Source organism: Phytopseudomonas daroniae, from assembly GCF_004327285.1.
Lineage (GTDB): Bacteria > Pseudomonadota > Gammaproteobacteria > Pseudomonadales > Pseudomonadaceae > Aquipseudomonas > Aquipseudomonas daroniae.
Map to the genome: position 1 here is coordinate 1 of NZ_QJUI01000027.1, position 44,494 is coordinate 44,494.

General features: G+C 62.4%; 33 protein-coding genes. 8 read left to right on the forward strand and 25 right to left on the reverse strand.

Annotated elements, in window-relative coordinates:
- Positions 1 to 154: 154 nt before the first annotated feature.
- From sucD to sdhC, 9 genes are all read right to left on the reverse strand, one after another.
- Positions 155 to 1,042, reverse strand: a complete 888-nt coding sequence (sucD, locus tag DNK06_RS22355) for a succinate--CoA ligase subunit alpha (protein ID WP_131182197.1) — start codon at positions 1,040 to 1,042, stop codon at positions 155 to 157.
- A complete protein-coding gene (gene sucC, locus DNK06_RS22360) occupies positions 1,042 to 2,208 on the reverse strand; it encodes an ADP-forming succinate--CoA ligase subunit beta (RefSeq protein WP_131182198.1) in 1,167 nt (388 codons plus the stop codon). Before sucC ends, sucD begins: the two co-directional genes overlap by 1 nt.
- A gap of 190 nt (positions 2,209 to 2,398) precedes the next feature.
- Positions 2,399 to 3,835, reverse strand: coding sequence for a dihydrolipoyl dehydrogenase (gene lpdA / locus DNK06_RS22370; RefSeq protein WP_131182199.1), 1,437 nt, complete (start codon positions 3,833 to 3,835; stop codon positions 2,399 to 2,401).
- Between the two features lie 96 nt (positions 3,836 to 3,931).
- Entirely contained in the window at positions 3,932 to 5,149 is a 1,218-nt protein-coding gene (odhB, locus tag DNK06_RS22375) for a 2-oxoglutarate dehydrogenase complex dihydrolipoyllysine-residue succinyltransferase (protein ID WP_131182200.1), read from the reverse strand.
- Between the two features lie 71 nt (positions 5,150 to 5,220).
- A complete protein-coding gene (locus DNK06_RS22380; RefSeq protein WP_131182201.1) occupies positions 5,221 to 8,052 on the reverse strand; it encodes a 2-oxoglutarate dehydrogenase E1 component in 2,832 nt (943 codons plus the stop codon).
- A 249-nt stretch (positions 8,053 to 8,301) separates the two neighbouring features.
- A complete protein-coding gene (locus DNK06_RS22385; RefSeq protein WP_131182202.1) occupies positions 8,302 to 9,021 on the reverse strand; it encodes a succinate dehydrogenase iron-sulfur subunit in 720 nt (239 codons plus the stop codon).
- A gap of 11 nt (positions 9,022 to 9,032) precedes the next feature.
- Positions 9,033 to 10,805, reverse strand: coding sequence for a succinate dehydrogenase flavoprotein subunit (sdhA, locus tag DNK06_RS22390; RefSeq protein WP_131182203.1), 1,773 nt, complete (start codon positions 10,803 to 10,805; stop codon positions 9,033 to 9,035).
- 3 nt (positions 10,806 to 10,808) lie between these two features.
- A complete protein-coding gene (gene sdhD, locus DNK06_RS22395) occupies positions 10,809 to 11,177 on the reverse strand; it encodes a succinate dehydrogenase, hydrophobic membrane anchor protein (protein WP_131182204.1) in 369 nt (122 codons plus the stop codon).
- On the reverse strand, positions 11,171 to 11,545 hold the full coding sequence (gene sdhC, locus DNK06_RS22400; RefSeq protein ID WP_070883123.1) for a succinate dehydrogenase, cytochrome b556 subunit: 375 nt from the start codon (positions 11,543 to 11,545) through the stop codon (positions 11,171 to 11,173). Before sdhC ends, sdhD begins: the two co-directional genes overlap by 7 nt.
- 364 nt (positions 11,546 to 11,909) lie before the next feature.
- Between sdhC and gltA the strand changes: the two genes are divergently transcribed.
- The 7 genes from gltA (at position 11,910) to DNK06_RS22435 (ending at position 16,840) form a co-directional block, all read left to right on the forward strand.
- Complete coding sequence (gene gltA / locus DNK06_RS22405) at positions 11,910 to 13,178, forward strand: citrate synthase (protein WP_131182205.1); 1,269 nt, start codon at positions 11,910 to 11,912, stop codon at positions 13,176 to 13,178.
- Positions 13,179 to 13,299: 121 nt separating this feature from the next.
- Positions 13,300 to 13,692, forward strand: coding sequence for a sulfurtransferase complex subunit TusD (gene tusD, locus DNK06_RS22410; RefSeq protein ID WP_131182206.1), 393 nt, complete (start codon positions 13,300 to 13,302; stop codon positions 13,690 to 13,692).
- Position 13,693: 1 nt separating this feature from the next.
- Positions 13,694 to 14,053, forward strand: coding sequence for a sulfurtransferase complex subunit TusC (gene tusC / locus DNK06_RS22415; RefSeq protein ID WP_131182207.1), 360 nt, complete (start codon positions 13,694 to 13,696; stop codon positions 14,051 to 14,053).
- Entirely contained in the window at positions 14,053 to 14,352 is a 300-nt protein-coding gene (tusB, locus tag DNK06_RS22420) for a sulfurtransferase complex subunit TusB (RefSeq protein ID WP_131182208.1), read from the forward strand. Before tusC ends, tusB begins: the two co-directional genes overlap by 1 nt.
- Positions 14,349 to 14,684 carry a TusE/DsrC/DsvC family sulfur relay protein gene (locus tag DNK06_RS22425; protein ID WP_131182209.1) on the forward strand — a complete coding sequence of 112 codons (336 nt, stop codon included), beginning with the start codon at positions 14,349 to 14,351 and terminating at the stop codon, positions 14,682 to 14,684. The genes tusB and DNK06_RS22425 overlap by 4 nt, the downstream gene beginning before the upstream one ends.
- A complete protein-coding gene (locus DNK06_RS22430) occupies positions 14,681 to 15,664 on the forward strand; it encodes a glycosyl transferase family protein (RefSeq protein ID WP_131182210.1) in 984 nt (327 codons plus the stop codon). The genes DNK06_RS22425 and DNK06_RS22430 overlap by 4 nt, the downstream gene beginning before the upstream one ends.
- A gap of 174 nt (positions 15,665 to 15,838) precedes the next feature.
- On the forward strand, positions 15,839 to 16,840 hold the full coding sequence (locus DNK06_RS22435; protein WP_131182211.1) for a glutathione S-transferase family protein: 1,002 nt from the start codon (positions 15,839 to 15,841) through the stop codon (positions 16,838 to 16,840).
- A 14-nt stretch (positions 16,841 to 16,854) separates the two neighbouring features.
- On the opposite strand, the gene DNK06_RS22440 is transcribed toward DNK06_RS22435, so the two are convergent.
- The 12 genes from DNK06_RS22440 to chvE all read right to left on the reverse strand — a co-directional run bounded on the left by DNK06_RS22440 (position 16,855) and on the right by chvE (position 36,602).
- Complete coding sequence (locus DNK06_RS22440) at positions 16,855 to 18,948, reverse strand: putative bifunctional diguanylate cyclase/phosphodiesterase (RefSeq protein WP_131182212.1); 2,094 nt, start codon at positions 18,946 to 18,948, stop codon at positions 16,855 to 16,857.
- 216 nt (positions 18,949 to 19,164) lie between these two features.
- On the reverse strand, positions 19,165 to 20,628 hold the full coding sequence (locus DNK06_RS22445; protein ID WP_131182213.1) for an efflux transporter outer membrane subunit: 1,464 nt from the start codon (positions 20,626 to 20,628) through the stop codon (positions 19,165 to 19,167).
- Positions 20,625 to 23,726, reverse strand: coding sequence for an efflux RND transporter permease subunit (locus tag DNK06_RS22450; protein WP_131182214.1), 3,102 nt, complete (start codon positions 23,724 to 23,726; stop codon positions 20,625 to 20,627). Before DNK06_RS22450 ends, DNK06_RS22445 begins: the two co-directional genes overlap by 4 nt.
- Before the next feature lie 100 nt (positions 23,727 to 23,826).
- On the reverse strand, positions 23,827 to 26,919 hold the full coding sequence (locus tag DNK06_RS22455; protein WP_131182215.1) for an MdtB/MuxB family multidrug efflux RND transporter permease subunit: 3,093 nt from the start codon (positions 26,917 to 26,919) through the stop codon (positions 23,827 to 23,829).
- Positions 26,916 to 28,130 (reverse strand): MdtA/MuxA family multidrug efflux RND transporter periplasmic adaptor subunit, encoded by a 1,215-nt coding sequence (locus DNK06_RS22460; protein ID WP_131182216.1) that lies wholly within the window; start codon positions 28,128 to 28,130, stop codon positions 26,916 to 26,918. The genes DNK06_RS22455 and DNK06_RS22460 overlap by 4 nt, the downstream gene beginning before the upstream one ends.
- Positions 28,131 to 28,323: 193 nt before the next feature.
- On the reverse strand, positions 28,324 to 29,211 hold the full coding sequence (locus tag DNK06_RS22465) for an SMP-30/gluconolactonase/LRE family protein (RefSeq protein ID WP_131182217.1): 888 nt from the start codon (positions 29,209 to 29,211) through the stop codon (positions 28,324 to 28,326).
- A gap of 2 nt (positions 29,212 to 29,213) precedes the next feature.
- On the reverse strand, positions 29,214 to 30,143 hold the full coding sequence (locus DNK06_RS22470) for a 2-dehydro-3-deoxygalactonokinase (RefSeq protein ID WP_131182218.1): 930 nt from the start codon (positions 30,141 to 30,143) through the stop codon (positions 29,214 to 29,216).
- A gap of 22 nt (positions 30,144 to 30,165) precedes the next feature.
- A complete protein-coding gene (gene araD, locus DNK06_RS22475) occupies positions 30,166 to 31,911 on the reverse strand; it encodes an L-arabinonate dehydratase (protein ID WP_131182219.1) in 1,746 nt (581 codons plus the stop codon).
- A complete protein-coding gene (locus tag DNK06_RS22480; RefSeq protein WP_131182220.1) occupies positions 31,908 to 32,690 on the reverse strand; it encodes an SDR family NAD(P)-dependent oxidoreductase in 783 nt (260 codons plus the stop codon). The genes araD and DNK06_RS22480 overlap by 4 nt, the downstream gene beginning before the upstream one ends.
- Positions 32,691 to 32,701: 11 nt before the next feature.
- Positions 32,702 to 33,889, reverse strand: coding sequence for a multiple monosaccharide ABC transporter permease (gene mmsB / locus DNK06_RS22485; RefSeq protein ID WP_131182221.1), 1,188 nt, complete (start codon positions 33,887 to 33,889; stop codon positions 32,702 to 32,704).
- 14 nt (positions 33,890 to 33,903) lie between these two features.
- Positions 33,904 to 35,430, reverse strand: coding sequence for a multiple monosaccharide ABC transporter ATP-binding protein (gene mmsA, locus DNK06_RS22490; protein WP_131182222.1), 1,527 nt, complete (start codon positions 35,428 to 35,430; stop codon positions 33,904 to 33,906).
- A gap of 107 nt (positions 35,431 to 35,537) precedes the next feature.
- Positions 35,538 to 36,602, reverse strand: a complete 1,065-nt coding sequence (gene chvE, locus DNK06_RS22495) for a multiple monosaccharide ABC transporter substrate-binding protein (RefSeq protein ID WP_131182223.1) — start codon at positions 36,600 to 36,602, stop codon at positions 35,538 to 35,540.
- 242 nt (positions 36,603 to 36,844) lie between these two features.
- Between chvE and DNK06_RS22500 the strand changes: the two genes are divergently transcribed.
- Positions 36,845 to 37,777 (forward strand): LysR family transcriptional regulator, encoded by a 933-nt coding sequence (locus tag DNK06_RS22500; protein ID WP_131182224.1) that lies wholly within the window; start codon positions 36,845 to 36,847, stop codon positions 37,775 to 37,777.
- Positions 37,778 to 37,833: 56 nt separating this feature from the next.
- Here DNK06_RS22500 and tpx read toward each other — a convergent pair whose 3' ends face one another.
- The 4 genes from tpx to DNK06_RS22520 all read right to left on the reverse strand — a co-directional run bounded on the left by tpx (position 37,834) and on the right by DNK06_RS22520 (position 44,292).
- Positions 37,834 to 38,334 (reverse strand): thiol peroxidase, encoded by a 501-nt coding sequence (tpx, locus tag DNK06_RS22505; protein ID WP_131182225.1) that lies wholly within the window; start codon positions 38,332 to 38,334, stop codon positions 37,834 to 37,836.
- A gap of 191 nt (positions 38,335 to 38,525) precedes the next feature.
- Positions 38,526 to 38,759 (reverse strand): hypothetical protein, encoded by a 234-nt coding sequence (locus DNK06_RS22510; RefSeq protein WP_131182226.1) that lies wholly within the window; start codon positions 38,757 to 38,759, stop codon positions 38,526 to 38,528.
- Between the two features lie 131 nt (positions 38,760 to 38,890).
- The gene (locus DNK06_RS22515) at positions 38,891 to 42,562 is read right to left on the reverse strand and encodes a translocation/assembly module TamB domain-containing protein (RefSeq protein ID WP_131182227.1); all 3,672 of its coding nucleotides are present in this window, start codon (positions 42,560 to 42,562) and stop codon (positions 38,891 to 38,893) included.
- Complete coding sequence (locus tag DNK06_RS22520; protein ID WP_131182228.1) at positions 42,559 to 44,292, reverse strand: autotransporter assembly complex protein TamA; 1,734 nt, start codon at positions 44,290 to 44,292, stop codon at positions 42,559 to 42,561. Before DNK06_RS22520 ends, DNK06_RS22515 begins: the two co-directional genes overlap by 4 nt.
- Positions 44,293 to 44,494: the final 202 nt, after the last annotated feature.

A 44,494-nucleotide genomic window follows, 5' to 3' on the forward strand; every position in this document is an offset into this window, starting at 1 on the left:
AACAGGCTGCTTTGCTCGCGACCTTCGCCCTGGATATAGCCCATAAACGACAATGCCCCTATCAACCGATAGAGGCATTGTCTTCAACTCGCCTTCAGACTGCTAGGTTTTCACACAGTCTGCGAAGGTGGCCTTTTTTCACAGTCGTAACGGCTTAGCCGTTTTTGACTTCCCAACCGGTCAGCTCGGCCAGGGCCTTGCCGATATCAGCCAGGGAACGCACGGTTTTCACACCAGCGTCTTGCAGAGCAGCGAATTTCTCGTCTGCAGTGCCTTTGCCGCCGGAGATGATGGCGCCAGCATGGCCCATGCGCTTGCCGGGAGGAGCGGTCACACCAGCGATGTAGGAAACTACAGGCTTGGTGACATTGGCCTTGATGTAGGCAGCCGCTTCTTCTTCAGCCGAACCGCCGATCTCACCGATCATGACGATCGCTTCGGTCTTCGGATCTTCCTGGAACAGCTTCAGGATATCGATGAAGTTGGAGCCCGGGATCGGGTCACCACCGATGCCCACGCAGGTGGACTGGCCGAAACCGGCGTCGGTGGTCTGCTTGACGGCTTCATAGGTCAGGGTGCCGGAACGCGACACGATGCCTACTTTGCCTGGCAGGTGGATGTGACCCGGCATGATGCCGATCTTGCACTCGCCCGGAGTGATCACGCCTGGGCAGTTAGGGCCGATCAGGGTAACGCCCAGCTCGTCGCACTTGACCTTGGCATCCAGCATGTCCAGGGTAGGAATGCCTTCGGTGATGCACACGATCAGCTTGATGCCGCCGAAGGCAGCTTCCAGGATCGAGTCTTTGCAGAACGGAGCCGGAACGTAGATGACCGAAGCGTCAGCGCCGGTAGCTTCCACAGCTTCTTTCACAGTGTTGAACACTGGCAGGTTCAGGTGGGTAGTGCCGCCCTTACCTGGGGTCACGCCGCCAACCATCTTGGTGCCGTAGGCGATGGCTTGTTCGGAGTGGAAGGTACCTTGCGAACCAGTGAAACCCTGGCAGATAACCTTGGTGTCTTTATTGATCAGGACGCTCATTACTTGCCCTCCGCAGCTTTGACGACTTGCTGAGCAGCGTCGGTCAGGCTGGTTGCCGCGATGATGTTCAGGCCGCTTTCGGCCAGGACTTTGGCACCCAGTTCAGCGTTGTTGCCTTCCAGACGGACGACAACCGGAACCTTGACGCCGACTTCCTTCACTGCACCGATGATGCCTTCGGCAATCATGTCGCAACGAACGATACCGCCGAAGATGTTCACCAGAACGGCAGCGACGTTGCTGTCGGACAGGATGATCTTGAAGGCTTCGGTCACGCGCTCTTTGGTAGCGCCGCCGCCAACGTCCAGGAAGTTGGCTGGCTTGCCGCCGTGCAGGTTGACGATGTCCATGGTACCCATGGCCAGACCGGCACCGTTGACCATGCAGCCGATGTTGCCTTCGAGAGCAACGTAGTTCAGTTCGAACTTGGCAGCGTGGGCTTCACGGGCGTCGTCTTGCGACGGGTCGTGGAAGGTCTTCAGCTTCGGCTGACGGTACATGGCGTTAGCGTCGATGTTGATCTTCGCGTCCAGGCAGTGCAGATCGCCGTCGGCCTTGATGACCAGCGGGTTCACTTCCAGCAGAGCCAGGTCGTGATCCTTGAACAGCTTGGCCAGACCCACAAAGATCTTGGCGAACTGAGTGACTTGCTTGCCTTCCAGACCCAGCTGGAATGCCAGCTCGCGACCCTGGAACGGCTGTGCGCCGACCAGCGGATCGATAGTGGCCTTGAGGATCTTCTCAGGCGTTTCGTGAGCGATCTTCTCGATGTCCACGCCACCTTCGGTGGAAGCCATGAACACGATACGACGGCTGGAGCGATCGACTACAGCGCCCAGGTACAGTTCCTTGGCGATGTCGGTGCAGGACTCGACCAGGATCTTGGTGACAGGCTGACCATTGGCGTCAGTCTGATAAGTCACCAGACGCTTGCCCAGCCAGTTGGCAGCGAAAGCCTTGGCGTCTTCCTTGCTCTTGACCAGTTTCACACCACCCGCTTTACCGCGGCCACCGGCGTGTACCTGAGCCTTTACGACCCACTCGGTACCACCGATCTTTTCGCAGGCCGCTGCGGCCTCTTCCGGGGTGTCTACGGCGAAGCCCTTGGATACGGGCAGGCCGTACTCAGCGAACAGCTGCTTACCCTGATACTCGTGAAGATTCATGCTTGTCTACCGTCTTCGTTTAGGTATTGCGCATCGGTGCTGCACTGACGTGCCGCACCACCTGTGACCGCCTCTAGGCAGTCCGGCACACATTCCGCGCATGGGCCTGAGCCCTGCGCGGGCAATGCACCGTGGTTCTGAATCGTCTGAACGACACCGGCCCGCAGGCCGCTATCAGACGAACGACTTCTTAGCGTTTCTTGCGGTTGGCGACGTGAATCGCGCCACCGTTTACTGCGAGCGCTGCTTCGTGCAGGGCTTCGGACAGGGTCGGGTGCGAGAAGACCATCATGCCCAGGTCTTCAGCGCTGGTACCAAACTCCATACCGATGGCGCCTTGCTGCACCAGCTCTGCCGCGCTCGGGCCGATCACGTGTACACCCAGTACGCGGTCGGTATTGGCGTCGGCGATGACCTTGACGAAACCGCCGGTGTCGTTGGCAGCCATGGCGCGGCCGCTGGCTGCGAACGGGAAGGTACCGACGTTGACTGCAACGCCTTCACCCTTCAGTTGCTGCTCGGTCTTGCCGACCCACGCGATTTCCGGGTGGGTGTAGATGACCGAAGGAATCAGGTCATAGTTCATCTGTGCCTTGTGACCTTTGATCCGCTCGGCAACCATCACGCCCTCTTCCGAGGCCTTGTGAGCGAGCATCGCGCCGCGCACCACATCACCGATGGCATAGACGCCTGGAACGCTGGTGGCGCACTGGTCGTCGACGAAGATGTAGCCACGCTCGTCGAGATCAACACCGCTGTTCGAAGCCAGCAGTTCGGTGGTGACCGGACGACGGCCAACCGCAACGATCAGCTTGTCGAAGACGATTTTCTGTTCGCCTTCGGAATCGGTGTAGGTGACGGTAACCTGCTTCTTCTTCACTTCCGAACCGGTCACGCGAGCGCCCAGCTTGATCTTCAGGCCCTGTTTGGTCAGGGTCTTCAGCGCTTCCTTGGCAATCGCTTCGTCAGCGGCTGGCAGGAACTTGTCCAGCGCTTCCAGAACGGTCACTTCGGCACCCAGGCGAGCCCATACCGAACCCAGCTCCAGACCGATGACACCAGCGCCGATCACGCCCAGCTTCTTCGGTACGGTCTGGAAGTCCAGTGCACCGGTGGAGTCGACGATGACGTCCTGGTCGACCGGAGCCGGCGGGATGTCGATCGGACGCGAGCCGGAAGCCAGGATCACGTTTTCGGCTTCGACGATCGAAGTCTTGCCGTCTTTGTCGGTGACTTCGACCTGCTTGCCAGCCAGCAGCTTGCCGTGGCCTTCCAGCAGGGTCACGCCATTGGCCTTGAACAGGGTGGAAACACCGCCGGTCAGGTTCTTGACGATGGTGTTCTTGCGGCCAACCATGGCTGGCACGTCAATGGTCACGCTCTTGGCGGCAATACCGTGTACAGCGAAACCTTCATGGGCCTCGTGATATTTCCAGGAGCTGTCCAGCAGCGCCTTGGAAGGAATGCAGCCAACGTTCAGGCAGGTACCACCGAGGGCGATCTTGCCGTCCTTGTCCTGGTACTTTTCGATGCACGCGGTCTTCAGACCGAGCTGGGCAGCCTTGATGGCGGCTACGTAGCCGCCAGGGCCGGCACCAATGACTACCACGTCGAATTTCTGGCTCATAAAAAGATTCCTTTTCAGCTTCAAGCTTCGAGCTTCGAGCTGCAAGACGGAGCGCTTCTACTTGAAGCTTGGCGCTTGCAGCTTGAGGCTGGTGTATTAGATGTCCAGCAACAGACGAGCTGGGTCTTCCAGCAGGTTCTTGATGGTCACCAGGAAGGTCACGGCTTCTTTGCCGTCGATCAGACGGTGATCGTAGGACAGTGCCAGGTACATCATCGGGCGAATCACCACTTGACCGTTAACGGCCACCGGGCGCTGAATGATGTTGTGCATGCCCAGAATCGCAGCCTGCGGCGGGTTGACGATCGGCGTCGACATCATCGAACCGAAGGTGCCACCGTTGGTGATGGTGAAGGTGCCGCCAGTCATCTCTTCGATGGACAGCTTGCCATCACGGGCTTTCTTGCCGTAGGCGGCGATGCCGGCTTCGATATCGGCCAGGCCCATCGACTCGGCGTTACGCAGTACCGGCACGACCAGACCACGGTCGCTGGAAACGGCTACGCCGATATCCTGGTAGCCATGGTAAACGATGTCGTTGCCATCGATCGAGGCGTTGACAGCCGGCAAGCGCTTCAGCGCTTCGGTGGCAGCCTTGACGAAGAAGGACATGAAGCCCAGACGAGTGCCGTTGTGGGTTTTCTCGAACTGATCCTTGTACTTCGAACGCAGCGCCATGATCTCGGACATGTCGACTTCGTTGAAGGTGGTCAGCATGGCCATGTTCGACTGCGCTTCGACCAGACGGCGAGCGACGGTGGCACGTACGCGGGTCATCGGTACGCGCTTCTCGGTACGATCGCCAGCAGCAGCGACGACCGGAGCAGCGGCGGCAGCGGCAGCCGGCTTGGCAGCCGGAGCGTTCTTCTTCGCTTCGACAGCGGCGACCACGTCTTCCTTGGTCACACGACCACCTTTACCGGAACCGCTGATGCTGTTCGGGTCGATGCCGTTCTCTTCGGCCAGTTTGCGCGCGGCGGGCGACAGGATCTGGTCGTCGCCAGCAGCGGCAGGTGCAGCGGCCTGAGCCGGAGCGGCAGCAGCTTGCGCAGGAGCAGCGGCCGGAGCAGCAGCGCCGCCTTCGGTCAGTTTGCCCAGTACTTCGTTGCTCAGTACGGTGTCGCCTTCGTTCTTGACGATTTCAGCAATAACACCATCGGCCTCGGCCAGTACTTCGATCACGACCTTGTCGGTTTCGATGTCGACGATCAGCTCATCGCGCTTGACCGCGTCGCCCGGCTTCTTGTGCCAGGTAGCCACGGTGCCGTCGGCGACCGATTCGGGGAATGTAGGGGCTTTGATCTCGATAGCCATTGTGTTCTGTTCCTTAAATTCGGTTTGTTCGAGGAAACGGCCTCAGTCAGGCCGCTTCCCTCGCGATGGCGTTAAACGGTGAAAGCATCCTGCAGCAGTTTTTCCTGCTGCTCGGCGTGCAGAGAAGCGTAGCCACAAGCCGGAGCTGCCGAGGCATCACGCCCTGCATACTCGAGCACCAGGGATTTCTTGTGCGCAGTGGCGACACGACGCATATGGTGCTGGCTGCAATACCAGGCGCCCTGGTTCATCGGCTCTTCCTGGCACCAGACGACATGCTTGAGGTTCTTGTAGCCTGCGAACACCTCATTCATATCGTCTTCCGGGAACGGATACAGCTGCTCGATACGCACGATGGCGACATCTTCGCGGCCTTCGGCGCGGCGCTTCTCCAGCAGGTCGTAGTAAACCTTGCCGCTGCACAGAACCAGGCGCTCGACTTTCTTCGGGTCGATCGCATCGATTTCCGGGATGACGGTATGGAACGAGCCTTCGGCCAGATCTTCCAGAGTCGATACGGCCAGCTTGTGGCGCAGCAGCGACTTGGGCGTCAGCACCACCAGCGGCTTGCGCAGCGGACGGATGACCTGACGACGCAGCAGGTGATAGATCTGTGCCGGCGTGGTCGGTACCGCAACCTGGATGTTGTGCTCGGCGCACAGCTGCAGGTAACGCTCCAGACGTGCCGAGGAGTGCTCCGGGCCCTGCCCTTCATAACCGTGCGGCAGCAACATGGTCAGACCGCACAGACGACCCCACTTGGTCTCGCCACTGGAAATGAACTGATCGAACACCACCTGGGCACCGTTGGCGAAGTCGCCGAACTGAGCTTCCCAGATCACCAGCGCGTTCGGCGTGGTGGTGGCGTAACCGTATTCGAATGCCAGTACCGCTTCTTCCGACAGGAAGGAGTCGTACAGGTCGAAGCGCGGCTGACCCTCGTAGAGGTTCTGCAGCGGCAGATAGGTGCTGCCGTCCTTCTGGTTGTGCAGCGCCGCATGGCGGTGCGAGAAGGTACCGCGACCCACGTCCTGACCGGTGATACGGATCGGATGGCCTTCGACGAGCAGGGTCGCGTACGCCATGGTTTCGGCGTAGCCCCAGTTCAGCGGCAAGCCGCCTGCGCCCATTTTCTGGCGATCTTCGTAGATCTTGGTGACCTGGCGCTGAACGACGAAGCCATCCGGAGTTTCCAACAGCTTGTTGGACAGCTCCTGCAGGGTCTTCAGATCGAAACGGGTGTCGTGACGAGCAGTCCAGGCGTGCCCCAGGTAAGGGCGCCAATCGACGAACAGCTCCTTGTTCGGCTCCTTGACCAGGCTCTTGACCACGTGCTGACCGTTGTCCAGTGCAGTGCGGTACTCGTCGACAGGCGCCTGCACGGCTTCGGCCGACAGACGTCCGGCATTGGTCAGTGCTTCGGCATACAGCTCACGGGTGGTGCGCTGCTTGGCGATCTGCTGATACATCAGCGGCTGGGTACCACTCGGCTCGTCGGCCTCGTTGTGGCCACGGCGGCGGTAGCAGACCAGGTCGATGACCACGTCACGCTTGTACTGCATGCGGTAATCGACAGCCAGTTGGGTGACGAACAGCACGGCTTCCGGATCATCGCCATTCACATGGAAGATCGGCGCCTGGATCATCTTGGCGACGTCGGTGGCGTACTCGGTGGAGCGCGCATCGTCGGCACGGTTGGTGGTGAAACCAACCTGGTTGTTGATCACGATGTGGATGGTGCCGCCCGTCTTGTAAGCGCGGGTCTGCGACATCTGGAAGGTTTCCATGACCACGCCCTGACCGGCGAATGCCGCGTCACCGTGGAGGGAAATCGGCAGAACCTTGTCGCCCACTGCATCGCTGCGACGATCCTGGCGAGCACGTACGGAACCTTCGACCACCGGAGAAACGATTTCCAGGTGAGACGGGTTGAACGCCAGGGCCAGGTGCACTTCGCCACCCGGCGTCATCACGTTCGAGGAGAAACCCTGGTGATACTTCACGTCACCGGAGCTCAGGCCTTCGACCTTCTTGCCTTCGAACTCGTCGAACAGGTCGCGCGGGTTCTTGCCGAAGGTGTTGACCAGGACGTTCAGACGGCCACGGTGGGCCATGCCGATGACGATTTCCTTGGTGCCGTAGGAACCGCTGCGCTGGATGATCTCATCGAGCAGCGGGATCAGGCTCTCGCCACCTTCCAGACCGAAACGCTTGGTGCCCGGGTATTTGGTACCCAGGTATTTTTCCAGGCCTTCAGCGGCGGTCAGGCGCTCGAGCAGATGCCCCTGCACTTCGGCGGAAATCTGCGGACGACCGCGCACGCTTTCCAGGCGCTGCTGGAACCAGCTGCGCTGCTCGGAATCGACGATGTGGGTGAACTCGGAGCCGATGGTGCGACAATATGTCTGCTGCAAAGCATCGCGGATTTCCCGCAAAGTTGCTTCTTCTTTGCCGATTGCCAGACCACCTGTGCGGAAGGTGGTGTCCAGATCCGCGTCGGTAAGGCTGTAATGGCTGATCGACAGATCAGCAGGAACAGAACGCTGCCACAGCCCAAGCGGATCGAGCTGAGCCGCCTGGTGGCCACGCATGCGGAATGCCTGAATCAACCGCAACACTTCGACCTGCTTCTTTTCGTGTTCGCTGCTGACAGTACCGGCTGAAGCCGGTTGAGCACGGCGCTGGTTTTTGGCCAGCAACACGAAATGATCACGAATCGTCGAGTGCGATACGTCATTGGCGGTACTGCCTTCGGACGGCAACTTATCGAAATAAGTGCGCCATTCTTCCGGCACGGCGTTGGGATCGTGCAGGTAGAGCTCGTAGAGCTCTTCCACGTAGGCAGCGTTACCACCGGATAGGTGGGCACTGTCCCACATACGCTGCATCACGCTTTCTTGCATGCTTGGTCACCCTCGGTAAGGGGACACCACCGGCGAGGACACCGACTGGCTTTCGAAGTCATGTAACAGCGACTCGAAAAAGCCACCAATAATCCCGCAGATAGTCCGGGCACCAGCCCGAATGCCCCTGCTGGTCGTCATATATCTCATTGAAGAACGTCGGCGGCTAGACCGACGCCCTGGCTATACTGCAACACCGACATGAAGTCGGTGCTGCAGGCGTTGCGGGTCAAGCTAAAGAACAGTGAATCAGGTACCGCTCTGCAGCAACATGTTGCGAACGTGACCGATTGCCTTGGTCGGGTTCAGCCCTTTGGGACATACGTTCACGCAGTTCATGATGCCGCGGCAGCGGAACACACTGAATGGATCATCCAAAGAGGCCAATCGTTCCGCGGTCTTGGTATCACGGCTGTCGGCCAGGAAGCGATAGGCTTGCAGCAGCGCGGCCGGGCCCAGGAACTTGTCCGGGTTCCACCAGAACGACGGGCAGCTGGTCGAGCAGCAAGCGCACAGGATGCACTCGTACAGACCATCCAGCTTCTCGCGCTCGTCCGGCGACTGCAGGCGCTCGATAGCCGGCGCCGGCGTGTCGTTCTGCAGGAACGGCTGCACCTTCTCGTACTGCTTGTAGAAGATGCTCATATCGACGACCAAGTCACGAATGACCGGCAGCCCCGGCAGCGGACGGATCACCAGCTTGTTGCCCTTGACCACGGTGGAGATCGGCGTGATGCAGGCCAGGCCGTTCTTGCCACTGATGTTCATGCCGTCGGAACCGCAGACGCCTTCACGGCAGGAGCGACGGTAGGAGAAGCCTTCGTCCTGTTCCTTGATCAGGGCCAGCACGTCGAGCACCATCAGATCCTTGCCGTCGATCTCGACGTCGAAGTCCTGCATGAAGGGCGCTTTGTCCGTTTCCGGGTTGTAGCGATAAACGCTGACTTTCAAGCTTTTGCCAAGAGACATGGTAGCCACCCTCAATAAGTACGAACTTTGGGTTCAAACGCCGGAACCGTCTTCGGCGAGAAGTTGACGTCACGCTTGGTCACGCGTTTCTCACCCGGGAAGTACAGGCTGTGGCACAACCAGTTGGTGTCGTCACGATCCTCGTAGTCTTCACGGGCGTGGGCGCCGCGGGACTCGGTACGGGTATCGGCGGCGATGGCAGTGGCTTCGGCGACTTCCAGCAGGTTCTGCAACTCCAGCGCTTCGATACGCGCGGTGTTGAAGGCCTGGCTCTTGTCGGAGATCTTGACGTTGGCGATGCGCTCGCGCAGATCGGCCAACTGGGTGATGCCCTTCTTCATGTATTCGCCGGTACGGAATACGCCGAAGTAGTTCTGCATGCACTGTTGCAGTTCTTTGCGCAGCGGTGCGACTTCTTCGCCAGTGCTGCGCTCGTTGACGCCGGACAGACGCCCCAGCGACTGCTCGATATCGGTCTCGCTGGCACCGCGGACTTCCACGCCTTCTTTCAGCGCTTTCTCCAGGTGCAGGCCAGCGGCGCGGCCGAATACCACCAGGTCGAGCAGCGAGTTGCCGCCCAGACGGTTGGCGCCGTGTACCGATACGCAGGCTACTTCGCCCACGGCGAACAGGCCTTCGATGATGCGGTCGACGCCATTGGCATCCTGGGTGATGGCCTGTCCATGAATGTTGGTGGCAACGCCGCCCATCATGTAGTGGCAGGTCGGGATGACCGGAACAGGCGCGACAACCGGGTCAACGTGCGCGAAGGTCTTGGACAGTTCGCAGATGCCAGGCAGACGGCTGTGCAGCACTTCCTCACCGAGGTGATCGAGCTTCAGCAGCACGTGATCCTTGTCAGGGCCACAACCGTTACCGGCGATGACTTCCTTGACCATGGAACGGGCCACTACGTCACGACCTGCAAGGTCTTTGGCGTTGGGCGCATAACGCTCCATGAAACGCTCGCCGTGGGCGTTGATCAGGTAACCACCCTCACCACGGCAGCCTTCGGTGACCAGTACACCGGCGCCGGCGATACCGGTCGGGTGGAACTGCCACATTTCGATGTCCTGTACCGGCACGCCAGCACGCAGCGCCATGCCCACACCGTCACCGGTGTTGATCAGTGCGTTGGTGGTGGAAGCGTAGATACGGCCAGCACCGCCAGTGGCCAGAACCACGGCCTTGGAGCGGATGTAGACGGTTTCGCCGGTTTCGATGCAGATGGCGATGACGCCAACGATGGCACCGTCCTGGTTCTTGACCAGATCGACCGCGTACCACTCGTTGAGAAACGAGGTGCCAGCCTTCAGGTTGGCCTGGTACAGGGTGTGCAGCAGCGCGTGACCGGTACGGTCGGCAGCGGCGCAGGTACGAGCAGCCTGAGTCGGGTTGTCCGGGCCCTTGGACTGGCCACCGAACGGGCGCTGGTAGATGCGGCCCTGCTCGGTACGGGAGAACGGCAGCCCCATGTGCTCGAGCTCGAACACGGCCTCCGGACCGACGGAACACATGTATTCGATCGCGTCCTGGTCGCCGATGTAGTCGGAGCCCTTGACGGTGTCGTACATGTGCCAGCGCCAGTCGTCGTTCGGGTCGTTCGACGCGATGGCGCACGTGATGCCGCCCTGAGCGGAAACGGTATGCGAACGGGTCGGGAAGACCTTGGTTACCACTGCGGTCTTGTGGCCGCCCTGCGCCAGCTGCAGTGCAGCGCGCATGCCGGCACCGCCACCACCAACGATGATGGCGTCATAGGAAAGAGTACGAATGCTAGTCATGAATCAGAAACCCCAAAGAATCTGCACGCCCCAGACGAAGAACACGAACATGGCGATGCCACACGCGGCCTGGAACAGAAAACGCACAACGGTGGCCCACTTGCCCAGCGCGGTCGACGTCAGGTAGTCAGTGGAGATCGTCCACATGCCGACCCAGGCGTGAACGCCCAGCGCGACGAGGGTCAGCAAGCTGAAGATGCGCATTGCATTATTGGAGAACAGACCATGCCATTCGGCATAGCCCATGCCTGGATTCAGGAGGATGTAACCCAACAGAAACAGGACATAAGCCGCGAGAACGACCGCAGAAACACGCTGCGCCATCCAGTCATAGAGGCCCGAACGCGAGAAATTAGTGACATTAGTTACCATATCCACACCCCCAGCAGCACGATCACGATCGCCGATACGACGAGAACGATTTTGGAACCCAGCTTGCCGCCTTCCAGCGTCTCACCGACTCCAGCATCCATGATCAAGTGGCGCACACCGGCCACCAGGTGGTACAGCAGAGCGGACAGAAGTCCCCAGATCACGAACTTGGCCAGCGGGCTGGTCAAGCATTCTTTCACCTGAGCGAAGCCCTCTTCCGATGACAGCGATTTGTCGAGCCCGAACAGCAGCACGGCAATGCCGAGGAAAAGGATCACGCCGGATATACGGTGAAGAATGGACGTGTAAGCAGTGACTGGGAGTTTTATCGTCCGAAGGTCTAAGTTTACAGGTCGTTGGCTATTCACGGCTTTATTATCACACTGAGAGCCCCAGCTATCAGGGCTGAGTTGTCGGGAAGCGCACTGGTCAGGTACCCATCACCCAAGAAGTGACAACCACCAGAATCCGGGCTGTAAGGCCCTTGGCAGTCGGGCGCAGAGTATAGACAGTTAGGTCGCTAATGACAACGCGGACACCTCGACCTTCTACCGATTGCGCCAACCTTGAAAATGGCGTAAAAGGCCGCGCCTTTTTGTCGCAGGCAGCGCACTCAAACCCTTCTATTGCCTGGGTTTTCGCAAATTGACTTTCAGATTCATAACACTATAGTGATGCGGGCCCTGCGTGGGGGGCCGACTGATGATTCCAAGCATAACTAGGAGGCCAAACATGGCTGACAAAAAAGCGCAGTTGATCATCGAGGGCGCAGCCCCCGTCGAGCTGCCCGTTTTATCCGGCACCGTTGGCCCTGATGTGATCGACGTGCGGAGCCTGACTGCCACGGGCAACTTCACTTTCGACCCCGGCTTCATGTCGACCGCTTCGTGCGAATCGAAGATCACCTACATCGATGGTGACAAAGGCGTCCTGCTGCACCGCGGCTATCCGATCGAGCAGCTTGCCGAGAAAGCCGATTACCTGGATACCTGCTACCTGCTGCTCAATGGCGAGCTGCCTAATGAAGAGCAGAAAGCTGCTTTCGTCAGCACCATCAAGAACCACACCATGGTTCATGAACAGTTGAAGACCTTCTTCAACGGTTTCCGCCGTGACGCCCACCCGATGGCCGTCATGTGTGGCGTAGTTGGCGCCCTTTCCGCCTTCTACCACGACTCCCTGGACATCAAGAACCCGCAGCACCGCGACATTTCCGCGATGCGCCTGGTCGCCAAGATGCCGACCATCGCCGCCATGGTGTACAAGTACTCCAAAGGCGAGCCGATGATGTACCCGCGTAACGACCTGAGCTACGCGGAAAACTTCCTGCACATGATGTTCAACACGCCGTGCGAGACCAAGCCGATCAGCCCGGTGCTGGCCAAGGCGATGGATCGGATCTTCATTCTGCATGCCGATCACGAGCAGAACGCCTCCACCTCCACCGTACGTCTGGCGGGCTCCTCGGGTGCCAACCCGTTCGCCTGTATCGCTGCCGGTATCGCTGCGCTCTGGGGCCCGGCCCATGGCGGCGCCAACGAAGCCGTTCTGGCCATGCTGGACGAAATCGGTGACGTATCGAATATCGACAAGTTCATCGCCAAGGCCAAGGACAAGGACGATCCGTTCAAGCTCATGGGCTTCGGGCACCGCGTCTACAAGAACTTCGACCCACGCGCCCAGGTCATGAAACAGACCTGCGACGAAGTACTGGCCGAGCTGGGCATCAATGACCCGCAGCTGGAACTGGCGATGAAGCTCGACGAAATCGCGCGTAACGATCCTTACTTCAAGGAACGCAACCTGTACCCGAACGTCGACTTCTATTCGGGCATCATCCTCAAAGCGATCGGCATTCCGACCAGCATGTTCACCGTGATCTTCGCCCTGGCGCGTACCGTCGGCTGGATCTCGCACTGGAAAGAAATGCTCTCCAGCCCGTACAAGATTGGCCGTCCGCGCCAGCTGTATACCGGCCCGACCAAGCGCGACATCACGTAATCCGCTTGCGCTGAGTCGCCTGTGACCGAAAAGCCCATATCTGCGGATATGGGCTTTTTCATTTCTGTTCCCGGCCAATCAGGCCTTATCATGACGCCCTGTTTCCGCAACCGGGCCGCTCATGAAATTCGCCATTGCCCTGTTTTCCCCAGCCTCGGCCCCCTCCTCCCGCCGCGCCCTGCGTTTTGCCGAAGCGGCGCTGCACGGCGGCCACGAGATCGTGCGCCTGTTCTTCTACGCCGACGGCGTACATAGTGCCTCGGGCAACATCGTCAGCCCTCAGGATGAAACCGATGTGGCTCGCCAGTGGCGTGAGTTCATCACCACCCAGGAGCTCGACGGCGTGGTCTGTATCGCCGCGGCCCTGCGCCGTGGCGTGCTCGATGAGCAGGAGGCACTTCGCTATGAGCGACAAGCCGCCAACCTGCCGGCCCCGTGGGTGCTTTCTGGTCTGGGCCAATTACATGAGGCGGCGCAACTGGCCGACCGCCTGATCTGTTTCGGAGGCGATTGAGGTGAGCCATTCGCTGCTGATCATCAGCCGCCAAGCCCCCTGGAGCGGCCCCGGCGCTCGCGAAGCACTGGATATCGCCCTGGCTGGCGGCGCCTTCGATCTGCCCATCGGCCTGCTGTTTCTCGATGACGGCGTACTGCAACTGGCCGCCGACCAAAAGTCCCAGGCCGTGCAACAGAAAGACCTGACCGCCAACCTGCAGGCCTTGCCGCTGTTCGGCGTCGAATCGCTGTACGCCTGCAGCCACAGCCTGCAACAGCGTGGCCTCGGCGAAACTTCGCTGGCACTGGAGGTGCAGCGCCTGGACGACGCCGGGCTGCGCAATCTCATCGACCGTTACGACCAGGTGATCACCCTCTGATGACAACCCTGCACGTTGTATCCAGCTCCCCGTTCAGCGATGACCGCCTGAGCAGTTGTCTGCGCCTGCTGGGCAGCGGCGATGGCCTGCTGCTCTGCGGCGATGCTACCTACGCGATCCAGCCCGGCACGATATACGCCGATTCGCTGAGCGCCCTGGGCGACGGTATTGCCCTGTTCGCTCTGGATGAAGACATTCAGGCTCGTGGCCTGCAGCCTGCCGGCAAGCTGCAGCAGGTCGACTATCCAGGCTTCGTCGCCCTCGCCTGCCGCTTCAGCAAGGTCAATAGCTGGTCATGAGCCCCCTGATCGTCAACGACCGCGCCATCGAGCTGGATAAAGATGGCTATCTGCTCGATCTCCAGGATTGGTCCAGAGAGGTGGGCACAGCCCTGGCCGAGCGCGAAGACCTGCAGTTGAGCGATGAGCACTGGGAAATCCTCATGCTGCTGCGCGCCTTCCACGACGAATTCCAGTTGTCGCCGGCCAATCGCCCGCTGATCAAGTACGTCGCCCTCAAGCTGGGCCCGGACAAAGGCAACAGCCTGCACCTCAATCGCCTGTTCAATGGCACTCCTGCCAAACTCGCCGCCAAGCTGGCGGGCCTGCCCAAGCCCACGAATTGCCTATGAACCTGATCACCCCAGCCGAACACCCTTTCGCCTCCTTCGTGCGCATTCTCGGCAAAGGCAAGCGCGGCGCACGCAACCTGACCCGCGAGGAAGCCCGCGACGCCATGGGCATGACCCTCGATGACAAGGTCGAGGATACCCAGCTTGGCGCCTTTCTCATGCTCCTGCGGCACAAGGAAGAAAGCGCCGAGGAGATGGCTGGCTTCACCGAGGCGGTGCGTGCGCGCTTGCCTGCGCCAACCATCGCCGTCGACTTCGACTGGCCCACCTACGCCGGCAAGAAACGCCATTTGCCCTGGTTCCTGCTGGCTGCCAAGGCCCTGGCGAACAGCGGCCTGCGCATCTTCATGCATGGCGGCGGCGCACACACGGCCGGGCGCCTGTACAGCGAGCAGTTGCTCGGCGAACTGGCGATTCCTCTGTGCCGCAGTTGGGATGAGGTTGCGCGGAGCCTGGATGACCAGAACCTGGCCTTCATGCCCCTGGGCGACTGGATGCCGGCGCTGCAGCGCATGATCGACCTGCGCAACGTGCTCGGCCTGCGCTCGCCGATCCACTCACTGGCACGCATCCTCAACCCGCTGGCGGCGCGCTGCGGGCTGCAGAGCATCTTCCACCCCGGCTACCAGGCCGTGCACCGCGAGGCCAGTCAACTGCTGGGCGATCGCGCCATCGTGGTCAAGGGCGACGGCGGCGAAATCGAACTCAACCCGGACGCCGTCTGCCACCTGTATGGCACCGAGGGGGGCGAGAACTGGGACGAGGACTGGCCGATGCTGTCCGAGCGGCGCCATGTCAAACCGGAGCGCCTGGATCCAACCCACCTGCGCGCCGTCTGGCAGGGTGAAGCCGAAGATGCCTATGGCCAGTTGGCGATCATCGCCACCATGGCCCTGGCACTGCGCGGCCTGGGCATGCCGCGCGAAGCAGCATTCGATGACGCGCGAAAGCGCTGGCAGGCTCGTCAGCTATCGAGCTAGCCGATTCGTGACGCCCGGTTTTTGTGCCCTGCCATCCCTGGCGGGCACCCTGCGGGCCGTCGCCAGCGACGTCAAAAATCGCTCCCGACGATTTTTTGTATCCCGCGCTCACGACCGGCTGGCTAAACTCCAGTTTCCGGGGAATTTCCCTCGGCTGGCAACGGGAGTACGGACATGGGACTGCTGATCGAAGGCCAATGGCACGACCAATGGTATGACACCGGCGCCGGTGGCCGCTTCAAGCGGGAGAACGCCCAGCGGCGCAACTGGATCACCGCCGATGGATCGCCCGGCCCTACAGGCGAAGGCGGGTTCGCCGCCGAAGCCGACCGCTATCACCTGTACGTGTCTCTGGCCTGTCCGTGGGCCCATCGCACGCTGATCCTGCGTGCCCTCAAGGATCTTGAGGAGCTGATAGAGGTATCGGTGGTGAGCTGGCTGATGCTCGAGAACGGTTGGACGTTCGACGCCGAGCATGGCTCCAGCGGTGACGCCCTGGATGATTTCGCCTTTCTGTACCAGCGCTATACCCAGGACGACCCCGATTACACAGGCCGGGTCACCGTGCCCCTGCTGTGGGACAAGAAGCAGCAGCGCATCGTCAGCAACGAGTCGGCGGAGATCATCCGCATGTTCAACTCGGCATTCGACGGGCTTACCGGCAATCGCCTGGATTTCTATCCGCAGGCGTTGCACGCCGATATCGATGCGCTCAATACGCGCATCTACCCGAGCGTCAACAATGGCGTCTACCGCGCCGGTTTCGCCACGACCCAGGCAGCTTACGAAGAAGCGTTCGATGAACTGTTCGGCGAACTGTCGGTGCTGGAAACCCGCCTGGGCCAATCACGCTACCTGACCGGCGAATACCTGACCGAAGCCGACTGGCGCCTGTTCACTACCCTGGTGCGCTTCGATGCCGTGTACCACGGCCACTTCAAGTGCAACCTGCGGCGTATCGTCGACTACCCGAACCTGAGCAACTGGCTGCGCGAGCTGTACCAGTGGCCGGGCGTGGCGGCCACCGTGGACATGTGGCATATCCGGCATCACTACTACGCCAGCCACCAGACCATCAATCCCACCAGCATCGTGCCCAAGGGGCCACTACTGGACTTCAACATCGCCCATGACCGCGAGCGCCTGAACGGCAAAGGCATCTGGCTACGGGGCTGATGCCAGCCCGCCGATCAACTCGTAGCAGCGTTCGCCCTGTCCGCTCGAGCCTGATCGATGGCGCCCATGAATTCGTCGGCCGGCAACGGCCGGCCAAGCAGAAAACCCTGCAACGAATCGCAACCCAGGCCAGTCAGGAAGTTCTGCTGGCTGGGCGTTTCCACGCCTTCGGCGACGATGCGCAGATTCAGAGCCCGACCCAGGGCAACGATGGCGGAAATAATCGCCGCATCGTCGCTGTCGTGTTCCAGTTCGCGGACGAAGCCACGATCGATTTTCAGCTCATTGGCCGGCAGACGCTTGAGGTAGAGCAGGCTGGAATAGCCGGTGCCGAAATCGTCGATGGACAGGTCGACGCCCATGTCGGCAAGCTGCTGCAGCACCAGCATACTGGCGTCGGCATCGCTCATGGCGATGGTTTCGGTGATTTCCAGAGTCAGGCAATTGGCCGGCAGGGCGTGCTCGGCCAAGGCTCCGGCCACACTGCCCAGCAGGCCGGCATGGGAGAACTGCAACGCCGACAGGTTGACCGCCACACGCCAATCGCGATGCCCGGCGGCATACCACTGCTGCATCTGACGGCATGCCTGTCGCAGCACCCATTCGCCGATGGCAATGATCAGCCCGGTGCGCTCGGCCAGGGGGATGAAGGTATCCGGGGCCAGCAACCCACGCACGGGGTGTTGCCAGCGCAGTAGCGCCTCGGCACCGATCGGCTGGCCATTGAGCGCATCGAACTTGGGCTGGTAATGCAGCACGAACTCTTCATTCGCCAGGGCCGCGCGCAGGTCATGCAGCAGTTGCAGTTGGTTATGCGCATTGGCGTTCATCGACGCTTCGAAGAAGCTGTAATCGTTCTTGCCGGTACCCTTGGCGTGATACATCGCCGCATCGGCATTTCTCAACAACTCCTGCCGATCGTCGCCATCGCCCGGATACAGGGCGATACCTACGCTGGTCGAGACTCTCAGCTCATGTTCGGCCACCTGGAAAGGCTGACCGAGCAACACGACGATCTGCCCGGCGATGGTGGCCGCATCGTCGCGCTCGCCCAGTTCGGCAAGCAGGACGAATTCATCCCCGCCTACTCGTGCCAGGGTGTCCTGAGCCCTCAGGCTGCGCTGCAGGCGCTGACCGACCTCCCTCAGCAACAGGTCGCCGACATGGTGACCGAATGCGTCGTTGACCGGCTTGAAGCCATCCAGATCCATGAACATCAGCGCGAAGTGCCCGCCATTGCGACGGATCTTGTGCATGCTCTGCTCGATGCGATCCTCCAGCAGCAGGCGATTGGGCAAGCGCGTCAGGTTGTCGTGCAGGGCCAGCAAGGTCAGTTCCTGATTGGCCTCGGCCAGCGAGCTGTTCAACATCGCGGTCTGCGCCTCCAGACGCGCATCGAGCACCGAGGTGAGCAAGGCGATGGCCAGCACCGCCAGGGTGACGATGATGATCAGGCTGGCCAGCCAGCCGGTATCCAGCCCGCTATTCGCTGCACCACAGAAACTGTCGGCGGGAAAGTTGGCGGCAGCCATGCCGGTGTAGTGCATGCCGACGATGGCAAAGCCCATGATCACCGCTGCCCCACCCCGTGCCAGATGGACGAAAGGCGTATGCCGGCGCAGCCGAAAAGCGATCCATAGCGCTGCGGCGGACGCCAGTACGGCAATCAGCAGAGACAGCGCGAACAGCAGCGGATCGTAGTCGATACCCGGCTGTATCATCAGCGCCTGCATGCCGATGTAATGCATCGAACTGATGCCCGCGCCCATCACCAGCGCACCGAGCAACCAGTGCCAGAGCGGCATCCGCGCCTGACTGACCAGCCACAGGGCAAACCCCGAGGCGAGCATGGCGATGGTCAGAGACAACAAGGTGATGGCCAGGTCATACCCCAGGGGGATCGGCAGGCTGAAGGCAAGCATACCGATGAAATGCATCGACCAGATGCCGATCCCCATGGCCAGCGCTCCACCACCGATCCACAGCGGAACCGCAGAGCTCTTGGCGGTAGCGATGCGCCCGCTCAGATCCAGCGCCGTATAGGAGGCCAGGATCGCCACGCACAGAGAAATCAGAACCAGGGAAAGGTCGTAGCTACCCGTCAGCATTGCAACTCTCAATAAGGAACGGCGTGCCGCCATGCACCGAGTTGCCGGATCGCCGAATCAACAGCCACCACACACCTATATCCGTATGGGCACATACTCGCTTGCGTACAAGGGCGTACGCACAATAACGCGACATCACGTATGGAATTTTAGCGAAAAACGCCGCGAACTAAACAGTCACGAATAGTCACCAATGGCCAGAGCCCCATTCCCAGACTATTCGTCGGCCGGCGAAAGGTTCAGCGTATCCCAACCGCCGCCCAACGCGGTGATCAGTTGCACGCTGGCCGTCAGGCGGCTGCCCAATAGCGTCAGGCTGCTGCGTTCGTTGCTCAGCGCCGTGGCTTGTATGTTGACCACACTGTTGTAGTCGACGGTACCGGCACGGTACTGGTTCTCGATCAGGCGCAGGGATTCGCGCGCGGCGTCCAGCGCTTGCGACTGCACCTCCATCTCGCGTCCGAGTACGCGCTGCTGCACCAGGTAATCCTCGACCTCGCGGAAGCTGTCGAGCACGGCCTGGCGGTACTGGGCGACGGTCTGCTCGTAGGCAGCTTCGACCCGCTCACTCTCGGCACTGCGGCGCCCGCCATCGAACAAGGTCAGGGCCAGCTGCGGCCCGACCGACCAGAAGCGGTTGGGCAGGTTGACCCAGTCGGAGAAGCTGCTGCCGCGATAGCCGCCAGCAGCGGACAGTGTCAGATCGGGAAACCAGGCGGCCTTGGCCACGCCGATCTCGGCATTCGCGGCGATAACCCGACGTTCGGCGGCCGCCACATCAGGGCGGCGCTCCAGCAATTGGGAAGGCACGCTCGCCGGCACCTGCGGCAATGCAGGCAAGCTTTCGCGCTGAGCAATGCTCACATCGCTGGGCGGCACGCCAATCAGCACGGCGATGGCGTGTTCGAGCTGCGCCCGCTGCCATTGCAGGTCGACGGCCTGGGCCTCGGTACTGCGCAGCTGGGTCAGCGCCTGACTGACGTCGGAGCGCGGCACGATACCGGCCCGGTACTGGTTTTCGGTCAGCCGCAGCGAACGCTGGTAGGCAGCGACCGTAGCATCGAGCAGGCGCTGCTGCTCATCCAGCACGCGCAGTTGCAGGTAACTCTGCACCAGTTCGGATTGCAGGCTCAGGCGTACGGCTGCCAGGTCGGCCGCGCTGGCCTCGAAGGCAGCGCGGTTGGATTCCAGACCGCGACGCAGCTTGCCCCACACGTCCAGTTCCCAGCTGGCGTTGAGGCTCAGGTCATAGCTCTTGGAGATGCTCGCCGTATTGGAGCCTTCGACACTGAAACCGTCGGCGGTACGCAACGTACTGTCGCCACCGCCCTGCCCGGCCCGGGTCATGCCGGCACTGGTCGACAGCGTCGGCAGGAACGCCGCGCGCCCGCTACGCAGTAGCGCACGAGCCTGACGGTATTGAGCCTCGGAGGCGGCCAGGGTCTGGTTGGACACGTTCAGGCGCCCAACCAGCGCATTGAGCTCGCCATCGCCATACAGCTCCCACCAGGCGCCGCGCTCCAGAGCATCGGCAGGCACGGCGGCCTTCCAGCCTTCGGCCTGCTTGAATTGCGCCGGCGTACTGATTTCCGGACGCTGGTAGTCGGGGCCGATGGCACAGCCGGCCAGGGCGATGCTCAGCGCCAGCAGGCCAAGGGTACGGTGGGTTGCATGGGTCATAGAGGCGTTTCCAAAGCGGCATCGGTGCGCACGCCACGCCAGCGGTTGACCCGATGGCGCAGGCGGTCGAGATAGAGGTAGACCACCGGGGTGGTGTAAAGCGTAAGCAGTTGGCTGAGTATCAGCCCGCCGACGATGGTGATACCCAGCGGCTGGCGCATTTCCGAACCTTCGGCGCTGCCGAGCACCAGCGGTAAGGCGCCGAGCAACGCGGCCAGGGTGGTCATCATGATCGGCCGGAAGCGCAGCAGGCAGGCGCGGCGAATCGAGTCGGCCGGACTCAGGTGTTCGTTGCGCTCCAGTTGCAGCGCCAGGTCGACCATCAGGATGGCATTCTTCTTCACCACCCCGATCAGCAGGAACAGACCGAGCAGCGAGATCAGGCTGAATTCGGTATTGAGCAGCTGCAAAGCGAGCAATGCGCCGACGCCAGCCGACGGCAGCGTCGAGAGAATGGTCAGCGGATGCACGTAGCTCTCGTAGAGAATGCCGAGCACGACGTACACCACCACCAGCGACATCAGAATCATCCACGGCTGGTTCTGCTGCGTCTGCTGGAACGCCGCACCGGTACCACCCAGCGTGCCCTGCACCTCGTTGGGCAGGCTGATCCGCGCCACTGCGCGGTCGATGGCCTGGGTAGCCTGATCGAGGCTGACGCCCTCCGCCAGGGAAAAGCCGATGTTCTCGACCGCGAACTGCCCCTGGTGGCTGATGCGATCATCCTCGAGGCTGCGCTCCCAATGGGCGATGGATGACAACGGCACGCGCGCGCCGTCCGCGGTGATCAACTGGATCTGCGCGAGTGCTTCGGGGCTCTGGGCGTAGCGCGGGTTGATCTCCATGACCACGCTGTACTGGTTGAGGCTGTCGTAGATAGTGGAGATCTGCCGCTGGCTGAACGCATTATTGAGCACGCCAGTCACCAGGCTCATGTCGATACCCAGGCGTTTGGCCTCGCCACGGTCGACCACCAGGCGGATCTGTGGCGCACCGCCGTCTTCGGACGCATCGATATCGGTCAGTTCAGGCAGCGCCCGCAATGCCTCACGCACCTTCGGCAACCATTCGCGCAGAGCGTCGAGATCGCCCGACAACAGCATATATTCGTTCTCCGAGCTACGCCCCTGGCGCCCGCCGACCTGCAGATCCTGATCGGGCATGAGGAACATCCGCCCCCCCGGAATCTTCGGTGCATTGGCACGCAGGCGGTCGATCACCTGCTGTGCCGACAGGTCGCGCTCCTTGAGCGGCTTGAGGCGCACGATCATGATCGCGTTATTGATACCGCTGTTACCGCCAATGAAGCCCGCCACGCTTTCCACTGCCGGGTCGGCCAGAATCGAACGGCGATAAGCCTCCATCTTCGGTTGCATCACCTGGAAAGACAGCCCGTTGTCGCCGCGGATGAAGCCCATCAACTGGCCGGTATCCTGCTGCGGCATGAAGGTTTTCGGGATGCTGACGAACAGGAAGACGTTCAGCGCGATGGTCGCGAACAGACTGATCAGCATCAGCAGCGAATGACGCAAGGCCCACTCCAGGCTGCGTTCATAAGCACGCAGCACACGCGCACCGATGACCTGAAGACGTCCTGCCTGGTGTTCTTCGCGCCTGGGCTCGGGCTTCAGCCAACGCGCGCACAACATCGGCGTGAGCGTCAGCGATACCAGCAGGGAAATGACGATGGCCACCGCCAGGGTGATGGAAAACTCGCGGAACAGCCGCTCGACCAGCCCGCCCATAAACAGGATCGACAGAAACACCGCCACCAGCGAGACGTTCATCGACAGCAACGTGAAACCCACCTCGCGTGAGCCCTTGAAGGCTGCGGCCATGGGCGTTTCACCGGCCTCGATATGCCGGGAGATGTTCTCCAGCACGACGATGGCATCGTCCACCACCAGACCGGTGGCGATGATCAGCGCCATCAGCGACAGGTTGTTCAGGGAGAAACCGAGCAGGTACATCGCCGCGAACGAGCCGACCAGCGAGACCGGTACCGCCAGGGCGGGAATCAGCGCGGCGCGCCAGCGGCCGAGAAACGCGAACACCACGAGGATCACCAGCGCCACGGCGATCAGCAGGGTGTGCTCGGCTTCCTTGAGCGTGGCGCGAATCACCGGCGAGCGATCCATCGCCACTTCCAGGTCGGCGCTGGCCGGGATCACCCCGCGCAGCTCCGGCAGCAACGCGCGGATGCCGGCAACGGTCTGGATGATGTTCGCCCCGCTCTGGCGGTTCACTACCACCAGCACGGCCTGTTTGTCATTGTAGAAGCCGCTGTTGTAGCGATCCTGCACGCCATCGGTGACCTGGGCGACGTCACCCAGGCGGATCGCCGCACCGTCCTGGTAGCGGATGATCATCGGCTGGTAATCGGCGGCGCGCTCCAACTGGTCATTGGCCTGCACCTGCCAATGCCGCTGCTCGTCCTCCACGGCGCCCTTGGGACGCTTGGCGTTGGCCGCGGCGATGGTCGCACGTACATCGTCCAGCGCCACGCCGTACTGATCCAGCAACCGCGGCTCCAGGGCCACCCGTACGGCAGGTAGCGAGCTGCCGCCGATCTGCACTTCGCCGACGCCGCTGACCTGCGACAGTTTCTGGCCGACGATGGTCGAGGCGACGTCGTACAGCTGGCCCTTGTCGAGCACCGTCGAGGTCAGCGAAAGCACCATGATCGGTGCCTGGGACGGATTGATCTTGCGGTAGGTCGGCATGCTGCGCATGCCGCTGGGCAGCAGTTCACGCGAGGCGTTGATCGCCGCCTGCACCTCCCGCGCCGCGGCGTTGATATCACGATCCAGATCGAACTCGATCATGATCCGCGTATTGCCCTGGCTGCTGTTGCTGTTCATCTGGCTGACGCCAGCGATGGCGCCCAGGGAACGCTCCAGTGGCGTGGCGACCGTGGCGGCCATCACCTGCGGACTGGCACCGGGCAGGCTGGCCTGCACGGTGATCACCGGGAAATCCATGTTCGGCAGGGGCGCTACCGGCAGCAAACCGAAGCTGACGCCGCCCAGCAGCATGATCGCCAGGCTCAGCAACAGGGTCGCCACCGGACGGCGGATGAAAGGTGCTGACAGATTCATAGCTGCAAGCCAGCTTTGAGCCGCAAGCCACAAGCTGCAAGCTGCAAGTCAAAGCTGGCTGTTGCTTCTAGCTTGAAGCTTGAAGCTTGAAGCTTGCCGCTCATACCACCACCCCCGCCGTGCCACGGCGGCTGAAACGCCGCGACAACCGATCGAAGTACAGATAGATCACCGGCGTGGTGAACAGGGTGAGCACCTGGCTGAGCAGCAGGCCACCGACCATCACCAGACCCAGCGGCTGCCGCAGCTCGGCACCGGATCCCGAAGCCAGCATCAGCGGAATCGCGCCGAACAGCGCGGCCAGCGTGGTCATCAGAATCGGCCGGAAACGCAGCAGCGCCGCCTGATAGATCGCGTCATGGGGCGTCATGCCCTGGTGTCGCTCCGCCTCCAGGGCGAAGTCGATCATCATGATGGCGTTCTTCTTGACGATACCGATCAGCAGGATGATACCGATGATCGCGATCAACCCCAGGTCGTTGCCGGTCAGCAGCAGCGCCAGCAAGGCGCCAACGCCGGCCGACGGCAGCGTGGAGAGAATGGTGATCGGGTGGATGTAGCTCTCGTAGAGCACACCGAGCACGATGTACATGGTGACGATGGCCGCCAGGATCAGCAGCAGCGTGGACGACAGCGAGGCGCGGAAAGCCTCGGCGGCGCCCTGGAAGTTCACCTGCACGCTGACCGGCATCTCGATGTCCTGCTGCACACGCTCGATCACCGCCACCGCATCGCCCAGGGCGACGCCAGGGCTGAGGTTGAACGACAGCGTGGCGGCCGGGAACTGGCCGATATGGTTGATCAACAGGCTCGCCGCACGTTCCTCGACATGGGCCAGGGACGACAGCGGCACCTGACCGCCCTCGGCAGTGGCGACATGGATCTGGCGCAGCGCCGCCGGGCCGATGCTGCCGCCATTTTCGCTTTCCAGCACCACGCGGTACTGGCTGGCCTGGGTATAGATGGTGGAGATCTGCCGCTGGCCAAAGGCGTCGTAGAGCGCATCATCGATAGCCGCAACGCTGACACCGAGCCGCCCGGCCATGTCGCGATCGATCCGCAGGTAAGCCTGCAGGCCGCGGCTCTGCAGGTCACTGTTGACGTCGCTGAGCTCTGGCTGCTGACGCAGCGCCTCGACCAATTTCGCCGACCAGGTTTCCAGCATCTCGGGGTCGGGTGATTCCACGCTGAACTGGAACTGGGTACGGCTGACCCGATCTTCGATGCTCAGATCCTGCACCGGCTGCAGGAACAGCTCGATGCCGCTGAGCTTGGCCAGCTCCGGACGCAGCCGCTCGATCACCTGGGTGGCACTGAGGTCGCGCTCGGCGTGGGGCTTGAGGTTGATCAGCATGCGCCCGCTGTTCAAGGTCGGGTTGTCGCCGTCCACACCAATGTAGGACGACAGGCTGGCGACCGCCGGATCCTTGAGGATCACGTCGGCCAGGCGCTGCTGGCGTTCGCTCATGGCCGAGAAGGAAATCGACTGCGGCGCCTCGGAAATACCCTGGATCACCCCGGTGTCCTGCACCGGAAAGAAGCCCTTGGGTACGGCGAGATAAAGCACCACGGTAAGTGCCATGGTGCCGATGGCCACCAGCAGGGTCAGCGGTTGATGGCGCAGTACCCAGCGCAGGCCGACCGAGTAGCGTTCGATCATGCGGTCGATGACCGCACCGCTGGCCTTGTAGAAACGCCCCTGCTCCGCTTCCGGCTCGTGCCTGAGCAGGCGTGCGCACATCATCGGCGTCAGGGTCAGGGAAATCACCAGGGAGATGAGGATCGCCACCGCCAGGGTGATGGCGAATTCGCGGAACAGCCGCCCTACCACATCGGCCATGAACAGCAGCGGGATCAGCACGGCGATCAGCGACAGGGTCAGCGAAACCAGGGTGAAACCGATCTGCCTGGCGCCCTTGAGCGCAGCGTTGAGCGGCGTTTCGCCATCCTCCAGATGGCGGGCGATGTTCTCCAGCATGACGATGGCATCGTCCACCACGAAACCGGTGGCGATGGTCAACGCCATCAGCGTCAGGTTGTTGATCGTGAAGCCCGCCAGGTACATCACACCGAAGGTACCGATCAGCGACAGCGGCACCACTACCGAGGGAATCAGCGTCGCCGAGACCTTGCGCAGGAACAGGAAGGTGACCATCACTACCAGGGCGATGGCCAGCAACAGTTCGTGCTGCACATCGCGCACCGCGGCGCGAATGGTCTGGGTGCGGTCGGTGAGCACCGTCACCTCGACGCTGGCCGGCAAGCCCTGAGTCAGGTTGGGCAGCAGGGTCTGGATGCGATCCACCACGTCGATGACGTTGGCGCCCGGCTGCCTCTGCACATTGACCAGCACCGCCGCATTGCGATTGGCCCAGGCGGCGAGACGCTGGTTCTCCGCGCCATCGACGATCGATGCGACATCGCGCAAGCGCAGCGCGCCGCCATTGGCGTAGGTGAGGATCAGATCGCGGTATTCGTCGGCCGAGCGCAGTTGGTCGTTGGCGTCGAGCTGGCTGACCCGCGTCGGGCCGTCGAAGTTGCCTTTGGGCTGGTTGACGTTGCTGGCATTGACCAGCGAGCGCACGTCCGAAAGGTTCAAGCCATAGGCCGCCAGGGCCTCGGGATTGACGCGAATACGTACCGCCGGACGCTGGCCACCGGCCAGGGATACCAGACCGACGCCAGTGGTCTGCGCCAGTTTCTGCGCCAGACGGGTGTCGACCAGGTCATTGACCTGGGGCAGCGGCAGCTCCTTGGAGGTCACCGCCAGGGTCAGCACCGGGGTGTCGGCCGGGTTGACCTTGTTGTACACCGGCGGCGCCGGCAGGTCGTTCGGCAACAGGTTGGTGGCGCCATTGATCGCCGCCTGTACTTCCTGCTCGGCCACGTCCAGTTGCACTTCCAGATTGAAGCGCAGGGTGATCACCGAAGCGCCGCCGGAGCTGGTCGAGGACATCTGCTGCAGCCCGGCCATCTGCCCGAACTGGCGCTCCAGCGGCGCAGTCACCGCGCTGGTCATCACATCGGGGCTGGCACCGGGATACAGGGTCATCACCCGAATGGTCGGGTAATCCACTTCGGGCAATGCGGACACCGGCAGCAGCCGATAAGCGATCACGCCACTGAGGAAGATCGCCAGCATGATCAGGGTGGTGGCGACCGGTCGCAGGATGAACAGGCGGGAGACGTTCATGAAGCGCTACGCACCCGCGGTGCATTTTCTTCGGTGGCCGACGGCTCACGAGTACCCTCGCCGATCACCTCGACCTTGTTACCTGCACGCAGGCGATCGGTACCTTCGACCACCACGCGCTCGGCGGCCGCGACGCCCTCTTCGATCACCGTGAACTCGCCGTCGCCGGGGCCGACCTTGACCTTGCGAACCTCTACCTTGTCTTCCGCGTCGATGACATACACGAAGGTGCCGTTGGCGCCGAACTGCAGCGCCGCGACAGGAACCAGCAAGGCATTCTCGCGAACCGAAACCTGCAGGCGGGTATTCACGAACTGGTTGGGGAACAGCATTTCCTCGGCGTTCTCGAAGCGCGCCTTGAGCTTGACCGTACCGGTGGTGGTGTCGATCTGGTTGTCCAGGCTCTCCAGCACACCTTCGGCCAGTTGGTTGTTCTCACCACGATCCCAGGCTTGCACGACCAGGGTGCGCTCGTTGCGCACCTGAGCCAGCACGGCCGGCAGCTCGGCCTCGGGCAGCGTGAAGGTGACGGAAATCGGTAGCGTCTGGGTGATCACCACGATGGGATTGGTGTCACCGGAGTTCACCAGGTTGCCCTGGTCGACCTGACGGATACCCAGGCGGCCGTCGATGGGTGCGCGCACCTTGGTGAAGTCCAGATTCAGCTTGGCCTCGGCCACCGCGCCCTGGTTGTTCTGCAGCGCGCCACGGTACTGGTTGACCAGTGCTTCCTGGGTATCCAGCGTCTGCCGGGCGATGGAGTCTTCGGCGAACAGGCCGCGATACAACGCCAGATCCTTTTCGGCATTACGCAGCTGTGCCTGGTTTTCCGCCAGCGTGCCCTGTGCCTGCTGCAGGGCGATCTCGAACGGCCGCGGGTCGATCTGCGCCAGCACGTCACCGGCCTTGACCGGCTGACCGTCCTTGAAGAGCACCTTCAGCAACTGGCCATCCACTCGGCTACGCACGTTGGCGGTGTTATAGGCGATGACCGTGCCCAGGGCTTTCAGCACGATGGGGAAGTCCCGCGACTCGACATGGGCGATGCGCACCGGCACATTATCGAACCCCCAGCGCGTGTTGCCTTGAGGCGCCGTTTTTGCCGGCCAGAACCACCAGATCAAGACGATGACCAACGCCAGCAAGAGCAGACCGATGAACCACTGACGTTTGGAGGATGGAGTGCTGCGCGTTGTGTTTACTTCGGACATGGGCCAATCGCTTCCTAGGGGAGCGTGAACGATAAGCACTGTAAGGCTCGAAGCAAAGCCTCTTTACGGGCTATTTACCTCCAGCAGTGGCTTGAGAGGGAGAAATGCGCAGAAAACCGCGCCGGGCGCCTGTAACGCGAGCGCGGCATGCATTTTTCGATGTATTGCCTGGTATTGCCATCGTTCCGAGCGCCTACAGGATGACCCGATGCTCGGCCTGCCCCTGTGCTTGCAGCTCCACGGCAAACAGTTTGCCTGCCTGGGGCTCGGCAGCCAGTTGTTCGTCGTCGAGGCCATCGCGCGCGGAGGTCGCGAACAGGGTCGACAGGCCTGGCCCGCCAAATGCCGGGCAGGAAATCTGCGAAGCGGGAAAGGCCACTGCCTGCTGAAAGTGCCCCTCCGTGTCGTAACAAGCGACACGCGAGGCCCCCCACTGCGCGCTCCACAGACGCCCTTGACTGTCGATCACCGCGCCATCGGGGCTGACGCCCGCCACGCGACCGTCGATGAACGGCTGCGCCTCGCCCTGTGGCCAGCCGTGCTGCTCGTCCAGCGGCTGGCGCCAGATCTGCTGGCGTGCGGTGTCGGCAAAATAGGCATAGCGCCGATCGGGCGAAAAACAGATGGCGTTGGTGATGCTGATAGCGGCGAACAAGCGGCGCCGCTCGCCACGGTAATAACGGTAGATGGCACCGGCCTGCTTCTCGGCGTTCAGGCCCATGGTGCCGATCCAGAAACCGCCCCAGGGATCGGCGCGGCCGTCATTGGAGCGGGTCAGTGGATTATCCGCCTCCAGCGCGCAGACCTTTTGCCGTGCGCCGGTGGCCAGATTGAAGGTCGATAACGCCGTCTCGCTGGCAATCAGCAGTAGTTCCTCATCGATCCAGCCAGCGGCGGATACACGCTCATCGAATGTCCACTCCAGCGGCTGATCATCCTGCTGGCTGAGCAAGCGTCGCCCGAGAATATCGAACCAGAACAGTTGCTCGCGCTGCGGGTGCCAGAACACCCCTTCGCCCAGGGTGCAGAGGCGTGCGTCGGCGATACGTGCGGCGCTGGTGCCGTTCGAGTTTGCAGCCATCTCTAGGCTCCTCGTTGAATATGCTCACGGGCAGCGGTCAGGCCAGCCAGGGTGACGCGCTCGGCACTCACGGGCAGCGCCGCCACGCCCAGGATATCGAGGGCATGCCGATAGCGCTCGGCCGATTCGCCGTCGCCGATGACACAGACCCGCTGACCTCGCCAGCGTTCATCCAGCGCAGCCAGCTCCTGGCCAATCAGCAACCCAGATAGCCGAGAGCGTGCGGCAACCGGTGCCAGCCCTTCGAGCAAGCCTTCGGCGCGCAGGCCGAACAAAGCGCCGACCAACCGCTGCGCCTTCCCTGCCCCAGCTTGCAGCCCGGTGTCGAAAGCCTGCTGATCCAGAAGCCGAGCATCCCCCTGCATACCGTGGCGCAACACCGACTGCTGGCTCAGCAAGGCGAACAGCTCACCGGTCATGAATGTCTGGAAAGCGATGACCTGCCCCTCACGAATCTCCACCCACTTGCTATGGGTACCCGGCAGGCAAATCACGCCGCTGTAATCGGGGTGCTCGGCGAGCAGGCCGGCGATCTGGGTTTCCTCGCCGCGCAGCACATCGGCAGGCGCGCGCTGGCACAATCCCGGGATGATCGAGACACGCAGGCGTCCATCCGCCACCTCGGGCCTGACCATTCGCTCCACCGCCTGCGGCGCACAGGGCACTTCGGCATAGGGGGCCTCACGCCAGCCCTGCCGCGCACCGACCATGCCGCAGGCGATCACGTCGATAACGCGCCTGTCGTCCAGCCAGCCGCCGATCAATTCGAGCAGCGCGCCTTCGAACTGATCCGGCGTCAGGGTACTCATGCCGCGCGCCGATGAAGCGCGCTGGAGAACCTCCCCGCTATCGGAGAGTGCCCACGCACGCACCTGGGAGGTGCCCCAATCGACGGCAATCCAGCTGATCGCAGCCTGGCTGATCTCTGTCATCTTCGATTTCCTCTCGCAAGTCTCAGTGGCTGTCTTTGGGAATGCCGGCACCGCGGCAGCCCTTGAGGAAATCGAAGTCCGCACCACTATCGGCACCCTGAACATGATCGTGGAACAGCTTGATGTATCCGCTGGTGGGCGGCTCGATGGTTGGCTGCCACTCGGCCAGACGCTGCCGCAGTTCGGCCTCGGGGATGTCCAGGTGAATGCGCCTGGCCTCCACATCGAGCTCGATCATGTCGCCATCGCGTACCACCGCCAGCGGCCCACCAGCGGCCGCTTCCGGCGTGGTGTGCAACACCACGGTGCCGTAGGCGGTGCCGCTCATCCGCGCATCGGAGATCCGTACCATGTCGGTGATGCCCTTGCGCAGCACCTTGGGCGGCAGGCCCATATTGCCCACCTCGGCCATGCCCGGATAACCGCGCGGGCCGCAGTTCTTCAGCACCATCACACAGTGCTCGTCGATATCCAGGCTCTCGTCGTTGATCTTCACCTTGTAGTCGTCGATGTCTTCGAACACCACGGCGCGGCCACGGTGCTGCATCAGGTGCGGCGACGCTGCCGAGGGTTTGAGCACTGCGCCGCGAGGTGCCAGGTTGCCACGCAGCACGGCGATCCCGCCCTTGGCGGTGAGCGCCTGATCAATCGGGCGGATGACGTCCTCGTTCCAGTTGCGTACGTCCTTGACCTCCTCCCAGATGGTTTCGCCGGACACGGTCAGCGCGCTCTTGTGCAGCTTGCCGCCCTCGCCGAGCATACGAATCACCACCGGCAGACCACCGGCGTAGAAGAACTCCTCCATCAGGTATTTGCCCGACGGCATCAGGTTGACGATGGTGGGAATGTCCTGACCGAGGCGATCCCAGTCATCCAGGGTCAGGTCGACACCGACGCGGCCGGCGATGGCCAGCAGGTGGATGACCGCATTGGTCGAACCACCGATGCTGCCATTGACCCGGATGGCGTTCTCGAAAGCGTGGCGGGTCATGATGTCGGATGGTTTGAGATCGTCCTTGACCATCTGCACGATGCGCCGCCCGGTCAGGTGCGCCACCACACGGCGGCGGCTGTCCACCGCCGGAATCGCCGCATTGCCGGACAGCGCCATGCCCAGGGCTTCGGCCATGCTGGCCATGGTGCTGGCGGTACCCATGGTGTTACAGGAGCCGGGCGAACGGGACATCGACTGCTCGGCTTCGAGAAAGTCCTCGCGGCTCATCTTGCCGGCCTTGATGTCTTCCGACATCTGCCACAGGGCGGTGCCCGAGCCGACCCGTTCGCCACGGAACCAGCCATTGAGCATCGGCCCGCCGGACACCACGATGGCCGGAATATCCACGCTCGCCGCGCCCATCAGCAGCGCCGGGGTGGTCTTGTCGCAGCCGGCCAGCAGCACCACACCGTCCAGCGGGTTGGCGCGCAGCGCTTCTTCCACGTCCATCGCCGCCATGTTGCGGTACATCATCGCGGTCGGCCGCAGCGAGCTTTCCCCGGCCGAGAACACCGGGAACTCCAGCGGCAGGCCACCGGCTTCGTAGATGCCGTGCTTGACGCGTTCGGCCAGATCACGCAGATGTGCATTGCAGGGCGTCAGCTGCGACCAGGTGTTGCAGATGCCGATCACTGGCCGGCCGTCGAACAGATCGGCCGGCAGCCCCTGATTCTTCATCCAGCTGCGGTGGTAGATGTGATCCCGCGAGTTGCCGCCGAACCATTCGGTGGAACGCAGCTTGCGTGGCCAGACCGCCGCTTTGAAGGTGCTCATACCCAGCCTCCGTCGACAATGAAATTCTGCGCCGTGCACATCGCCGCCGCGTCGGAAGCCAGGAACAGCGCCATGTCGGCGATATGCTCGGGCAGCAGTTGGCCGGGCATGCACTGGTTCTGCCTGATCTGCTCCTTGGCCGATTCGTCGACCCACATGGCCAGCTGCTTCTCGGTCATCACCCAGCCCGGCACCAGGGTGTTGACGCGGATCCGATCCTTGCCCAGATCGCGCGCCAGGCCACGGGTCAGGCCATGCACGGCGGCCTTGCTCGCCGCGTACACCGGGTAACCGGCCGAAGCCATCATCCAGCCGACCGAGCCGAAGTTGATGATCGAGCCGCCGCCGGCCTGGCGCATCATCGGCACCACCGCCTGGGTGGCGAACGTGGCGTGGCGCAGGTTGACGGCGATCAGGTCGTCGAAGCGTTCGACGCTGATCGAGTCCAGGGCATGGCGAACGTCGTTGGCGGCATTGTTGAGCAATGCGGTGATCGGCCCGAACTGTTCGGCGATCTTGTGGATGGCCGCCTGATAAGCCTTGATATCGGTGATATCGCAGCGCAGGAAGCGCACCTGATGCCCCTCCTCGCTCAACTGGCTGGCCAGGGCCTGGCCGTGCTTGTCGTCGATATCGACGAAAGCGGTTCGTGCGCCCTGGCGGGCGAAGGCCTCCACCAATGCCCGGCCAATACCGGTGGCGCCACCGGAAATCAGCACGGTGCGCGTGGCCAGGTCGGCATACACGGCCTTGCCTGGGGTCAGATTCTGACTATTCATGGCCTAATACCTCAGCGGGATTTGTTCTTGTTGACCACGTCGAAGATCACCGCAGCCAGTAGCACCAGGCCCTTGATCACCTGCTGCCACTCGATACCGATCCCCAGGATCGACATGCCGTTGTTCATGACACCCATGATCAGGGCGCCGATCACCGCGCCGATGATCTTGCCCACGCCGCCCGACATCGAGGCGCCGCCGATGAACACCGCGGCGATCACGTCCAGCTCGAAGGACACCCCGGCCTTGGGCGTGGCGGTGTTCAGCCGCGCAGCGAAGATCAGCCCGGCCAGGGCGGCGAGCATGCCCATGTTGACGAAGGCGAAGAAGGTCAGGCGCTCGGTGTTGATGCCCGACAGCTTGGCCGCCTTGACGTTGCCGCCGATGGCGTAGATGCGCCGGCCAAGGGTGGTACGGTTGGTCAGGAAGGTGTAGGCGCTGATCAGCATGGCCATGATGATCAGTACGTTCGGCAGACCGCGGTAGGTGGCCAGCAGGTAGGCGATGTAGACGATGGCACCGGCGATCAGGCCGTTCTTGATGACGAAGAACAGCGCCGGCTCGTCGACGATGCCGTAGCGCTTGGCACGACGACGGGCGCGCACTGCCAGGTAGATGATCAACACGGCGGCGAGCACGCCCAGCACGATGGCAGTGATGTTCGGCCGCGTATCGCTGAAGATGTCCGGGATGAAGCCGTTGCTCATCAACTGGAAGCTGCTCGAGAACGGGCCGACCGATTGGCCATCGAGTACCGCCAGGGTCAGGCCGCGGAACACCAGCATGCCGGCCAGGGTGACGATGAACGAAGGAATCTGCCAATAGGCGATCCAGTAGCCCTGGGCAGCGCCGATCAGGCAGCCCATCAGCAGGCAGACCGGCACCACCACCGAGGTCGGCCAGCCCCACTGCACCATCATCACCGCGGCTGCCGCACCGACGAAGCCGACCACCGAGCCCACCGACAGGTCGATGTGCCCGGAAACGATCACCAGCAGCATGCCCAGCGCCATGATGATGATGTAGCTGTTCTGCAGGAACAGGTTGGTCAGGTTCACCGGGCGCATCAGCGTGCCGTCGGTCAGCACCTCGAAGAGCGCCATGATGACCACCAGCGTCAGCAACATGCCGTAGTCACGCACATGGTTCTTCAGGTGGGCCAGCAACGAGGGCCGAGCCGCTTGGGTTTTGGTTTCCATTGCGTTCACCTCGCTCACGCCTTGACGATCATCGACATGATCTTTTCCTGGCTCGCGTCTTCGCGCGCCAGTTCGCCCAGGAAGGCGCCTTCGTTCATTACGTAGATACGGTCGCACATGCCCAGCAGTTCGGGCATTTCCGAAGAAATGATGATCACGCCCTTGCCGCTGGCGGCGAGTTGGTTGATCAGGCTGTAGATCTCGAACTTGGCGCCGACATCGATGCCCCGGGTCGGCTCATCGAGAATCAGCACCTCGGGTTTGGCGAACAGCCATTTGCTGAGCACCACCTTCTGCTGGTTGCCACCGGACAGGTTGAGCACCCTCTGGAATACCCCGGGCGTGCGGATGTGCAGCGCTTCGCGGTACTGCTCGGCGACGCGTCGTTCCTCGTGCTCGTCGATCACCCCAAAGCTCGACACGCCGGCGAGGTTGGCCAGGGTGGTGTTGCAGAGAATGCTCTCGTCGAGCACCAGCCCGAGGGACTTGCGATCCTCGGTGACGTAGGCGATGCCGTTGTCCACGGCGCGGCGCACCGTGGACACATCGATTTCCTTGCCGCGCAGGTGCACGGAGCCGGAGATGTTGCGCCCGTAACTCTTGCCGAACACGCTCATGGCCAGCTCGGTGCGCCCTGCCCCCATCAGCCCGGCGATGCCGACCACTTCACCGGCAGCCACACTGAGGTTGACGTTGCGGATCATCTGCCGGGATGCCGATTCCGGGTGCCAGACATTCCAGTCACGGATCTCCAGCAGGGTTTCGCCGATCTCGGGGGTGCGATCCGGGTAGCGGTTCTCCATGTCGCGGCCGACCATGCCGCGAATGATGGTTTCCTCGCTGACCGCTTCGCTATGGCAATCCATGCTGCTCACCGAGGCGCCGTCGCGTAGCACCGTGATGCTGTCGGCCACACGACTGACTTCATTGAGCTTGTGGGAAATCAGAATCGAGGAAATGCCCTGGGCGCGGAGCTCCAGCAACAGATCGAGCAGCTTCTGACTGTCGTTTTCCTGCAGCGCCGCGGTGGGCTCGTCGAGAATCAGCAGCTTGACGTCCTTGGCCAGCGCCTTGGCGATCTCCACCAGTTGCTGCTTGCCCACGCCGAGCTTCTCGACCGGCATAGTGGCGATTTCGTCGAGGCCGACCTTTTTCAGCAGCACCTCGGTGCGCTGATAGACCTCCGGCCAGTCGATCACGCCGTTGCTGGCGATCTCGTTGCCGAGAAACAGGTTCTCGGCGATTGACAGCAACGGCACCAGAGCGAGCTCCTGGTGAATGATGATGATCCCTTCCCGCTCGCTGTCGCGGATGCCGGTGAATGCCAGCGGTTTGCCTTCGTAAACGATCTCGCCCTCGTAGCTGCCGTGGGGATAGACACCGCTGAGCACCTTCATCAGGGTCGATTTGCCGGCGCCGTTCTCACCGCACAGGGCATGGATCTCGCCGCGGTGCACCTTGAGGTTGACGTTGTTCAGGGCCTTCACGCCCGGGAACGTCTTGGTGATGCCGCGCATTTCCAGAATGATGTCTTGCTGCATGGGCATATCCGTCCGCAAGGCACGCGCCAGCCGCAGCGGGCGCGCCATGCTCAGGTCAGGAAAGGAGTGGATGGCCGGCAGCGCCAGGCGCTGCCGACGCGTCGCGGTTACTGGAACTGATCCTTGCGGTAGTAACCACTGTCGATCAGCACCTTCTCCCAGTTGCTCTTGTCGACGGTGACCGGTTGCAGCAGATAGGACGGCACCACTTTCGCCCCGTTGTCGTAGGTTGTGGTGTCGTTGATCTGCGGCTCGCTGCCTTCGAGCAAGGCCTTGACCATGCCGACGGTTACCTCGGCGAGCTGGCGGGTGTCCTTGAAGATCGAGGAATACTGCTCGTCGGCGAGGATGGATTTCACCGAAGGCACTTCCGAATCCTGGCCGGTCACCACCGGCATCGCCATGTCGCCGGAGCCGTAGCCGACCCCCTTGAGGGACGAGAGGATGCCGATCGAGATACCGTCGTAGGGCGACAGCACGCCGTCGAGATGCTCCTTGGTGTAATTGGCGGACAGCAGGTTGTCCATGCGCGACTGGGCGGTAGCGCCGTCCCAGCGCAGGGTGCCGACCTTGCCCATGCCGGTCTGCCCGGAAAGGATCTTGATCTCGCCCTTGTCGATCAGCGGCTGCAGCACCGACATGGCGCCGTCGTAGAAGAAATAGGCGTTGTTGTCATCTGGCGAGCCGCCGAACAGTTCGACGTTGTAAGGGCCTGGGCCCCGGGCCTGCATGCCCTTGACCAGCGATTCGGCCTGCAGCACACCCACCTTGGTGTTATCGAAGGTGGCGTAGTAGTCCACGTATTGGCTATCGCGAATCAAACGGTCATAGGCGATGACCTTGATGTCCGCGGCATTGGCGTTTTCCAACGCGTTGGTCAGGGTAGTGCCATCGATCGCCGCGATGACCAGGACATTGACGCCCTTGACCATCATGTTTTCGATCTGCGAGACCTGGGTGGGGATGTCGTCTTCGGCGTACTGCAGGTCGGCCTTGTAGCCAGCCTTCTCCAGTTGCTTGACCATGTTGTTGCCATCGTCGATCCAGCGGGCGGACGACTTGGTAGGCATCGCGATACCCACGAAGCCCTTGTCGGCGGCCCCGGCGGAGGCGGCACTCAACAGGCTGGCGCCCATGGCCACGGCGGCCACGAGTTTACGGACAGTGTTCATCAGCTTCTCCTGGGCGACGCCTGCTGCATGCCAGGGCATACGCGACATCGCAGTTATTGTTGTTCGTTCAGCGAAGAGCTTTCAAAGCAGGCATGAAGATAGAGTCAGCTACCCATATCAATCAAATTCATATTCAGTGCACCGCCATACCAATATTGGTATGCGAGTAATCGACAAGCGCCCCCGCCGCGTCGCAGAATCCGCTCAACGCCTCAATAACGACAATAAAGCGAGAGCCGCCCATGGATATCGGGATCGCCCGACACCTGAAGATTCCCCAGTTGCGTCTGATCGCCGCCATCGCCGAGCACGGCCAGCTAGGCCTCGCGGCAGACGCGTTGACCGTCACTCAACCGGCCGCTTCGCGCATGCTGGCGGATATCGAACATACCCTCGGCGCACGTCTGTTCGAACGCCATGCCAAAGGCATGCTGCCGACCCTGATCGGCCGAGCCCTGGCGCAGCGCTCGCACAATATGCTGGTGGAACTGCGCGACCTCGCCCAGGACGTCGAAGAACTCAAGCGCGGTGAAGGCGGCATCACCACGGTGGGCGCGGTGACCGGGGCTGCGGTGGGCTTCGTGATTCCGGCCATTCGCCAGCTCAAGGCGATCTCGCCGCGGGCCGAAGTGCACGTCAACGTCGCCGCCAGCGACGTGCTGGTGCATGACCTGGCTGCGGGCAAGAACGACTTCGTGCTCGCCCGCCTGCCGCGCGGTGTCAATCCGGCGGACTTCGAGATTTTTCCGGCGCGCACCGAAACCCTCAAGCTGATGGTTCGCCAGGATCACCCGCTGGCCAATGTGGATCAGGTGACGCTGCGCGATCTGTCACCCTATGAATGGGTCATGCAGAGCCACCGGGCGCCGATCCGCGAGGCGATGGAAACGGCCTTTCTCAGTGCCGGTGCGCCTTTGCCGACCAATATCACCAACACCACATCGTTACTGGCGATGATCGCCATTCTGGTGTCGTCATCGGCCATCGCCCCGTTGGCCAGCGAGGTGCCGGATCTGTTGCTGGGCGATCAGGTCGGCGCCAAACTGAAGGTCTTGCCGCTCAACGTGACCATCGAGATGTCGCCGTACTACCTGCTGCTGGTCAAGGGTCGCCAGCTGTCGCCGGTAGCCAACCGCCTGCGCAGGCTGGTGGCAGCAGCGTTGAACGGGAAATGAATGGCTGAAACGAAAAACGGCCTGCAAAGCAGGCCGTTTCGAAGCGTTACGAGAACTTACTTGAGAACCGCCAGAGCGGCATCGTAGTCCGGCTCGCTGCCGATCTCGGCGACCAGTTCACTGTGCAGCACCTTGTCGTTTTCATCCAGCACCACCACGGCGCGGGCAGCCACTCCGGCCAGCGGGCCGGAGCTCAGGGCCACCCCGTAGTCCTTGAGGAATTCGGCGCCGCGCATGGTCGACAGGTTGATCACGTTTTCCAGGCCTTCGGCACCGCAGAAACGCGCCTGGGCAAACGGCAGGTCGGCGGAAACGCACAGCACCGCGGTGTTGGCCAGCTTACTGGCCTCGGCGTTGAACTTGCGTACCGAGGTCGCGCAGGTCGGGGTATCGACGCTCGGGAAAATGTTCAGCACTTTGCGCTTGCCCGCCAGGCTGCTCAGGCTGACATCCGCCAGGCCGGCACCGACCAGGTTGAACGCAGGCGCCTGCTGACCGACTTGCGGCAATTGGCCATCGACCTGAACCGGATTACCGCGCAGGGTTACTTGTGCCATGAAAATGATCCTTTTCTATGTGGGTAATACACGCATGGGCGACCATCCTACGCCAGGACAGCGCTCACTAGAAGGCTGCTCTACCCTCGGCAGAGCAACCCGTGCGCAGTAAAAAATACGCAGCGCCAGTGCTGAATGACTTTCCAGCATTTGTGCGAAGGGACGGTAAGCGGAAGGCTCTGGCCGGCGGCTCATGCTTTGGAGCGAGAGATCCGGCCGGACTTGATCTCGGCGGCATACTTGGACAGGCGATCCTCACCGTTGATCAGCACCCCCACCATCCTGAGAATCGCCCATGCATCTGCTTCGTTCTCCGTGCCTCTTAAGCGCTCGGCGATCTGCACCAGATCAACGGACGCCCATTTCAGGTCTTCGGCGATTGCCTTCAGGTCGTGCTTGAGTATCTGTGTCTGCCGCTGGCCCATGGAATCCCTATGTGTCGGTAATGTGAATGCCCGGCCCGCGGCAGGATGACAGCAGCGTGAATACTGCCAGTTCCCCGTCGCCGGTCAGGCCTGCTTCAACGATGCTTCGCGGCGCAGGCAGTCGCCCTCCCCTAAAAGTCCCGCTTGTAGAACAGATCCAGGGAACTGGCCAGGCCGCTGGCAGCCTCCAGATACAGGCGGCGACTGAGGGCATAACGCAACGCCACGGTATTCACCGGCTCGAACACTCCAACGCCATAGCGCAGGCTCAGGCGTTCGGAGAGGTTGCCACTGGCGACCACGCTGGTGGTATTGCCGCTGCCCTCGGTATCCAGCTGGAAGTCCTCGATGCCCAGGCTCTGCGCGACCGAGCCGGTGACCCCTGAACTTCCCGCCACGCCCAGCGCCAATGCTGCCTGGGCGAGCATGTTGTTGTCCTCGCTGCCAGTCGAAAGCGGCCGCCCCAGCACCAGATAGGACAGCGCCTGCTCCTGGCTCATCGCCGGCTCGGAAAACACCTCGGTACGCGGCTGGTCGGCGCTGCCGGTCAGACGTAAGCCAGCGACCACCTCGTCGACCTTGCGGATCGCCTCGATATCGAGGAACGGCTGGTCGATGGGGCCGGCGAACAGCAGGCGCGCGCGGCGGATCGTCAGGCGCTGGCCGTAGCCACGGAAATTGCCCTTGTTGAGATTCAGCTCGCCACGGGTGTCCATGTCGTCGCCGATATGCACCTGCCCGGCCAGTTCGGCATTGAGCCCGAAGCCACTGAAGGTCAGCTTGTCGCTACCCACATCGACGTCGATGTCCATGCTGATGGCCACCGCCTGCTGCTCACGCGCCTCGGCACCGACGATGACCGCATCGTCGGAGACCTTGACAGTGGACGGCGGCAGTTCACGCACCACGATCTCGCCACGGGGGATGGACACCTTGCCGCTGACCGACAGTCGATCCTCGGCCAGGCGCACCTGTATGTCCGGCTCGACTTCCAGTGTCGCATAAGGCTCGACGACCACCGGCAAGCGGCGGCCCTGCACGCTCAGGTTAGCGTTCAGCGGGCCGCTCCAGGCCAGCGCACCGTTCAGTGTGCCCTGCCCTTGATCGCCACTGCGCCAACCGCCGTTGAGCTGCAGGCTTTCGCCGGCGATCAACACACGGATCTGCAGATCCTCGAAGTTGGTCGGTAATTCACCACCGGAGATTTCTCCTCCGCTGAGCAGCAACTGGCCATTGACCAGAGGCGACAGCAGATCGCCGGACAGGTTGCCGCTGCCATCCAGACGCCCGGCCAGGCGCTCCACCATCGGCACGAATGGCCGCGCGATGGCCAGATCGAGACCGCTCAGGCGGAACTGGCCAGACAGCGGTTTGTTCTGCGGGCGCGGATCGAGCTGCGCCTGCACCGACAGCTCACCGATTTGCGGCCCGCTGAGATTCAATTGGGTATCGATACGCTGGGACTGCAGCTCGCTGCTCAGGCGCAGGCTGTCGTAGGTGAAATCCACCCACTGCTCGTCGTCGCGTACACGCCAGGTACCGCTGCCGGCATCCACCACCACGCGCCCGCTGGGGCCGGCGGCAGGCAGATCCAGGTGCACCTCGGCGTTGAGCCGCCCCTGCCAGGCGAAGTCCTTCGGGAACCAGGGCGACAGGCTGTCGAGGGGGAAATCCGCCAGTCGATAACGGATTTTCGGCTCCGGCTGCAGACGCTGGTTCTCGCCGCACAGGCTGGCCTCACCAGAGCGCAGGCAATGGGCGCCCAGGTCGATTTGACCGCTGGCCAGGCGCACCAGCGAGGCGGGCTGCTGCAAGCGCCAATCCTGGCCACCGGCCTGCACCTCGGCGCGGCTCAGACGGCCACGCCAGTTGCCCTGATCCAGTGTGCCGTCCAGCGCCAGGCTGGTTTGCAGCGCTTCGCCCTGCAGGCTCAGCTCCATTTGCTGCTGACGTTGATTACCGCCGCCGTTGACCGTGAGATCACCAATCTGCGTATCGCCGCTGGCGATCCCCAGGCCACGCAGTTGTACCTTGGCCTGCCCGTTGGCATTCAGGGTTGCGTCCAGCCCGAGCTGACGCAGACGCATGTCCTCGAACGCCAAACCTTGGCCGCTCAGGTTGAACGTGCCCTGAGGGGCCTGCAGGCTGCCAGCCAGACCGAGGCGCCCTGTGGCCTGCCCCTGCAAGCCCGGCCACAGCTGGCCGAGACGGTTGAGTGCCACCCGCAGTTCACCCTGCAGACGCTGATCGAGCCAACCACTGCCGTCGATGCGATTGTCGCCGAGGCGCAACGTCAGCGCGTTCAACTCCCAACGTTCCCCGGCGCCAGCTACCTGGGTCTGCAACTGTGCCGGCTGGCCACGCAGGCGCCCCCGCAGATCGAGGTCGCCGGTCAGTTCCAGACGTCCGTCGAGCAATTGCCCTTTGCTGCGCACCGGCCCGGCGATACGGCCGGGCAATTCGGCGACCCAGTACGCAGGATCGAAATCGCTGACCTGCAACTGCGCATCCCAGCGCACCGCATCGGCGAAACCGACGGTCACCTGGCCATCGATCGTTCCCTGGCCGGCACGGATCTGCAACTGTGGCAGATGCACCTGCTGCAGATCGCCACTGAGCGGTGTTTGCACGCTGAACCCGCCCGCCGGGCCGTCCAATGCCGCGGACAGATTGCCAAGGTAGTTGCCATCCTCATAAGCGAGATCACCGGTAAGTTTCTTCAGCGTGACCGGTGGCGCTTCCTCCAGCGGGTACAAACGCAGCCAGGGGAAATCCTGCCAATCGATATGGGTATCCGCGCTGAAGCCTTCCTGCCAGTCCAGACGACCATTGACCGCGAGGTACTGGTTGTCCGCCGCGGCCAGGCGCAAGGTGTCGATATCGGCGCCCTTGGCATCGACACGACCACGCAACGCCAGGGCCACCGAACCATCCTCGGCCGGCAAGGTGGCGGTACCATCGATACCGTAACCGTCCTGCAGATTACCCGCTGCCTGCAGCTGCAAAGCGTCCAGTCGCAGGGTATCGGGCAGCGACGCGTCGGCTTTGAAGCCGTCAGCCGTGAACGTCAGCGTCGCCGGGATGTGCTCGACCAGAGGCTGTACCTCGCCACTCAAGCGTCCGGCCAGGTAGCCGCTGCTGTCGACCGTCAGCGCCAGGCTCTGAAGCAGGTCGCCTTCGACCTGCAGCGCCAGACTCCAGGGTTTCCCGTCTGGTGCTGGCAGCGTTGCGCGGCCCTGCAGGCTCAGCGGCCATTCACCACTGGGCTGCAAGCGCCCCTGCAGGTCGACGGTCAGATCGTCACGCTGCACGTGCAGCTTGCTGATGTTCAGGCCGTCGGCTGCCCAGTCCGCAGCGAGCTCCAGCTCCTGCAACTGATCCTCACCGTTCAACTGCAGACTGCCGATCCATACCTCACCGACCTGCAAGGCCAGCGGCAGATCGAGTTGCGGCAGGCTGAAGGGCTCCTCACTCGGCGGCTCGTCGCTGGGTGCGAAGTTCAGCTCGATGCGTTCGCTACGCAGCGTATCGATGCACAGTGTCAGACGCAGCAGACAGGCAGGCGACCAGTCGAGCAGCGGCTGGCGAACCAGCACCTGATTGTCGCCCTGCTGCCAGAGCAACTGCTCGGCACTCCAGCGACCACCCAGGCGCCCTTCGAATCCGTCGATCTGCAGCCCAGGCACCAGGCCCAATGTCCAGCGGCTGCCGGCAGCGGTCGCCAGCATCCAGATCAGCAGTACGGCCAGCAACACCAGCAGGCCCGCCAGGCTCAGACCGACATACTTGAGCGCCCGCCTCACAGTTCCGGCCCCATGGAGAAATGCAGACGCACCCCGCCCTCGTCATCCAGCGGGTGAGCCAGGTCGAGGCGCAACGGCCCCACCGGCGACACCCAGCGCATACCGATACCCACCGCGCTCTTGAGCGTCGGCATATCCAGGGAGTTGAAGGCATTACCGGTATCGTAGAAGGTCGCCACCCGCCACTTGTCCGCCACGCTGTACTGGTACTCGGCGCTGGCCGCGAACATATAACGTGCGCCGATCTTGTCGCCCTGGTTGTTCTCCGGCGACAGGCTCTGGTAGTCGTAACCGCGCACACTCTGGTCACCACCGGCGAAAAAGCGCAATGAGGGCGGCACGGAAGAATTGAACCCCCTGGACTCGGTACCGCCAAACTGTGCCCGACCGAGGAAACGGTGCTTTTGCCACAGGGTGGTCAAGCCCTTGACCAGCGCGTTGCCGTGGATGACGTCCGAATCGGCCAGCAAGCCCTCTTTGGCCAGCGAGGCGTCGAACTGCAGGCGGTAGCCGTAATTCGGGTCGATGCGGTTATCGCTGCGCAGGTAGGCAAAGCTGATGCCGGGCATCAGCAAGGTACTCAGGCCCGAATCGTCGCCCAGGCGATACTCCTCGCGTAGCCATTTCAGCGAGATCACCCGTTGCCAGCCACTGTCCAGCTTGCTGTGCCATTCCGGGCCGACGGTCAACAGGCGACTGAGGCTGTCGGTGTTGGCGATCTCTTCGTACTGATAACCGCCGGAGATCCGCAATTTGTCGGTCAACGGCGGATCCAGCGGCACGTCGTACCACAGCCCGACGTTCTGCCGCGGCGCCGAGAGCTCCATCTCCGCGCCGTAACTGTGCCCTTGCGGGTTGGCCCAATGCCGCTCCCAGTTGGCGCGGCCGCGGGGCCCGACGTCGGTGGAAAAGCCAAGACCGAGGCCCATGGTACGCGGCAGACGGGTCTGCAGGTGTACCTCGACTGGAATCACCTGCTGCTCGGCGACCGTGGGGCTGGCATCGACCCGTACCGATTCGAAATAACCGCTGGAGCGCAACGCCTGATAGAGCTCGGCAATGCGCTCGGAGTCGTAGGGTGTGTTGGCGGAGAACGGCACCATGCGCTGCAGCAGGTCGTCGTCGAACGGCATGTCGCCCTCGAAACTCACGCTACCAAGGATGTAGCGCGGGCCACTGTCATAGACCAGTTCGATGTCGGCCAATCCGGCCTGGGGGTCGATGCTCAAGCGCTGCTGGGTGAAGTGTCCGCGAAAGAAGCCGTAGCGCGAAGCCTGGTTCTGAATGTGCCGCTTGGCCGCCTCGTAACGGCCATGATTGAGCCGGGCGCCCTGGGTGAGCTGTGCATCCCTGGGCAACTGGAAGGCGGGCATTTCCGCGGCCGGCCCGTCGACCCGCACCGTCACGCTGCCGATGCGTACCGGTTCGCCTGGCACGATACGCACGTTCAGGCGCGGCGGCGTCTGCTCGACCACTTCGGTGCTGATCTGCGACTGGTAGTATCCCAGCGCCTGCGCCGCCTTTTCCGCCTGGCTTTCGACGACTCGACGCAAACGTTGCAGGGCCTCGACATCACGCTCGCCGAGACTGCCGATGTAACCTTCGACATTGCTCTTCAAGGCATTGTTGGCAGGCTGCACACTGACCACGAGGCGAGCGTCTTCGGCCAGCGATACCGAACTGAACAGCAACAGTGCGCATCCCGCGCCTAGTGTAGAAATAACTCTCATGGCCGCGATGCTATCACGGCAACCACCCTATTCCAGAGCCTGTACGAATCGAAACGATTTCAAGATCTGGCTCTCCTAGGGTCTGTTGAGATTCATCGTGAATTGATAATGGTAGCGGCAAGATTGACCATGGCGCAAAAGCTTGCATCGGTCTTGTCACAGCGCATTGCAATACGCTTGAACTCCTTGAGTTTGCAAAAGA

Coding starts and splice junctions, on each gene's coding strand:
- sucD (WP_131182197.1), bottom strand. CDS start 1,042: ATGAGCGTCCTGATCAATAAAGACACCAAGGTTATCTGCCAGGGTTTC.
- sucC (WP_131182198.1), bottom strand. CDS start 2,208: ATGAATCTTCACGAGTATCAGGGTAAGCAGCTGTTCGCTGAGTACGGC.
- lpdA (WP_131182199.1), bottom strand. CDS start 3,835: ATGAGCCAGAAATTCGACGTGGTAGTCATTGGTGCCGGCCCTGGCGGC.
- odhB (WP_131182200.1), bottom strand. CDS start 5,149: ATGGCTATCGAGATCAAAGCCCCTACATTCCCCGAATCGGTCGCCGAC.
- DNK06_RS22380 (WP_131182201.1), bottom strand. CDS start 8,052: ATGCAAGAAAGCGTGATGCAGCGTATGTGGGACAGTGCCCACCTATCC.
- DNK06_RS22385 (WP_131182202.1), bottom strand. CDS start 9,021: ATGTCTCTTGGCAAAAGCTTGAAAGTCAGCGTTTATCGCTACAACCCG.
- sdhA (WP_131182203.1), bottom strand. CDS start 10,805: ATGACTAGCATTCGTACTCTTTCCTATGACGCCATCATCGTTGGTGGT.
- sdhD (WP_131182204.1), bottom strand. CDS start 11,177: ATGGTAACTAATGTCACTAATTTCTCGCGTTCGGGCCTCTATGACTGG.
- gltA (WP_131182205.1), top strand. CDS start 11,910: ATGGCTGACAAAAAAGCGCAGTTGATCATCGAGGGCGCAGCCCCCGTC.
- tusD (WP_131182206.1), top strand. CDS start 13,300: ATGAAATTCGCCATTGCCCTGTTTTCCCCAGCCTCGGCCCCCTCCTCC.
- tusB (WP_131182208.1), top strand. CDS start 14,053: ATGACAACCCTGCACGTTGTATCCAGCTCCCCGTTCAGCGATGACCGC.
- DNK06_RS22425 (WP_131182209.1), top strand. CDS start 14,349: ATGAGCCCCCTGATCGTCAACGACCGCGCCATCGAGCTGGATAAAGAT.
- DNK06_RS22430 (WP_131182210.1), top strand. CDS start 14,681: ATGAACCTGATCACCCCAGCCGAACACCCTTTCGCCTCCTTCGTGCGC.
- DNK06_RS22435 (WP_131182211.1), top strand. CDS start 15,839: ATGGGACTGCTGATCGAAGGCCAATGGCACGACCAATGGTATGACACC.
- DNK06_RS22440 (WP_131182212.1), bottom strand. CDS start 18,948: ATGCTGACGGGTAGCTACGACCTTTCCCTGGTTCTGATTTCTCTGTGC.
- DNK06_RS22445 (WP_131182213.1), bottom strand. CDS start 20,628: ATGACCCATGCAACCCACCGTACCCTTGGCCTGCTGGCGCTGAGCATC.
- DNK06_RS22450 (WP_131182214.1), bottom strand. CDS start 23,726: ATGAATCTGTCAGCACCTTTCATCCGCCGTCCGGTGGCGACCCTGTTG.
- DNK06_RS22455 (WP_131182215.1), bottom strand. CDS start 26,919: ATGAACGTCTCCCGCCTGTTCATCCTGCGACCGGTCGCCACCACCCTG.
- DNK06_RS22460 (WP_131182216.1), bottom strand. CDS start 28,130: ATGTCCGAAGTAAACACAACGCGCAGCACTCCATCCTCCAAACGTCAG.
- DNK06_RS22465 (WP_131182217.1), bottom strand. CDS start 29,211: ATGGCTGCAAACTCGAACGGCACCAGCGCCGCACGTATCGCCGACGCA.
- DNK06_RS22470 (WP_131182218.1), bottom strand. CDS start 30,143: ATGACAGAGATCAGCCAGGCTGCGATCAGCTGGATTGCCGTCGATTGG.
- araD (WP_131182219.1), bottom strand. CDS start 31,911: ATGAGCACCTTCAAAGCGGCGGTCTGGCCACGCAAGCTGCGTTCCACC.
- DNK06_RS22480 (WP_131182220.1), bottom strand. CDS start 32,690: ATGAATAGTCAGAATCTGACCCCAGGCAAGGCCGTGTATGCCGACCTG.
- mmsB (WP_131182221.1), bottom strand. CDS start 33,889: ATGGAAACCAAAACCCAAGCGGCTCGGCCCTCGTTGCTGGCCCACCTG.
- mmsA (WP_131182222.1), bottom strand. CDS start 35,430: ATGCAGCAAGACATCATTCTGGAAATGCGCGGCATCACCAAGACGTTC.
- chvE (WP_131182223.1), bottom strand. CDS start 36,602: ATGAACACTGTCCGTAAACTCGTGGCCGCCGTGGCCATGGGCGCCAGC.
- DNK06_RS22500 (WP_131182224.1), top strand. CDS start 36,845: ATGGATATCGGGATCGCCCGACACCTGAAGATTCCCCAGTTGCGTCTG.
- tpx (WP_131182225.1), bottom strand. CDS start 38,334: ATGGCACAAGTAACCCTGCGCGGTAATCCGGTTCAGGTCGATGGCCAA.
- DNK06_RS22510 (WP_131182226.1), bottom strand. CDS start 38,759: ATGGGCCAGCGGCAGACACAGATACTCAAGCACGACCTGAAGGCAATC.
- DNK06_RS22520 (WP_131182228.1), bottom strand. CDS start 44,292: ATGAGAGTTATTTCTACACTAGGCGCGGGATGCGCACTGTTGCTGTTC.